Origin of the sequence: Corynebacterium sp. HMSC070H05 (assembly GCF_001837615.1) — a bacterium.
GTDB lineage: Bacteria > Actinomycetota > Actinomycetes > Mycobacteriales > Mycobacteriaceae > Corynebacterium > Corynebacterium coyleae.
On the sequence record NZ_KV833277.1, the window covers coordinates 1 to 56,019 of the forward strand.

Consider the following 56,019-nt stretch of genomic DNA (forward strand, 5'->3'; position numbering starts at 1 on the left):
ATAGCAGACACACATTTTGTCGCTTAACCCCCCAAAATCTTCTTGACCTTGCCAATCTCGACAGACATACCTTCACGCTACGCCTACCTACCTACTAGGTCGTGGCATAAGGAAACCCGCCACTGCGTGTTCTCAGTGGCGGGTTTGCGCTTCGAATTTCTCCGCGCCTAAGCATAAACACGGACCTAATAAAGGAAAAGCCCTAACTGTGTTTTGTGACGACTGTCACCTCAAAATTTCTTAGAATGACGAACTACCGCCACCAGCGGAAAAGCCCGACGAGGACACGCCGCCACTAAAGCCACTCGAGGAGGACGACGACGCCGCCTCCGCCGCCTGCACGTTCGCCGCGTGCCACGAGTGCATCTGTACATATGGGACGTACCCGCCGTACCAGAACCCAGTCTCGTACACCGCCGGTGCCCGCAGCTTTTGCTTCTCCTTCACGTCGCTGAACTGCTTCTTCTTCACCTGGTCCAGGATCACGCGGTAATCGCCGAGCACGCGCACGAAGTCGTCGAGGAAGGTGGGGGAGTTCGGGTTTGCGTCCAGCGCCTCGATCCGCCCCATCAGCAGGTCGAGTTCCCGCTTCAGCTCCTTGCCCTTCACCTCACTGCGCGCCCGCAGCACGTCCTCGCGGATCTTGGTCAGGTCGGCCCGTCGCGCTGCGGCGTCGCCATGCTCGACGGCGAAAAGCCTGTCGATGTTTTCCTCCGCCTTAGACACGTGCTTGACGGATTCGGCCGCGTCCGCCAACTGCCTGCGGTGCTCGTACACGTCCTTGTCGTCGTTCATGTTGATCGCGTTCAGCCCCGCCGCGCCGTGGACCAACTCGTTCATGCTCAGGAAGCGGTCGCGGACTTCCGCCCACTGGCGGCGCAGGGTTTCGTCGGCAAACGCGGACGTCAGCGAGTTCGCCCGCACGTCCACCTCGTCCAGTCGCCCTGCGAGGCGGGTGTATTCGCTGGTCACGGTGTCGTAGTCCTTGCGCGCCTGGGCGACTGCTTTTCGACGACGCCCCCGCACCGCCACCAACCCACCCCCACTAGCGCCTGCCACACCGGCACCGAGGACGCCAAGCCCGATGGTCGCGCCGATCTGGTCATCAGTCGCGTCGTCCACCTGCTTCTGGGCGAGTGCCTCGGCGTTCATGGCCTGGTTCGCGGTACGGAACAGCCCGGCCGGGATGTTGCCGTCCTTCACGCCGGGTTTCATGGCGTCGAGGAGATCGGCGAGGTGGGATTTGTCGTCAAGCATGAGCTCGCGAGTCACATCCTCGCCGCCGTACACAAATGCCCGCCGCGGGTCGAGGCCTACGCCGACGATGAGCGCGCCGTCCGCAAGGTGGCCGTTCTCGCGCTTCGACTGATCGACAAGGTCCGGGTACTGGGTGCGCAGGATTTCCTCAACGTCGTCGAGGACGTTGTCGTGGTTCGTTTTGAACACCATGTAGTGGAAATCCGTGACCACCTCAGGCGCATCAATGCGCGCAGTGTCACGCTCGAGACGGGCGCGGTCGTCGGGGGAGAGGACCTGCTGCGGGTCGTCGATAATCGCATTCGGCGCGCCATGCGTTTGCATCATGACCTGCGAAATCTCCGGCACATCCACCATGTTGTAGCCGACGGCGGCGCCACCGAAACCCACCAACGCCGTGACGCCAAGAACCGCTGCAGTCTCACTCAAATTCGCCATGGAAAAAATTTTAGCGACGAAGTAACACACATCGCTTGGCGAGCGATGTTAGGTTTACACGTGTCAGAGCCCTGGCATGTTTAACCGATTCATTGAGGAGAACCCCATGAAGCGCATCGCTACCGCAGCCGCTGCTGCAACCCTGTCCCTGTCCCTCGTTGCCGGCCCCGCATTCGCTGAGACCCAGGGCACCACCCCGCCGAAGCCGGACAACAACGGTTCCTCCATCTCCAAGCAGGAGGGCGACAAGGCCGGCGAGACCAAGGTTGGCTCCTCCGAGGCTTACAAGAAGTGCAAGAAGGAAGAGAAGAAGGTCGAGGCCAAGGACGGCGACGCTAAGGCTGAGGACACCAAGGGTAAGGAAACCAAGTCCACCGGCGACTGCATCCAGGAGCTCATCAAGGACGACAACTACAAGTCCGGCATCCTCGGCCTCCTGATCGGCGTCCCGGTCGCTCTCGTTGCACTGCTCGGCGCAGCTGCTGCCTTCTCCGGCGCTATCCCGGGCCTGCAGCTCCCGGCTCTCCCGTTCTAAGTCACACTTAGACGCGGTACTTTGACCCGGCTCCCTGGTGGGAGACCGGGTCTTTTGTTGTTTTGGCGATGCACTGAATGTAACGACCAGACCGCGTTGCGCGATCTCCCAACCAAGCGTTAGCTTCCGCAACGCAGAACCAACGATCGAAGGAGAAGGCTATGAAGCGCATCGCAACTGCCGCTGTCGCAGCAACTGTGTCCCTGACCGCAATCGCAACCCCAGCCATCGCCGCTGAAACGGGTTCCTCTCAGTACTACAAGGACTGCAAGGTGGATGCCGACCGGTTCTTCAACAACAAGGGCAAGATCGAGGACAAGACGGACAACGGAATCGTCAAGGGTGGAATGGATGAGATCCAAAAGGCTAAGTTCGGCGAGAACAACAGCTCCACCGCTACCGGTGTCTGCGTAAAGAAGCTCGTTAATAACGACGAGTACAAGTCTGGTACCCTCGCCCTCCTGATCGGCGTCCCGGTTGCCCTCGTCGCACTGCTCGGCGCTGCTGCTGCCTTCTCCGGCGCCATCCCGGGCGTTCAGCTCCCGGCACTGCCGTTCTAACTCGGCGCGCGTAGGCGCTACAGGTTCAACCCGGTCCCTAGATGGGGCCGGGTTTTGTGTTGCCATGTGGAACTTTCTTCGGTGTGCCGTCGTGGTCTCCTGGAGAAAGTGAATTATTTGGGTGAGGTGGGGGACGAAAGTTCCCGAGAACAGCCGTTTTCATCGGCGCGTGACTGAGTGGGGACGCAAACGTCAGTGAAGAACACGAAACCTGTGTGATTTCTCCAACCCGCAACACAGATTCGACCCGTACAAGTGAATGGCGACGGGCACAACGCCCGAGCGAATCAACTCGTGCGAATCAATTAGCGAAGGAGTAATCATGACCAACACTCGTATTGCAGCCGCCGCTACCGCTCTTGTTCTCGGCGCAACCGGGCTGGCCGCCTGCAACGACTCCGAGGACACCACTGACTCCGTGACCACTCCGACCGACGGTGTGGTCTCCGACGTCAGCGACGCCGTCACCACCGGTGACGCCACCGCGGGTGACACGGGCAGCACGGGTGGCACGGACTCCACCGGCGATGCGGTCGTCTCCGATTCGGCTGTTGTCTCCGAGGATCCGTTGGCGTCGACCGACGCGGTCATTTCCGACGAGGTAGTGACCAACTCCATCCCAGCTGACGGTGCAGCAGGTGGCGCTGCCAACGATGCAGCTGGCAGTGCAGCCACCGCACCGACCAACTAAGCCAACACCGACAGCGGGTAACGCCCGCTAGAACGGTTCAGACACCGCCCGGCTAATCACCACTGCGTCAGGCTCGATGCACTCACGCAGTTGAAGCTCGGCGGTGTTGTTGCTGTCTGAGGTGAGCACCCAACCCGCCCAGGCGTCCTTGCCAGGGGAGAAGATGCCGTCGCCCTTGCCGATGATGTTCAAGGTGGCGTCGCGAAGCCAGAGCGGGCCGACAAGATCAGCATGTTCGGTTCCCTCGAGTGGGGCGACGAAGGGTTGGTAGGCGACGGCGTTGAGGGCGGCGAGGGTGTCGTCGAAAAGCTGCTGCGCCACCGCCATGTGTTGCGAGGCACCGAGATAGACGATGGTGGTGAGAGAGAGGGGGCCGGTGGGCTCGTCGCGAAGCGTGAGGTCCGACAGGCCGCCGAGTGCCGCCGCGAACCGCGTGGGGCCGCCCATGTCCTCGAAGAAGAAGTAGTCGAGCGCCTCGTCGCGGTTGGTCGTGGTGAAGTCCACGAGGGCGTTGAGCTCGTAGAGCTGGAGGTCCTCCGGCGCGGCGAGGTTGTCGTACGCGGCTTGGCAGCGGAGATCCCAAAGCACGTACTCGTCCTCGATGGGGTGAGGGTGCGGTGACACCGCCGCAATCTCGACGCCGCTGGCCCGGATGCGGTTCAGGTAGAGCTCGTACGCGCCGTCGAGGTCCGGCTCGTGCGCCACGAAATGAGTGGTGACGATCTCGAAGGACATGCGAATGACACTACGCCATTGGGGGAGTGGGCAAATGTTTCACGTGAAACGGTGTGGCTAGTTGGGGAGGCGATACTTTCGCTTGCGGCTTGTGGGTGGGGCAGTGGGCACAATTTCACCCACATCCACCATGCTGCGGAGTCTTGGGCGCAGGGTGTTGACACTCACGTCAAGGTGCTCCGCGATGTCGCGTGCTGCTGCCTCTCCAACTTGGGACAGGTAGGCGATGAGTTTGTTGTCTGTTTCATCGAGTTCGATGCCGCTGCTTGAAAGTACAAACGAATCCCGCGTGTGGCCCGGACCGAGCAGCCCGCGTGTGACGAGATCACTCAACAGACTCCGTGCATCGTCACTATCAAGCCCAATGTGCTTACGGAGCTCCTTCACGGACACAGCACCCAAACCCTTGGCAATCGCCAGCGCGATCTGTTCCTCTCGAGAGCTATTAGGAGCAACCGACTCCAACCATGCCGACATTTCAGGATCGAGGATCCCGAACCTGTAGAGGATGACGGTGAACTCACCAATCCGGGCATCGAACACCGGCTGGGGCAGGCCATAGCCTTCCATCCCTTGCTTCATTCGTTGAATGCCGCTTCCCTGGTTTTCAGCCACGCGCATCGAGCCTGAAGGCGTTGGAAGGTTGCTCAGCAAGTTCGCGAGCGAAGGGTTCCTGCTTACCGACCTGTTCTCGTCGATATTGTCTTCGGTGCGATCTCCCCACAGTCCGCCGGGACTGTTTACCTCGACCCGGTCCGGGTACACATCAACCTGCACTTGCCGCCCCTGAACCTGCGGACTGTAGTCACGGTGCATCGCGGCATTCACAATCGCTTCACGCAGAGCAATCTCTGGAATCTCAGGTTCGTCGACCATATTCGACCCAACTTCCACAGTACGAACCCGGAGATTGCGCACGACAGCTTTAATCGCATCCTCGACCGCCAGTGGAAGCGGACCGTCGCAGTGAGCCCGATCGAGGAAGCGTGTCTCAGACGTCGACTTCTCCGTCGTCGGGTGCACTGCGACATCGATGAAGAGCTGCGGGAAGAACTGCTGCGGATAGCTGCCCAATGCCAACGCGCCCGCAAGGGTTGGTACGCCCTCTGCATCAAGCACATGCAGTCGCTCCAGAACCTCTGCATCGGTTCTTGTTCCCACCCGGATCCGGGATCCCCTCTTCTCCAAAGATTGGATCAGCCCGTTCCACGTCTGGCCATCCAGGTCATCGAGGTTCGCCCCAGGAACAGGCAGCAACTCCGAGGAATCTGGCGTGTAGAGATTCATGAGCTGGAAGATCTCGTAGCTGGAAAGCCTCTGATCGCCATCCAGTACTCGCTTGTACGCGCCATCCCGGAGTCCTTGCGAGGTCACGTAACACGGCATCTGCTTTCCGAGGCGCTCATCGGTACGCATCGGCCGCACCTCAACCAAGATCACCGGCGAACCCTGGTATTCATCGAGTTCGACGACAGTCTCGGGTATCGGCGTCACCGGAGGCTTCTGTTGGTCGACCCTCAAAGCACTGATGAGTCGATCATTCATCGCACGAGAGTCAAAATCAGTGGCTGGCTGGAACGTACCGGTCGACTGATCTTCCTCAATGCCAAGGACGATCAGGCCACCCTTCGTATTTGCAAAGGCGCTCACTGCTTTCCAAAAGGCTGTATCCAACTTCCCCGTACCGGATTTCGCCTCAATCCAGTGATCATCATTCCGCTGGCGCCGCAGCCTGGCCATGATGTCATCCATCCGCTCACTCATGCTCTCACTGTACTCACTTTTTACAGTGAGGGCATCACTCAATACAGTGAGGACCCATTTTCACCTCTCTTTTTACAGTGAGGGCGTCACTTCATACAGTGAGGAGCCATCTCGATACAGTGAGCACCTGATGTTTCACGTGAAACACCTCGAAGAGCAACAAGGCAAAAGAAAACCGCCCCGAAGGGCGGTCGTCTCAAATCAGTGGGGGACTAGCGGGTGGCTTCCGCCGGGGTGGTGACGGTGTCGTCGTTAAGCGAATCGCTCTTGATCTTGCCCGCAGCGAGTTTGTTCACGATCAGGGCGATCGCGCCGTCGCCGGTGACGTTGGCGGCGGTACCGAAGGAGTCAACGACGATGTAGGACGCGATCATGAGGGAGACCATGGACTCGTCGAAACCGAGGTTGGACTGCAGCAGACCGACAGCGGCCATGATGGCGCCACCCGGCACGCCCGGCGCGGCGATCATCATGATGCCCAGCAGGAGGATGAATCCGATGACCTGGCCGGCGGAGATGTCCAGGTTGGCCATGAACACGATGGAGAGCGCGTAGAGGGTGATCTTCATCATCGAGCCGGACAGGTGAATCGTCGCGCAGAGCGGGACCACGAAGCCGGCGACGTCCTCGTCAACCTTGTTCTTCAGGGTAGACTTGTAGGTGACCGGGATGGTCGCGGCGGAGGACGAGGTGCCCAGTGCGGTGAAGTATGCCGGCAGCATGTTCTTCAGCGCCTTGAACGGGTTCACGCCAGCGACGGTGCCTGCGACCAGGTACTGCAGCAGGACGATCACAACAGTCATCACGACGGAGAGCAGGAGGACCACGCCCATGGCCGCCATGGTGTCGCCGAAGTTCTCGTTCATGCCCAGGTTGAGGAAGGTGCCGAAGATGAACAGCGGCAGCAGCGGGATGACGAAGGTGACCACGACCTTGAGCACGATGTCGTTAAGCTCGCCGAGCACCTTGAACAGGTTGTCGGACTTCACTGCCGTCATGGACAGGCCGACGACGAAGGCGAGGAGCAGCGCGGACATGACTTCCAGTGGTGGCGGCATTTCAACGCTGAAGTAAGGGGAGAGGCCGCCGGCATCGGGGTCGGCGACATCGGTGATGAGGGTCTTGCCGTCCAGAAGCCTCGGGTACAGCGTGGACGCCGTGAACCATGCGATCAGGCCGGAGATGAACGTGGAGCCGTATGCGACACCGGCGGTGACGCCGAGCCACTTGCCTGCGCCCTGACCCAGACCCGCGATGGCGGGGGCGATGAGGGCGAAGATAAGGACCGGGACGAAGAAGCCGAGGAAGTTAGAGAACAGCCCGTTGAACGTGACAAAGACGCGGGCAAGCCAGTCCGGGAAGAAGAAGCTGCAGGCGAAGCCCAAGGCAATCGCTACAACCACCCAGAACAGCAATGAGTGGAGGATTTTCTTTTGCATGGGCCTAGCGTAGCCCGTATTTATGCAATCTACTGCATTTTGATCATATTTTTTTGCAGGTGAGTGTGCGGTCGTATGCTTAGTGGCTATGAGTCCGTTCGCGAACATGAGCTCCCTTAACGTTGTCCTCGGCATTATCTTCTCGTTGCTAACGCTTGCGCTGTTCATCCCCGGCGCGCTCGCCTCTGCGGGCAAGCTGCCCGGCAACAAGTGGATCGGCCTCCACGTGCCGGCTGTGCGCAAGGACGAAGGCATTTGGAACCAGGCGCATAAGGTAGCGGGTCCGTTCTGGGTGCTGGCCGCGTTGGCGCTCGCGTTCGGCGCGGCGTTTTCGTTCATCGCTTCCGGCTGGATGTGGGTCATGCCGGCGATCGCGGCGGTAGCGGCGGTGATTTCGGCGTCCGTGGGCGGCAACTTCGGTGCGCGCGCCGCGACGTTGGTGGAGCACGCGCGTGAGCAGGCGCCTGCGCAAGAAGAGGAGAAGCCCGCGGTGAACCTTGATGCTTTGCGACGAGCCGCCGACCACGCCGACAACAACGAATAAAATGAGCCCGCGAAGCCGGATCCTCGGCTACACTTCCTTTTTGTGACGTACATGACTTCCCAAACATGGTGGTGGCTCGCCTAACTGGCGCGCCACCTAGCGAAGTCACGGCCCGCCAGCTTGTCCCCCAAGCGCCGCGGGCCCTTTTTTATCCCTCGGTGCAAGCAAGAACAGAACCGAGGATCACATGAAATTCACCCGTCAAGAGGTGCGCTACCACGAGGATGTGGCAAGCCTCTTCGCCCACATCGGCGGCCTCGACGCAACCGACACGGTGTTGCTCGAGTCCGCTGACATCACGACACGTTCGGGGTTGCAGTCGTTGGCGGTGCTGAGGTCGTCGATACGCATTACTTGCTCCGGCAACCGCGTGACGCTGACACCGCTGACGCCGTCGGGCGAGATTATTGCGAACGAGATCGGGCTCGAGCACGAGTTTCCGCGCGTTGATGTGGAGGACGAGCGCGAGCGCCTGACCGCGGCGTCCACGATGGATGTGCTGCGCAAACTGACCGCCACCGAGGGCAATGAGGACTTTCCGCTGCTCGCGGGCGGTTTCGCGTTTGATTACCTGGAGACGTTCGAGCGCCTGCCCGAGGTCGCGGACGGCGACAACACCTACCCGGATTACGAGTTTGTCCTCGCGGAGGTCGTGCTGCGCGTGAACCACCAAACCGGCACGGCGTACCTCGCCGGGGTTGATGCTGCAGGTGACGGCATTGATCTCGCCGAGATCGCAGCACTTATCGACGACGCCCCCGCACCCACCGACCCAACCACCCTCACCGGCACCCTCGTCGCCGAGGCAGATATGCCGGACGAGGAGTTCCGTGGGGTAGTGGAGCAGCTGCAGGGCAACATTTACAACGGCGACATCTACCAAGTCGTGCCGGCGCGCAGCTTCACCGCCGACTGCGACGACGCCTTCGGTGCGTACCGCCGCCTGCGTGCCGCGAACCCCTCGCCGTACATGTTCTACATCCGCGGCGAGGGCTACGAACTGTTCGGCGCATCGCCGGAGTCGAACCTGAAGTTCTCGCCGACCACCCGCCAGGTGCAGCTGTATCCCATTGCCGGCACGCGCCCGCGCGGGCTGAACCCGGACGGCACGGTCAATCACGAACTGGACACGCGCATGGAACTGCAGTTGCGCACCGACGCCAAAGAGGTTGCCGAGCACACCATGCTGGTGGACCTGGCCCGCAACGACATGGCGCGCGTGGCCGAGCCGCGTACCCGCAAGGTGCAAGACCTACTGCAGGTGGACCGCTACTCGCGCGTGATGCACCTGGTCAGCCGGGTCACCGCCACGCTGGCTGCGGACCTCGACGCGCTTGACGCCTACCGCGCGTGCATGAACATGGGCACGCTCACCGGCGCACCGAAGCTGCGTGCGACCGAACTGCTGCGCTCCGTGGAGCGCAAGCGCCGCGGCTCCTACGGCGGGGCGGTGGGGTACTTGCGTGGCGACGGCGAATTCGACACCTGCATCGTCATCCGCTCCGCATTCGTGGCCAACGGCAAGGCCATCGTGCAGGCCGGCGCGGGTGTTGTGCGCGACTCCGTGCCCCAGTCCGAGGCTGACGAAACTCTGCACAAGGCCTACGCAGTCCTGCACGCACTCGCCGGTGGCCGCGACCTGGAGGTGAAGAAATGATCGTCCTGCTGGATAACCAAGACTCCTTTGTGTACAACCTGGTGGACGCGTTCGCGGACTACGACACCGTGGTTTACCGCAATACCGTTACCGCCGACACGGTGTTGAACGCCAACCCGGACCTCATCGTGCTTTCGCCCGGCCCCGGCTACCCCGCGGATGCCGGCTGCATGATGGAGGTCATCGAGCGCGCCCAGGGCCGCATCCCGATTCTGGGCATCTGCCTGGGCTTTCAGGCGCTGGTGGAGCACTTTGGTGGGCGGGTTGAGCCGTGCGGGCCGGTGCATGGGTCGTCGCAAAGCATGGTGCTTACAGACGGCCGCCGCGTCCCCGTCGCCCGCTACCACTCCCTCGGCGCCACCACCGCGCCACCCGGTATTACGCCGCTGGCGTGGACCGGCACGGAGATCGGCGACGTGATCATGGCCGCCGAAACCGACGACGGCATGTCCATCGGACTGCAGTTCCACCCCGAATCCATCCTTACTCCCTCTGGCCCGCAAATCCTGGACCACTGTGTGACGAAATTGCTACAGAAAGGCCGCGACAATGACTAGCCAACTCGAGATCTTCCGCCGCTTTATGGACAACCCCGAGCCCACCCTCGAGGAGGCTATCGAGGCGTTTACCCCGCTGACCGTCGGCGACTACGACGACGTACACATCGCCGCACTGTTGGCCATGATCCGCACGCGCGGCGAAACTTTTGCCGACATCGCCGGTGCGGCCCGCGCGTTCCTCGCCGCCGGGCGTCCGTTCCCGGTGACGGGGGAGGGGATCATGGACACCGCCGGTACGGGTGGCGACGGCGCGAACACCATCAACATCACCACCGCCGCTTCGCTGACCGCAGCCGCCGGGGGCGTGAAGATGATCAAGTGCGGCAACCGCTCCGTGTCCTCGAAGTCCGGTTCCGCAGACGTGCTCGAGGCGCTGAACATCCCGCTGGACCTCGACCCGGATCGTGCTGTGCGCCAGTTCGAGTCCTCCAACTTCACGTTCCTGTTCGCCCCGGCGTACAACCCGGCCATCGCGTTCGTGCAGCAGGTCCGCAGGGCGCTCGGCGTGTCCACGCTGTTTAACACGATGGGTCCGCTGCTCAGCCCGGCGCGTCCGGAGTTCCAGATCATGGGCATCGCTAACCCGGCGCTGGGTCAGGTGATTGCGGAAACGATGCGTGAGCTGGGCCGTAACCGTGCGCTCGTCGTCCATGGCGCGGGTACCGACGAGATCGCGGTCCACGGCGAGACCGAGGTCTGGGAACTCAAGGACGGCGAGATCACCCACTACACGGTCACGCCCGAGGAGCTCGGCGTGGAGCGCCACAGCCTGGAGGATCTGCGCGGCGGCAACGGTGCCGAGAACGCAGCCTTCATGCGCGCCACGTTTGCGGGGGAGGGCCCGGCTGCCCACCGCGACGCCGTCGCGGTGACCGCGGGTGCGATGTTCTACCTCTACGGCATTGCGGATTCGCTGGCCGCCGGTACCGAGCACGCGAAGCAGTTGCTTGCAAACGGCACGGTGGCCGATTGGCTCGCCACCCACGAGGAGGCCGATTACAGTGGCTAAGATTTTGACCAATATCGTTGAGAACCGAAAACGTCACCTTGACGTTATTCGCGCACGCGTCGCCCACGTTGCTTTCGACACGTTACGCAATTCGGAGCGCTCTCTGTACGACTCCCTCGCGCGCCCCGGCACCTCCTTCATCATGGAGTGCAAGTCCGCGTCGCCCTCGCTCGGGCCAATTCGCGACGACTACAAGCCGGGGGAGATCGCGTCGGTCTACTCCCGCTACGCCGCTGGCATCTCCGTGCTGTGCGAGCCGGACTTCTTTAACGGCGACTACAACCACCTGGCCACCGTCGCCGCCACGACGCATCTGCCGGTGCTGTGTAAGGACTTCATCATCGACGAGGTCCAGATCTACGCCGCGCGCTACTTCGGCGCCGACGCGATCCTGCTCATGCTCTCCGTGCTGAACGACGAGGAGTACGCGCACCTGGCCTCCATCGCCGCGTCGCTCCACATGGACGTGCTCACCGAGGTGATCAACGAGGACGAAGCTCACCGCGCCATCAAGCTCGGCGCGAAGATCTTCGGCGTGAACCACCGCAATCTTCACGATCTCTCCATCGACCTCGACCGCTCCGCACGCCTGGCCGAACTCGCACCCGATGGGGCAGTGGTGGTCTCCGAGTCCGGCATCCGTGACTCTGCAACGGTGCGTCGCCTCGGCGGCCACTCGGATGCGTTCCTGGTTGGCAGCCAGCTCACCTCCCAGCCGGACATCGACCGCGCATGCCGCGAACTGGTCTATGGCCCGAACAAGGTCTGCGGTCTGCATTCCGCGTCCGCTGCCCAAGCCGCCAAAGCGTGCGGTGCGGTCTACGGCGGACTCATTTTCGACGACGCCTCCCCACGCAATGTTTCACGTGAAACAGCCACCGACATCATTGCCGCCGAGCCCGGGCTGGACTACGTCGCGGTTTCCCGCCGCACCTCGGGTTACGACGAGCTCGTCCAACCCGGCATCACCGCCGTGCAGATCCACGCCCCGTACCAGAGCTCCGTTGAGGCGGAATTGGCGCTCATCGAATCCGTGCGCAAGGAGGTCGACGTCGAGGTCTGGCGTGCCGTCTCCATGACGCAGCCGGATGGCGAAAAGGTGGCCGAGGCGGTTGCTGGGGTCGTCGACAAGCTAGTGCTCGACGCCCACGACGGCGGGTCGGGGGAGCGCTTCGACTGGACGCGCGTGCCGGACGCCGTGAAGCAGAAAGCGTTCCTCGCGGGCGGCCTCAACCCCGACAACCTCACCGACGCGCTGCGCGTCGGCTGCGCCGGCCTCGACCTGAACTCCGGCTTCGAAGACCCCAACGGCCACAAAGACGCGGGCGCGCTGCGCCGCGGCTTCGACACAATCGGCAACTACCACGACTAAAGGACACCCCATGACTCTCCTCCCTGCGTACTACGGCGAATTCGGCGGACAGTTCGTCCCCGAATCCCTCCTGCCAGCGCTCGACCAACTCGAGCAAGCCTTCGTCGACGCGTTTAACGACGACACCTTCATGGCTGAATACCGCGCCCTCCTGCGCGATTACCTCGGCCGCCCGACTCCGCTGACCGAATGCCGCAACCTGCCGATCGACGGCAACGCGCGCATCTTCCTCAAACGCGAGGACCTCGTACACGGCGGCGCCCATAAGACCAACCAGGTGATCGGTCAGGCGCTGCTGGCGAAGAAGATGGGCAAGACCCGCATTATCGCGGAGACCGGCGCCGGCCAACACGGCACTGCAACCGCGCTTGCCTGTGCGCTGCTTGGCCTGGACTGCGTGATCTACATGGGCAAGACCGACATGCAGCGCCAGGCGCCGAACGTCTACCGTATGCGCCTGATGGGCGCGAAAGTCGTCGGCGTGGAATCCGGCGCGGGCACCCTCAAGGACGCGGTGAACGAGGCGCTTCGGGATTGGACCGCCACCTTCCACGAATCCCACTACCTCCTCGGCACGGCTGCCGGCCCGCACCCGTTCCCGAAGATCGTCAAAGAATTCCACCGCGTGATCTCCACCGAGGCGCGCGCCCAGATCCTCGAGCGCACCGGCGCACTGCCCGACGTGGTGGTCGCCTGCGTCGGCGGCGGCTCCAACGCCATCGGCATGTTCGCCGATTTCATTGACGACGACAGCGTCGAACTGGTCGGCGCCGAACCCGGCGGCGAAGGCTTCGGCCAAGGCAAGCACGGCGCCGCCATCGCCCAGGGCACCATCGGCATCCTGCACGGCACCCGCTCGTACCTCATGCGTGACGACGACGGCCAGGTCGAAGAGTCCTACTCCATCTCCGCCGGCCTGGACTACCCGGCCGTCGGCCCGGAGCACGCCTACCTCGCCCAATCCGGCCGTGCGAAGTACGTGCCTGTCACCGACGACGAGGCCCTCGACGCCTTCCAGGCCCTATCCCGCCACGAAGGCATCATCCCGGCGCTCGAGTCCTCGCACGCCCTTGCCTACGCCCTGAAGCGCGCCGCCGAGCACCCGGCGGACGCCGAACCGCTGAACATTCTCGTCGCCCTGTCCGGCCGCGGCGACAAGGACATCGCACACGTCCGCGCAACCCTCGAGCAGAAGGAGAACAAGTAAATGTCGCGCTACGAGCAGCTCTTTGCCAAGGGGGAGGGCGCGTTCGTCCCCTTCATCATGCTGTCCGCTCCGAACCCGGATGACGCGGTGGAGATCATCTCCGCCATCGTCGAAGCCGGCGCCGACGCACTCGAGCTCGGCGTGCCGTTCTCCGACCCGGTCGCCGACGGCCCCGCCATCCAGGGCGCCCACGTCCGCGCGCTCCGTGGGGGAGCGACCGTGCAGCAGGCCCTCGACCAGGTGCGCACCATCCGCGAGCGCTACCCGGACCTGCCGATCGGCATGCTGATCTACGCCAACGTCGCGCACACTCGCGGCCTCGACCGCTTCTACACCGAGTTCAAGGAGGCCGGCGCCGATAGCGTATTGCTTCCCGACGTCCCCGTGCGCGAGTCTGACCCCTTCACCGCCGCCGCCGAGCGCGCCGGCATCGACCCGATCTTCATCGCCCCTGCCAAGGCGTCCCGCGAAGTCCTCGAGGGCGTGGCCGCTAACTCCCGCGGCTACATTTACGCCATTTCTCGCGACGGCGTCACCGGCGCGGAGAATGAGGCGACGGTGGAGGGCCTGCGTGAGGTCGTCGATAATGTGCAGTCCTTCGGCGGCGCACCGGTACTGCTCGGCTTCGGTATTTCCCGACCCGAGCACGTGCGCGACGCGATCGCCGCTGGGGCCGCTGGCGCGATCACCGGGTCGGCGATTACGAACATTATTGATAAGTATGTCGTCGATAATCGTGTGGAAAACATGGACAGGCTGAAACGGGAACTTTCCGACTACGTCAGCGCCATGAAGCAGGCTACGATCGCATCATGACCTGTTCACGTCGCATGTTCCTGCTCGGCACCGCCACCACCTTCGCCGGTGCCTTCCTGGCCGCCTGCGGGGAAGAGGCCCCCGAAGAAATTGCGAAGACCGACGTGCCGGTCGGCTCCGCGGTGATCCTGGACAAGTTCATCATCGCCCAGCCGTCCGCCGGCCAGTTCGTCGCATACTCGGCGGTGTGCCCGCACCAGCAGAAGAAGATCACCAAGGTGGAGGGCGAAACCGTCAAGTGTGTCGCCCACGGTTCCGTTTTCAACATCGCCACCGGCGAGCGCGTCTCCGGCCCGGCCGTGACCGGCCTGCGCGAAGTTGAGGTCATCGAAGCCGGCGACAAGGTCGAAGCTCAAAACCCGGCGAGCTAACCTGCTGGCCGTAGACTCGGCCACATGAAGAAGCTCGATCCTCTCCTCGTCGGCATCGTTGTTGCTGCGATCCTCGCCTTCGTCGTGCCGGCGCGCGGCGCGTTCGCGGACGGCTTTGGGGTGGCCGTCAAACTCGCGATCGCGCTGCTCTTTTCCCTCTACGGCGCACGCCTATCGACGCAAGAAGCCCTCCGGGGCCTCACCAACTGGCGCCTCCATGCCCTCATCCTCGCGTTTACCTTCGTGGCATACCCGCTGATCGGTCTGCTCGCGCGACCTACCACCGGGCTCATCTCCGAGGACCTCTACCAGGGCCTACTCTTCATGACCCTCGTTCCGTCCACCGTCCAGTCCTCCGTGGCGCTGACCGGCATCGCACGCGGCAACGTGTCCGGTGCTGTTGTGGCGGCGTCGGTGTCGTCGTTGGTGGGTGTCGTCGCTACGCCATTGCTCGTGATGTGGCTGATGGGCGCAGGCGACGGCGTGCACATCGACACCACCGTGTTCACCGACATCGCCCTCCAACTCCTCCTGCCGTTCATGCTCGGCCAGCTGGCACACAAACGGCTGGGGGAGTTGGCTAAATCCAAGGCCACCAAGATCGTCGACCGCGGCTCCATCTGGATGGTGGTCTACTCCGCCTTTTCCAAGGGTGTCGTCTCCGGCGTGTGGTCGAACGTCACCGCGCTTGAGATCGTGCTGCTGATCGTATTCTCCGTGGTGTTGGTCTTCGCGATGCTGTGGCTGACCCGCGTCGTGCCTGCCGCGCTGCGGTTCCCGCGCGAGGACGTCGTGGCCGTGCAGATGTGCGGCACGCAGAAATCTCTTGCGACCGGCCTGCCCATGGCCACCGTCATCTTCGGCGGCGCGCAACTCGGCGTGTTGATCATCCCGCTGATGATCTACCACATGGCACAGTTGATTATCTGTTCCGCTTACGTCTCCAGAAAGAGTTTCACGTGAAACATTACGTCCGCATCCACTACAACGTCCCCGAACTCGGCGGAGAGCTGCTGAATATCGCTGAGCTGGAGGAGGTGTCGTCGCAAAGCTGCACCATGCTGCGCATGATTGAACTCGACCCTGCCGAAACCATCACCGGCATCTACGTCGACGGCCGCGTCATCGGGCAGGCCAACCAACCCATGGGCACCGTGCCACACCCGCGCACCTACGACGCGATGGAAGGCATCACCGCCCGCCACCTCACCGCCGACGAATTCGAAGGCCTCTGGAGCGAAGCCCGAGCGAAGTTCCCGCACTAGCTTTATTCTTCGCCTATGGGTAGCTTTTTCGACACCATAGGCCCCTTCCTGCCTGGCCCGCTCGAGATCATCGCGTTCTATGGCCAGATTTTCCTCCCGATCCTGGTGCTGTTTTTCATCGCTCGGATGATCTTCCCGGGCCGCGCACCCATCGGATTCCGCCGCGACCTTATCGACGGCGTCATCCGCACCATCCACATCACCCCGCACATCCCGGGTGTGGACTCGACCGTCAGATACATGTCCGTTGCGACGATCGAGGCCACCACGCCCAATGGGGTAGTGAAGTACAAGGACATCCCCGCCAGTCCCGGTGCCCTCCCCAGCGCGGTTCGTCGGCAGATTTTCAAGCGCCCCCTACGCCAGCGCTCGCATCGGATCGACGTCGGCGACACGCTCAAAGCCCGCGAGATCCGCCGCCAGATCCAGAGTGGTGGCTACGACTTCACCCTGCCGCAGCCGGTCCGCGTGAAACTCGTCCCGCCGAAGAAGGAAGGCAAGCGCCTCTGGTACCGCGTGGTGAATTAGTTGGTGCGTCCCCACTTGTCCGCAATGCGGAGTTGCGGATGCTTGACGACGACCCCACGCGCCCGAATTCGTTGGGCCTCCCCAACGATTGGCGCGGCCGGGATTGTCCGCAATGCGGAGTTGTTCCGTTCGGTTTTAGTGCGTTTTATAGCACTCATATAAAACATTGTTTGTGCAGGTCACAGCCGTGTCGTGGCGGGTTGTATGCTTTGCTTTATCGAACATACATACGGCCTTAAGGGGGACCACAATGACAACGGCAGTGGAGGAGAAGTGCACTGAACCTAGTGCGTTTGCGGAGTTGCTTACGGATGCAATCGAGCAGTCGCACAGAAGCATGACGCGTTGTAAGGCGGAGCTGTTGTCGTCGATACGCGCGTTTGAGGAGGGCGGTTTCGCACCGCAGATGGGGGCACGGACCACGGCGCAGTTTCTGACGCGTCGCCTGGGGATCTCGATCTCCACAGCGCACGAATATGTCCACGTCGGCTGCCGCCTCGGCGAGTTTCTGTACCTTCAGCAGCAGTTCTCTGCGGGCAAGATCAGCTACTCGGTGGTTCGCTTGCTGCTTCGCTACCTAACCCCGGCGGTAGAGCGCCAACTTGTCGACATGGCCCTGGAACTCGGCTACCACGAACTCGAAATCGCACTCAGTGGATACGACAAACCAGGGAATGGTGATAGCGAGAAACCGGACCACTACCTGCGCGTACACACCCGCGATAACGGCGAGATTGCCCTCCACGGGGTGCTCAACGCCTCGGATGGCGCCGCGTTCATCGCCGCGCTGAAACTCGGGGAGATCGCCTACTACGAGATGGAGGAAATGCTCGAGGATGCATTGCGCCACGAAGACGGTCGGGTCGCCGAGCTCTCCATCAGGGACATGCTGCAGAAGGCCGACGCCGTCGAACCCGCAAAGAAGGCACGCAAGACCGCCTCGGGCTATGGCATGCCGATCGGCCGAATGCTGCTGCAGGCCTTCATGGGCATGGTGCACATGACGCGGAGCCAGCCCAAAAGCGCGCTGACAACGCCAGGCGCACACGTCAACGTTCTGGTGACTAAGGACGGCCGCGCCTACATGCCCAACAACGTCGGCGCACGCTCCGAGGCACTGGTTGGGTTGATCGCGAACGCTGACCTGCGCGTTTCTACTGTCGACGACGACGGCCTGATCATCAACACCGGCCGCTCTTCCCGCTTCGCGACGCCGGGACAGGTCAACGCCCTGCTCACGATGTGGGGCGGGCAATGTGCCGCTCCCGGTTGCACGCACTCCCGCTTCATCGAAATCCACCACATCAAGGAATGGTCCGAGGGCGGTATGACCGATCTAGAAAACCTGCTGCCACTCTGTTCCGCCTGCCACTCCTTGGTTACCGATGGCTACCTCGAAACCGTCAAGGACGGCAGCGACGTGCACTTCATCTACCAAGACGGCACCCGCTACGTCTCGGACAACTATTCCCTGCCACGGCGCCGCGACAACGCGCAGACCTGGGCAGAAAGCGGGGGTGGGTTCGACGACTAAGCATGGCTCAGGCAGAGAAAAACTCCCCTCCGCAGGGGAGAGGAGTTACGTGCAAGAACCAAGGGCGGTTTAGAACGGGAGCTGTCCCGCGATCTGTGGTGGCAGGACACCCGCCTGCTTCGCAGCGAATGCGATCAAGCCCAACCCCGCGGCTGATACTGCAATCCAGGTGGCAACCCAGCCGGCCTGGGTGGCTCCGTATGCCTGCTCACCCGAAGACCCAGCCTTCACCGAGCCACCAGCCATGTAGCCAGCCTCATAGGTGTTAGGCATGGCTCCGTAGCCATTTTCGTCCCACTTCTTGATTAGCTTCTCGACTTCTTTTGCATTACGCGCTTCGTCCTGGGCGCGGGCTTCGTCGACGGTAATGCCGTGTGCCGGGACGGTGGCGAGCGACAGTGCGGTAGTCGCTGCCAAAACTGCTGCTGTAGTGCGCTTCATGGGATGCTCCTACTGTGAGGCGGATTACTTCTGTCAATTACTTTGACACACGCCATTAAAACAGAACTTCGCATTCGTTGCAGAAGTCAAATTGGAAAAGGGCGACCACAACAGCCCTCGGATCATCTCAATAGCAGCGTGACCTGGGAAACAGGGCAGAGAAAAACTCCCCTCCACAAGAGAGAGGAGTCAAGCCTTAAAGCCGGGAAGGCTTAGAACGGGAGCTGAACGCCCGGGATGACGCCTGCGTAAGCAGCGCCGCCGAGGGCAGCGAGAACCAGAGCGGCGATGCCGGTGCCGACGAGGATGTCGTAGGTGGTGCCGAGCTTGTAGCCGTTGTTCGCGTCGTTCTGGTACGAGGACGTCATGACGGCGTTCTGGTTAGCGATTTCCTTATCGGTCTTGGTCTCAAACATGCCAGCCTTGGAGGAGCCCATGAACGGGGCAGAGAAACCCTCACCCGGCTTATCAAACTCAGCTGCAATAGCAGCGAGGGCGTACACACCAAGCTCCGCTTCGGTGACCTGGGAAGAAGCTGCGTGGCCGTAGCCTCCGGTTTCTTTACCGGCAATTTCGACAGCGTGAGCCGGAACGGCGGCGAGGGACAGGGCGGTGGTTGCTGCCAGGACGGCTGCGGCGGTGCGCTTCATGGGAAACTCCTGAAGTAGAGCGGATAAAAGTGAGCCAAGTAACTTGACAACCGCAATTAAAGCACAGCCAACAACCTGTGACCAAACGTAATTTAACCGTAACGTTATCGGGTTGCCTGGCGATATAAGCGCTCTACACCACCAGGTTCACCAGCAGCATGTACACGGCGGTGCCGGCGAAGATGGAGAGGTCGGCGCGGCGTCGCCAGGCGTGGAGCACGAACGTAATCACCAAAGCCGCGAGGGCGGACCAGAAGCGGCCGGGGTTTCCGGCTTCGCCGGCGATGGTGTACACGACCAGGACGGTCATCACGCCGACGGGCATGAGGACGGCAAGGAAGTCGATGAACGGGCTGCCCTTGAGGTACCGCGTGAGCGCGAACGGCAGGGCGCGCAGCAGGAACGTCACGATGCCGGCCGGGATGATCACGGCGGCCGCCATGCCGAGGGTGACGCCGTCGGGGAGTCCGAGGGGGCTCATTTATTTCACCTGCCAGGTGAGGAGGTCGTCGATACGCGGTGCCCAGAACCGCAGCAACAGCACGCCGAAGTAGGCGAGCAGGCCGAGGATGATCATCTGGTCGGGGAAGATGAACGCAGCGACCACGGCCAGCGCGCCGGCGATGAGGGGCGCGGAGAGGTCCTTGCTGCTTTGGAATGCCTCGTAGGCGAGGACGGCGAACAGGGCGGTGAGGGCGAATTCGAAGCCTTCGATGTTCTCCGGGATGAGGTTGCCCACGAGCGCGCCGATGATGCCCGGCAGGATCCACGACGCGTTGATCAGCATCGCGCTGGTCATCAAGCGGGCATGAGTCAGGCGCGCGCCATTAGCGACGAGCGTGGACGTCAGCGCGTAGAGCTCATCGGTCACGCCGTAGGTGAGGTACAGGCGCGGCAGGCCCGGGCGCGCGACGTCGCGGGGGAAGGTGAGGCCATAGAAGATATGGCGGAAGTTCACCATGAACGCGGTCAGGGCGGAGGAGAACACTCCGAACCCGCTGGTCACCATGCCGATGGCGAGGAATTCCATCGAGCCGGAATAGATAATGACGGAGAAGATCGGCGCCCACCACCACGCGAAACCCGCTTGCGTGACCAGCAATCCGAACGCCAGCCCGAGCGGCACCAAGCCGAGGCAGACGAGCCATGAGTCCTTCAGGCCGAGGCGGATCTGCCGCTTTGTTTCACGTGAAACACCCAATTAGTTGTCCTCCAGGCTCGCGGGGAACGTCGCGAACAGAGGCAAGGGCATTGCTTGGCGACGCATCACGTCCCCCCACAAATCCGTACCCGCCGGAGCGATCACGTCGGAGGGCAGTGCGGGGGCAACGAACCAGTCGCCGCGGAGGATCTCGTCGTCGAGTTGGCCCGGCTCCCACTCGGCGTAGCCGGCGAAGATGCGAACACCGTCGATGTCGGCGGCGACAAGCTCCGGGTCCACGTTGAGGTTGAGCAGCACGAGGCGGTTGGCCATGCGCTGGAAGTACGGGTTGGCGTCGATGTCCACGCCGGGGGAGGTGACGCCGAGGCAGACTGCGGCCTCGGGGCGGACGGGCCCGCCGATGTGCACGGCCTGGGGCTTGGCAGCGAGGTCGGCCCACGCGGGGATCACGTTGGCAAGCGCTGTTTCGCTGCGTCGGTTCAACACGACGCCGAGGGTGCGATCCGCGCTCTGCTCGATGATGAGCACCACGGTGCGGGCGAACTCGGGGGAGTACATGCCGGGAGCGGCGACGAGCAACATGCCCGGTTCGGGATCAGTGCGCTCCAGGGCGTTGAAGAGGCGATCGGCGTAGAAATACTCAGGCATTCTCGTTCTCCCACCAGGTTTTGAGTTCGGCGACGGCCTCGTCGTGGTCGAGCTCGCCACGCTCGAGGCGCAGTTCCTTCAGATACTTCCACGCCTTGCCAACCTCCGGGCCCGGTTTGAGGCCGAGGATCTGCATGATCTCGTTGCCATCCAGGTCCGGGCGCACGCGAGCGAGGTCCTCCTTGGCGGCGATGTCGGCGATGCGCTCCTCCAGGTGGTCGTAGGTGCGCTGGAGGCGCGCGGCCTTCCTGGGGTTGCGGGTGGTGCAGTCGGCCCGAACGAGTTTGTGAAGCTTAGGCAGCAATTCGCCGGCGTCGGTGACGTAGCGGCGCACGGCAGAATCGGTCCACTGACCCTCGCCGAAGCCGTGGAAGCGCATGTGCAAGAACACGAGCTGGCCCACGTCGGAAATGACGTGCTTCGGGTACTTCAGGGCCTTGAGGCGCTTGCGGGTCATCTTCGCGCCGACCACTTCGTGGTGGTAGAAGGTCACGCCGCCGCCTTCCTTCGGCGCGCGAGTGGCGGGTTTGCCGATGTCGTGCATGAGCGCCGCCCAGCGCAGCTTCAGGTCAGGGCCTTCGTCCGAGTCTTCAAGTTCGGTGGCCTGGCGCAGCACGGTCAGGGAGTGGCGGTAGACGTCCTTGTGCTGCATGTGCTCGTCGGTCTCGAGTTGCAGGGCAGGGATCTCGGGCAGGATGTACTCGGCAACACCGGTGGCCACGAGCAGGTCGATGCCCTCCCAGGGGCGCGAGCCGCACATGAGTTTGTCTAGCTCGGCCTGGACGCGCTCGGCGGTGATGCGCTCGATCTCGCTTGCCATGTCGCGCATCGCATCGAAGACGCGGTCGGCCACCGTAAAGCCCAGTTGGGAGACGAAGCGGGCGGCGCGCAGCATGCGCAGCGGGTCGTCGCGGAACGACACCTCCGGCTCCTGCGGGGTGTCCAGCACGCCCACGACCAGGTCAGACAGGCCGTTGACGGGGTCGTGGAAGGTGGGGGCGAGGTGGTCGTCGACAAGCGAGAGCTCGATAGCCATCGCGTTGCAGGCGAAGTCGCGGCGCACGAGGTCGCCTTCGAGGGTGTCGCCGAAGGTGACTTCGGGGTTGCGGGTGATGCCGTCGTAAAGATCGGAGCGGAACGTCGTAATTTCCACGGTTTCGCCGTGCCGGATCGCGGAGACGGTGCCGAACTCGATGCCGGTGTCCCACACTTTCTCGCCCCACTCCGCGAGAATTTCCTGGATAACCGCAGGTCGGGCGGAGGTAGTGAAGTCCAAATCGTGCACCCCGCGGCCCAGCATGGCGTCGCGGACGGAACCGCCAACAATATATAAGGACTCGCCGCGCTCGGCGAAGAGTCGGGCAAGCGGCTCCAGCAGGGCAGATTGCTTCTCGACGACCCCCTGCGCTCGGGCCATCAACGCGGCGGGGGCAAGTGGGTCGTTCGGATCGGGCATGTCGAAAAGCTTTGTCACCTTGGACACGATACCCGCCACCCCCGCGCGTGGAGTACCACAACCGGCCTGAAGCCGGATAGCATGGCACGAATGAGTGACAACACGCGGCCTGTACCGGGTCCCCCCAGCGGTAAGGGGGGATCCGGCGGGCGGCGTCGTCCGCGGAAGCGCCGCGGCGGCCAGAATAAAAACCAGCAGGGCCAAGACAAGAACCAATCAGAAGGCGGCGACAAGCCGAAGAAGAAGCAACACCGTCGCCGTAACCCGAACAACCGCCGGAGGGGCGGGCGCGGGAATCAGCGGAACCGAAACCGCAACCAGCATCGCCGTCATTCGCAGTACAACCGCCAGCACGACTCTTCGATGGAGGTGCGCGACGAGACCTCGGCCGGTGGTCTGGTGGTCTCCGGTATGGCGGAGGCTGTCGGCCCGGACGGCAAGGTAGACATGAGCCGCATCTACGTCGCGCTGATTGGCCGGCTGGATCGCCGTGGGCGGTTGTTGTGGTCGATGCCGAAGGGCCACGTCGAGGATGGCGAGCACCAGTGGCGCACCGCAGAGCGTGAGGTCTGGGAGGAGACCGGTATTACCGGCGAGGCCTTCGACACCCTGGGCACCATTGATTACTGGTTTGTGTCCGACGGAGTGCGGATCCACAAGACGGTGCACCACAACCTGCTGCGGTTTGTGGACGGCGTGTTTAACGACGAAGACCCGGAGGTCACCGAAGTGGCCTGGGTGCCCATGAGCGAGTTGATGGAGCACCTTGCGTATGCCGACGAGCGCAAACTGGCGCGTATCGCGTTTGACCGGATGCCTGAGCTGGCTCGGAAGGAAGTCGCCGCCGGAAGGTCTACCCCGCGATGATTCGGCCGATTTCCCGTCTAGCTGCGGCCGCGGTTGCGGTGGCGCTGGCGGTCCCGTCAGCGACCCCGGCTCGCGCGGTGCCTGCGGTGCCGGTGAGCCCGAAGAACCCTGAGGTTGCGGAGCAGTGGGTCAACCCGGCGGTGCGCCCGGGTGAGGGCCAGCTCGCGCGCGTGTCGCTTATCGACGCCCCCGCGGTCGTCTCCGCGCACGATCCGTTTCACGTGAAACTTCGCGTGACCAATCAGACCGACACAACCCTCGAGGGCCTCAAAGTGCTCACGCGTCGCGCCGCGCCGGTGGGCTCCGTCTCCGAGCAGCGCGTGGCCGCCGTCGCCGGGGTGGGGGAGTACAGCGTTGTGGGCGACGAGGTGGTCGTGGATACCCGGCTGCGCCCCGGCGAAAGCGCCGAGCTGTCGCTGCAGATGACCGCGCCCGGCGGCATCGGCGTGTACCCGATGATGCTGCAACTTATCGACGACACCAGCGCCACCCTGGACACCGACCGCTTCCACTTGGCCGTGCGCGGGTCGGCCGACGACGTCGAACCGGGCGGGCTGACCGCCCTGTACCCGGTCTCCGCTCCGGTGAATATCGTGCCGGGAGAGACCGGCGAGGCCCCCGAGGACCCGCCGCTGGTGCTGCAGAGCGACGCACTGGCGGAACAACTCGCGCCCGGCGGGCGCTTGGACACCCTGGTGGAGCAGTACCGCAAGGCGGTGGAAACCCCTGAGGTTGGCTACGCCACCTGCATGGCGCTCGACCCGGCGCTGGTGGACACAGTGGACCGCATGACCGGCGGCTACACCGTCAGTGATTCGCGCCCCGCCGTGGTGGAGGAACCGAAGCGTCTGCGCGACAGCTGGGGTTCGAACGACGACACGCACCGCACCCCAGGGTCCGGGGCCGAGGACGCGAAGGCGTGGCTGGACAAAGTGCGCGAGATCGCCGCGACCGGCTGCACCGTGGCGCTGCCGTGGGCGAACGCGGACCTCAACGCGGTGGCGCGTACGGGTGATCCGTGGCTGATGCGCGAGGCCGTCGAGCGCGGCCCGTTTGTGCTGCAGCGGGTGCTGGGCACGGCAGGCACGATCAATACGGTGGTCGCCGGCACCGGCTACATCGAGGCGGGCGCCGGGCCGGCGCTTGGCTGGGCGGACCACACCCGCTCCACGGTGTTCGACGGCGGGATGCACGCCGCGTGGGAGGCGGCCCAAGCTGACAGCGCGCCCGACGCCGAAGCCAACTCCCACCAGAGCGCGCTCGAACGCGCGGAGCTCGCAGACTTCTCGGGCGCGGCGGCGCCGGTGCCGGAGGTGCCGGTGCAGGTGCTCGTCGCAAAGCCTGCGGATGCGCAACGTTTCACGTGGAACACTGCCGGCGTGATGGAGGTCGGGTACCAGGATTCGCTGGCCGCGGTGCTAGCGGCGACGGGGGAGCACCCGGACACGCCGGGGTATTCCAACCCGGGCCTGCGTTTCGACTACACCCGGGATTCCAATACCGCGCGCGATGTCAACGCCGCCGCAGCGATGCGGCTTGCCGCCCAGAGCGCCACCACGGGTGAGGGCGACGCACCGACCCAACCCGTGATGATCAACCCACCGGCAACGTGGGACGCGAAAACCGCCGCGGTGCTCCTGGGCACGGTCGCGGGCCTGATCGCCGACGGAACCTCCCGCCCGATCTCGTTCGGCGACTACCTCGCCGCCCCGCCGGAGGTCCCACCCGCCGACACCACGGCCACATTCTCGGACCCCGCCGCCTTCACCGACGCAGAAATCTTGCAGGTCACGCAGCAAAACAGCTTCATCAACGACATCACCGCGCTCATGGCAAACGACCCCGCCATCGCGCTGACCCGCTACGGCTTCACCCTGCCACTGCGCCGCGACATGCTCGTCGCGCTCAGCACCAACAGACGCAGGGCACTTTCGCTTTACGACGACGCCGTGCGCGCCACCGGCGACCGCCTCGCCGCCAGCCGGGCAACGCTGAACGATCTGCGCGATTCCGTGACGTTAATCCCGCCGGGGAACGTGTACACCAGGGCGTCGTCGTCAAGCCCACTGCTCATCGTCGCCCAAAACGGAATGCCGCTGCCGGTGCACACCCAGATCCGCTACTGGGGGCCCGACGGCGCGAAACTGAACGTACCGGGGACGCTGAAAATCCCCGCACGCGGCTCCGTCACCGTCCAGATGACCGCCGACCTGCCCGACAACAACCGCGGCACCGACCTGCAGCTTTACCTCGCGGGTGCCTCGGCCCAACCGATCTCGCGCCCGGTGGACATCTCCGTGCGCACCGCCGGGCTCCAACTCGGCGGGTGGGCGCTCGCCGGCGCGCTGATCGCCGCGATGCTAGCGCTCCTGCTCATCACCCGCAGGAAAGCACCGCCGAACAGGCGCCCGACCAAACGCCCACCGCCCAGCAACCCACGTGAACGGAGACAGCCGTGACAGCACAGGACAACAGCCAGCCCGAGGCTGGCCTGCGCCGCCGCATCGTCGCCCCGGCACCCCCGGCGCCAGTACCGGCCCCGCGCGAGCCGAAGCCGCCCACGCCGGCGGCAACCGGCCTGCCGGACAAGTCCCTGCTGACCACCAGCCCCAAGGGCGAGACCATCGCCCCGCCGCCGACGGCTGACGACGCCGCCGCAGTCGCCACAGCCGCGACAAGCGTTGCGGTCGCCGAGCCCGCTGAGCCTGCCGAGGACACCAAACCGAGCGAGGGCGAAAAGGTCGTCCGCGCCACCGGCTCGATGGCGATTGCCACGCTGATCTCGCGCATCACCGGCTTCATCCGCACCGTGCTCATCGGTGCGGCGCTCGGCGAGGTTGTCGCCTCCGCGTTCAACACCGCCAACACGCTGCCGAACCTGATCACAGAGATCGTGCTCGGCTCCGTGCTCACCGCACTCGTCGTGCCGGTGCTCGTCCGCGCGGAGAAAGAGGACGCCGACCACGGCGCCGCCTTCATCCGTCGCCTGTTCACGCTCACGCTGACACTGATGACGGTGGTCACGCTGCTCGCCGTCGTCGGTGCGCCGTGGCTGACCGAGATGATGCTGGACGAGGACTCCACAGGCAACCTCGTCCAAACCACATCCTTTGCCTACCTGCTGCTGCCGCAGATCTTCTTCTACGGCATGTTCTCCCTGTTCATGGCCATCCTGAACACGAAGGAACACTTCCGGCCGGGCGCATGGGCACCGGTGGCCAACAACGTCGTGTCTATTGCGGTGCTGGTGGCGTATATGGCGTTGCCGGGGACGTTGAATCCGGCGGCGCCGTCGTCGATAAGCAATCCGCACGTCATGCTGCTTGGCCTGGGCACCACCGCGGGCGTGGTGGTGCAGTGCCTGATCATGCTGCCCGCACTGCGCAAACTGGGCATCGACCTGCGACCGCTGTGGGGGATCGACGAGCGCCTCAAGCAGTTCGGCGGCATGGCCCTGGCCATCATCACCTACGTGGCGATCAGCCAGCTGGGCTACGTGATCACCACCCGCATCGCGTTCGCGGCGGACCCGGCGGCACAGTTCATCTACCAACAGCACTGGATGCTGCTGCAGATGCCATACGGCATCATCGGCGTGACCCTGCTGACCGCGATCATGCCGCGCCTGTCGCGCAACGCCGCCGACGGCGACGACAAGGCTGTCGTGCACGACCTGACCATGGGCACCAAACTGACGTTTATCGCCCTGCTGCCGATCATCGTGTTCATGACCGCGCTCGGCCCCGACATCGCCAGCGCCCTGTTCGCCTACGGCTCATTTAGCGACGAAGCCGCCTACACCCTCGGCCTGACCATCAGCGCCGCCGCGTTCACGCTCATCCCGTACGCGCTGGTCATGCTGCACCTGCGTGTGTTCTACGCGCGCGAGGAAGCCTGGACGCCGACGTTCATCATCGCCGGCATCACCGGCACCAAAATTGCGCTGTCCATGCTGGCGCCGACCATCGCGAGCGAGCCGGGCCACGTGGTCATCCTGCTCGGTGCGGCTAACGGCTTCGGCTTTGTCGCCGGCGCGATCATCGGTGCGCTGCTGCTGCGCCGCAAACTGGGCACCCTGCAGTCCCGCGAGGTGCTACGCACGTCCCTGTGGGCCATCGGTGCGTCCGCCGTCGGTGTTGCCGCGGTGTTCGGCGTGCGCTGGTTGCTTCGCGACGTCGCCGGCCTCCACCTCCCGGAAGCCCTTGGGCGCATGATCGGTGCGCCGTCGCTGGGATCGCTGATCGAGATCGCATTGCTCGGCGTGCTGTTCCTCATCGTCACCGGCGTCGTGCTGTCGCGCTCCGGCCTGCCTGAGGTGCAGAACCTGGGCTCCGCCGTGGGCCGCATTCCGGGCCTGGGCCGGTTCATCACCGCGGATGCCGACCGCGGCCTCGAAGTGGGCCAGGTGGACCCGCGCGAGATGTCCAACCAGTTCCTCGCCGCCGACACCTTCAACGCCTCCCCGGTACCACCGCCGATGTCCGCCGGTGTCGTCCGCGGCCCACGCCTCGTGCCGGGTGCGTCCGTGTCCGACGGCCGCTTCCGACTCATCCGCGACCACGGCGCCACCTCCAGCGCCCGCTTCTGGCAGGCCCGCGAGATTGCAACCGGCCGCGACGTCGCCCTGACGTTCGTGGACACCACCGGTGCCGCCCCCATGGCGCCCGCCACCCCGCGCGAGGCCGCCCTGCAGGCCGCGGGCATCGCGCGCCGTACCCGCCAGCTGGTCAACATGCACCTGCCGGCGCTGCCGGACCACGTGGAGATCCTGTCGTTCCGCTCCGGCGCCGTTGTGGTGTCCGACTGGATCGAGGGCTCCTCGGTGAAGGCTGTTGCGGAGTCGGGCCAGACGCTGCACACGGAGGCCGTCGCCAATGCACTCGTGCCGCTGGCTGCTGCGCTGGCCACCGCGCACGAGGCCGGCGTGCCGCTGGGTCTGGACAACCGCCAGCAGTTGCGCATTGATACAGACGGCATCGTGCGCCTCGCATTCCCGGCCGTCCTGCCGGATGCGACAAAGCCGACCGACGCCGAGGCGTTCGCCGCCGCCCTGGAGTTGCTGACCTCCAACGTCACCTCCGACGACCTTGCCGAGATCACCGCACGCACGCGAGCGCTTGTCGACGCCGACGCCGTCGACCAAGCCGCCTTCCGCGAAATCGCCACCGCCCTGAAGGAAGCAGCCAACCTGCCGGGCTCGCGCCGCCACAGCGAGGAAGACGACACCCCGACCGACACCATCCCCGTCGTCGAGGTGCCCGAGTCCGTCGAGCCCGTGCCCGAGCACGTGGAGGACCCGGACGTCATCCACGGTGGCTTCGGCAGCGGCCGCACCAAGCCGTTGACAATCGCGCTGGTCACCCTGGTGGCCGTGGCTGCCGCAGTGGCGATCGGTGTGCTGACGACCTACCTGGTGGACATCGTCTCCGGGGAGGAAGAAGAGGAAGCCGTCGCGACATCCTCCGTGGCGCCCGCCCCTCGCGTACCGGTGCTCATTGCACCGCTGGAGGCCACTGCTGCTGACTCTGCTGGCTCTTCCGGCTCTGATGCCCACGCCGCCGTTGACGGTGATCGGACCACGAAGTGGGAGGTCGGAGGGGATCTCGTCGTCAAGCAAAGCAACGGTCAGCCGTTCGACCTCGAGCAAGTGCTTATCGACGCCTCCGGCGCAACCGGCGCAACCTTCACCATCTCCGGCGTGCCCGCGGGTGGTCAAGCGCCTGTGGTGCTGTCGGAGGGCACGGTGCGCACCGGCCAGATCAGTGCCGATGTGGACTACACCGGCGCGCTGACCGAGGTGATCATCTCCTTCACCCCGGCGGAACAGAAACCGCTCGAAATTTCGGAAGTTTCGTTGGCAGGGCATGTGGATGTCCAATAGATTGTGCAATTGACCCCTTCCCTTCCGGGGAGGGGTCGTGCACACTGGGGGTCAACACTTTTCTGGGGGGAATCATGGATTACCGCAATGACCGGGCTATAGTCGCCCAATACCTCGACGGAGACCGACGAGCGTTCAGGCAGATCGTCAAACGCCACCACAAAGCCATGTACTACGTGGCCCGCAACTACACGCGCAACGACCAAGACGCGCAGGACATCGTCCAGGACGCGTTCTTCAAGGCGGCACGCAGCCTGCACACCTACCGCGGGGAAGCGAAGCTATCCACGTGGCTGCACCGTATGACCATCAACGCCGCCATCGACCACCAACGCAAGTTCACGCGCGCGGGCGCACAGGCGAGTCTTGACGACGACGCCGTGGCCGTCAGCAGCGACATGAACAAATACCTCGCCTACAACCCCATGGAGGCCATGGAACGCACCATCGCGATGCGCCAGGCGCTCAACGTGTTGCCGTCGGGGCAGCGTAAGGCACTGTGGCTGATCGATGTCGCAGGCATGTCCGTCGAGCACGCCGCCCACGAATTAGGCGTGAAACCGGGCACCGTGAAGTCCCGGAGATACCGTGCCCGAGAGGCTGTAGCTGCAGCAATCGGGGAGAGGTTAACAAGCAGCTAGACTCACCGATATGAACTTCTCCGGATTCAATTTCGTTACCCCGCAGACCGACGAAAGCGGCGATTCCGCAACGGAACCCGCCACCGCCCGCACCGATGTAGACACCATCCACGATGTGATCATCATCGGCTCCGGACCGGCCGGCTACACCGCCGCGCTCTACGCCGCTCGCGCCGAGCTCAAGCCCCTCGTATTCGAGGGTTACGAGTTCGGCGGCGAACTCATGAACACCACCGACGTGGAGAACTTCCCCGGCTTCCCCGAGGGCGTGCTCGGCCCAGACCTGATGGGCAACATGCGCGAGCAGGCCGAAAAGTTTGGTGCAGACCTGCGCCCTGAACTGGTAGACCGCGTGGACTTCTCCGGCGAGATTAAGAAGGTGTTCGTGGACGACGAGGAGTTCCACGCCCGCGCCGTCATCCTTGCCACCGGTGCAGCCCCACGCCACCTGGGCATCCCGGGCGAGGCCGAACTGACCGGCCGTGGCGTGTCCACCTGCGCCACCTGCGACGGTTTCTTCTTCAAAGACCAGCACATCGCCGTCGTCGGTGGTGGCGACTCCGCAATGGAGGAAGCAACCTTCCTGACCAAGTTTGGCTACAAGGTCACCCTGATCCACCGTTCGGAGAACTTCCGTGCCTCCGCCATCATGCTGGAGCGCGCAAAGCAGAACGAGAAGATCGAGTTTGTCACCAACACCGTCGTCGAGTCCGTCGTTGAGGCAGACGGCAAGGTTGGCGGACTGAACGTACGCAACGTGGAAACCGGCGAAGAGTCCGTCCTGGATGCCACCGCGTTGTTCGTTGCTATCGGCCACGACCCGCGCTCCGGGTTCCTCGAGGGCCAGGTTGCTGTAGACGAGGGCGGTTACGTTTCGGTGGAGGATCCGTCGACACGCACCAGCGTCGCCGGCGTGTTCGCCTGCGGTGACCTGGTGGACAAGACATACCGTCAGGCCATCACGGCGGCTGGTTCGGGCTGCCGTGCCGCGTTGGACGCACAGCACTATCTCGCGGAGCTGTAAACTAACGGCCATGAGCGCACCAGTAGATGTCACCCAGGCCACCTTCAAGAGCGAGGTCATCGAGTCCGACACCCCGGTTCTCGTGGACTTCTGGGCAGAGTGGTGCGGCCCGTGCCGCAAACTCTCCCCGTTGCTCGATGAGATCGCGTCGGAGATGGCAGGCCAGGTTAAGGTAGCCAAGGTCAACGTGGACAACGAGCGCACCCTGGGCGCAATGTTCCAGGTCATGTCCATTCCGACCGTGCTGCTGTTCAAGGACGGCAAGCGCGTCGACGAGTTTGTGGGTCTGCGTCCGAAGTCGGAGATCGTCGCTAAGATCCAGGCGCAGCTCGACGCGTAAGCTGTTGTAGTTGGTTTTGTTTTTTCGACCGGGAAAGTTAGGTGCTTAGTGCAAGACTTGCTGCACGTTGGCGACTCCAGCTCGCGGGTTGCCGAGGTTCGGTTGTCGCTGGCCCGCCTCGGTCTCCTCGACGGATACGAAGGCGAAATCGATAGCACGCGTCGCTTCACCGAAAGCGAGATGCTTTTCGACGACACCCTCGCCGAAGCCCTCAAAGCCTTCCAACAATCTCGCGGCATTTTGCCGTCTGGCTCCATCGACGACCTGACGCTCCGCGAGCTGCGCGAAGCCTCCTACACGTTGGGCGCGCGCGTGCTGAGCTACCAGCCGGGCCAAGAAATGGTCGGCGACGACGTGGGCCAGCTGCAGACACAGCTTCACGAGCTCGGCTTTTACTCCAACCGCATCGACGGCCGCTTCGGCCCCGCGACCTACGAAGCGTTGATGAACTACCAGTTGAACTCCGGTTTGGAGGACGACGGTGTCTGCGGCCCCGACACGTTGCATGCATTGTCCCTGCTTGGCCGCCGCATCACCGGAGGTTCCGCCCAGGCGATCCGTGAGCGCGAAACCGTCCGCCAGGCCGGCCCGAACCTCGCCGGTAAGCGCGTAGTCATCGACCCTGACCTCGGTGGTTCCGACAAGGGCCTGGTTGTGGAGGGCCCGTATGGTCCCATCACGGAGGAGGAGATCCTCTGGGACCTCGCCCAGCGCATCGAGGGCCGCATGGTCGCCACCGGCATGGAAACCATCCTGTCCCGCCCGCGCGGCGACAACCCGTCCAACAAGCACCGCGCCGACCTGGCCAACGGCTTCAACGCCGACCTGCTGATCTCACTGCGTCTGGATTCCTACCCAAACGAGAAGGCCAACGGCGTTGCCACCTTCTACTTCGGCTCCGAGCACGGCAGCTCCTCGATGACCGGCGAAACCCTGTCCGGTTACATCCAGCGCGAGATCGCTGCCCGCACTGACCTGCAGAATTGCCGCAACCACGCCCGCACCTGGGAGATGCTGCGGATGACCCGCATGCCGTCGGTGGAGCTCGTGGCCGGCTACCTCACCAACCCAGGCGACCTGGCCGTACTTACCGACCCCGCCCAGCGCGACGCCATCGCCGAAGCCGTCGTCGTCGCCGTGAAGCGCCTCTACCTGCTGGACCACGACACCCGCCCGACAGGCACCTACTCCTTCAAGGAGCTACTGCGCGAAGAGCAGGCCTAACCGCCGGTTGTTGGGCGCCGCTGCGGCCCTCTCTGCCCGGCCCTTTCTGCCCAGCCCGCACGCCCAGGCTCTCGCGCCCGTTCTGGCCCCCTCGCCAAGCCGCCCAGCCTTCTCCTCCCAAGAAAGTTCCCCGTCTGGGAATCTTCTTGGCATTCCGGGCCCAAATAGTTCACTTCGCCCAGGTCGCGCCGTCGCGGGCCGAAAATAGTTCCCGGACCTAACGCGATCTGCCGATTTCCGTGGAACTTTTTTGGTGAGGGGAGCGGCAACGGCCTCGATCGCGACCTCTATCGCGGCAGCAGTCGCCCGTCGCCCGTCGGCCGGCACCCAGTCACTGACACATTGCGGCAGAATCTGTCAGCCGCAGGTAAACGTGCAGGTCAGACACGACCCTGACAAAGTCCGGCAGAATCTGTCAGAATCGGCTGCCGGTGGCGGGCACGGCAGACAGCGTGGCAGGCCGACAGCGGGCATGCGGACACCGCGGGCGCACAGGCGACCCAAACCAACCGCCCAAACCAGCCGCCTAAAACCCCTAGTCGGTGCCTTGGATGAGCCCCATGATGCGCTCGAAGTCGTCCTTGTCGCCGAACTCGACGACGATCTTGCCCTTGCGCTTGCCCATGGTGACGGAGACTTTGGTGTCCCAGATGTCGGCAAGCGAGTCGGCGGCCTGGCTGAGGTACTCCGGCTGGGGGAGAGGTTGGCGCTTCGGCTTGTCGGGCACCTTGCCGCCTGCGTTGATCATGGATACGGCCTCTTCGGTGGCGCGTACGGACAGGCCTTCGGCGACGATGCGGTCGGCGAGTTGGGTCTGGGCGTCGGTGGTGTCGTCGCCAAGTTTGATGCCCAGGATGGCGCGGGCGTGGCCGGCGGAGAGCACACCGGCGGCGACGCGGCGCTGCACCGGAACCGGCAGGTTGAGCAGGCGGATCGCGTTGGTGATCACGGGGCGGGAGCGGCCGAGGCGGTCGGCGAGTTGTTCTTGGGTGACGCCGAACTCGTCGAGAAGTTGCTGGTAGGCGGCAGCTTCTTCGAGTGGATTCAACTGCACGCGGTGGATGTTTTCAAGCAGTGCGTCGCGGAGCATGTCCTCGTCGGAGGTTTCGCGCACGATCGCCGGGATGTGCTTGAGGCCTGCCTTGGAGGAGGCGCGCCAACGGCGCTCGCCCATGATGAGTTCAAAGCCTTCGGGGGTGTCGCGGACGACGATGGGTTGGAGGAGGCCGAACTCGCGGATGGAGTGGACCAGTTCGGCGAGATCATCCTCGTCGAAGACCTGGCGTGGCTGCTTCGGGTTGGGGATGATCTGGCCGATCGGGATTTCCTGGTATCGGGCGCCCACCGGCACCGGCTGCATGACGTTGTCCTGCTTCGCAGTAACGGTCGGCGCGCCCTTCACAGCCCGCGGCGCACCCTTCGGCGCCTTGCCAGACCCTGCACCAGAACCAGCACCAGAGCCCTTGTCCTGCTTGCCGAAGATCACGTCGGAGGCGTTGCCACCGATGCCGGGGGTTTTGCCGTTCTTGTCAATGTCTGCGGGTGCCGACGGGATCAGTGCTGCCAGTCCGCGGCCGAGGCCGCCTTTGCGTTCTGCCATGGTTTAGTCCTCCTCGGAAGAGCTGTCGAGTTGGGCGGAGACTTCCGGGCTCACGCCAATTGGGCCGGTGGTGGGGTGGGGTTGGTAGTCGCCGCGCAGTGCGAGTTCTTTGGCTGCGTCGAAGTAGGCGAGTGCTCCGCGGGAGCCGGGGTCGTAGTCGATGACGGTCTGGCCGTAACCCGGCGCTTCGGAGACCTTCACGGAGCGGGGGATGACGTTGTTCAGTACGACTTGGCCGAATTGGCCGCGCACTTCGTCGGCGACGTCGGCGGCAAGCCGGGTGCGGGCGTCGTACATGGTCAAAAGGATCGCGGAGATGTGCAGGTTGTGGTTGAGGTGTTCGCGGATCATGCCGATGTTGCCCAGCAGTTGCCCCACGCCTTCGAGTGCGTAGTACTCGCATTGGATGGGGATGAGTACTTCGTCGACGGCGGTCATCGCGTTGATGGTCAGCAGCCCGAGCGAGGGTGGGCAGTCGATAAAGACGTAGTCGAAGCCGTGTTCTTGCATGAAACCGCGGCGGATAGCGTCGTGGAGCCGGTATTCGCGGCGCACCATGGACACCAGCTCGATTTCCGCGCCGGCGAGGTCGATGGTGGCTGGGATGCAGTACAGGTTTTCGTTGTCGGCGTGGGCCTGCACGGCGTCGGCGGCGTCGGCCTCACCGATGAGCACCTCGTAGCTGGAGGTGGTGCCGGAGGTGTGTTCGGCGCCGAGGGCGGTTGAGGCGTTGCCCTGCGGGTCGAGGTCGATCACCAGCACTTTCATGCCCTGGCGGCTCAGTGACGCTGCGAGGTTGACGCTGGTTGTGGTTTTGCCGACGCCGCCTTTTTGGTTGGCAACGGTGATCACGCGGGGTTGGTCGGGTCGCGGGAGCGTTTCGCTTCTCGACGACACCCTCGCCGCCCGCATCGCCTCCTCCATCAAAGGCGTGTCATCGTAGTGATCCACTTATTCCCCCTTCTTCTTGCGGGTGATGCGGATTAGGGTGGTTGGCTGTTCAAGCGTAGTCGCACCCACGGTGAGAATCTCGGGATCCTTACCGCCAGCCTTGGCGATGAGCTTGGCGTCGCGCTCCAGCTCCTCGGCGACGGATTCGCCCTTCATGGCGATCATGGCCCCACCGCCCTGCAGCAGCGGAAGCGACCAGCCGGCAAGTTTGCCCAAGGGTGCCACGGCGCGGGAGGTCACGGCGTCGAAGGATGCCTTCGGCTGCTCCTCGGCGCGGCCACGGATGACGGTGACGTTGTCCAGGCCGAGCTCCTCGGTGATCTCGCGCAGGTAGGTGGAGCGCTTCAGCAGCGGCTCGATGAGCGTGATCTTCAGGTCCGGCCGAGCGATCGCCAGCGGGATGCCGGGCAGCCCGGCGCCGGAGCCGATGTCCGCCACCTTCAGCCCCTCTTGGAAGGCCTCCGAGATCACCGCGCAGTTCAGGATGTGGCGCTCCCACAGGCGTCCGACCTCCTTGGGGCCGATAAAGCCACGCTCGGCGGCGGTGGTGGCCAACGACTGGTGGTAGGCCTCGGCTAATGCGAGGCGATCTCCGAAAACTTGGGCTGCGGCTGCAGGGGACGTATCCGACATGCACAACACTGTAGTCGGCTCCACGACACGGCCCCACACCATATATATGGGCATGAAAAATGCCCCGGGTGAAGCCGGGGCGTCGTCGATAAGCAAATGCTTACTTGCCTTGCTTGCGCTGCTTCTTCGTGCGGCGATCCACCTTGCGGGCACCCGGGGCAGGCGCGGTGGTGCGCTTCATCTCCACCTTGCGGGCCTCCTCGGCAGCCTCCTCGGCGTCCATCTTGTTGTTCAGGAAACGGGTCTGGAAGAAGGTCCACACGTTGTTGGTCAGCATGTAGAACAGCAGGCCGATGTGCCAGATAACACCGGTGGCCAGAATCATGATGGGGAAGAACCAGAGCATCATCTTGTTCATCATGCCCATCTGGGATTCCATCATCGCGGCCATCTCGCCCTGCGGCTTCGCGGTCTTGCCGGCAGCCTTGCGGGCGGCCTGGCGGTTGATCATGATGCGGGCGTTGAAGTGCGTAAACGCAGCACACAGCACGACCAGCGGGGCACAGACGGCGATGATGTTCGCACGCGTCAGGTCAGCGTTACCGAAGGCTGCGAACATCTCCTCCGGCATCGACATGTACGCCGACAGCGGCACACCGAGGAAGTCCGCGTCCAGGAAGGACTGCACGTCCGACGGCGGGAAGGCGTAGTTGGCGGTGTTGCGGTTCTGCTCAACCGTGAAACCAAGACCAACGCCGCCGCCGTCACCGGTGCGGTTGAAGGAACGCAGCACGTGCAGCAGGCCAATAAAAATTGGCATCTGCACCAGCGGCACGATGCAGGATGCCAGCGGGTTGGTACCCATCTCGCGGTAGAGCTTCTGCGTCTCCTCCGCAATTTTTTGCTGGTCGCCCTTGTACTTCTCGCGGATTTCCTGCATCCGCGGCTGCATCTCCTGCATCTTGCGGGTGGACCGCATCTGGTTCACCATCGGCTTCAGCAGCAGCAGACGCACCGTGCATGTCAGCAGCACGATGGCGAGGATCCAGGAGATACCTGAATCCTTCGGAAGGATGAAGCCGAGAACCTCGTGCCAGAACTTCAGCACCCAGGAAATCGGCCAATAAATGAAATTCAGCACGTTTCGGTGTTACTCCTCACTCAATTCGATGCTGCCCGGTACAGGGTCGTAGCCCCCCGGGTGCCAGGGTCCGCACTTGCAGATCCGGGCCGCCGCCAGCATCCCACCACGTAGAGCGCCGTGCCGAGACACAGCTTCGAGCCCATACGCGCTGCATACCGGCAGAAAACGACAGGTCCCGCCCATTTTAAGCGGTGAGAGGTATTTTTGGTAGCCGCGAATCAGCCCGACCAGCGCTTTGGCGGCCGGTCCGCGGGCGGCGGGGATTTCGCCGCCGGCGAAGTTGTAGTACGCCATTAGCGGTTCATCGCTTTGGTAATGGCGCGCTCCATGTCGCGCGCGAGGTCATCGCTGGTTGCGGTGGCAGACTTCGGCAGGGCGCGAATGACGACGTCGTAATTGCGCGGCAGCTTATCGACGACCCCACGTTGCACCACCACATGCCTCAACCTCCGCGACACCGCATGGCGGGTCACGGCGTTGCCGACCTGCTTAGACACCACAAGCCCGAAACGTGGGCCACCTGTGATGACCTCGTCCGGGCGTGGGTAGACATGGACCATTAATGTGCGAGACCCCGCGCGCACTCCCTGCTTCATCGCCGTTTTGAAGTCGGCAGATGAAGTGAGTTTGTGCGGGCGGGGTAGCACGATGGTTGCGTAAGACTACGCGGAAAGGTTCGCGCGGCCCTTCTTGCGGCGCGCGGAAACGATTGCGCGGCCGGCGCGGGTCTGCATACGAGCGCGGAAGCCGTGCTTGCGTGCGCGGCGACGGTTATTCGGCTGGAAAGTCCGCTTAGACACGGTGGACTCCTTGTGCGGTCATGAACGGCCGACGGCTCGTGAAAGCCTCCCGGGGTAGTAGCCGTTCCAAAGTTGAAACGAGTGCGTCGAGATTGCGGTTCGGCACCAGTGGATCGGTGCGCAGTCGCGTGCAGCGCCTTCGCCGGCTCGCCTTGGTAAGCGGCCCGGTGCCCGGCGGGGGCGGTGCTCTCGTGAAGCACGCCAGGGGTAACTGGCGTGAAGACGGGGATAAGACTACGCGAGATTTGCGGCCGCGGCCAAATCAACACTCCGGGTTTCTCATCTGGCCCGAACGGGTGCCCCCGTAATTACAAGCTTGTGTTTTTTCGCAGGTCGGGAAACAAATCGCCGAAGTTTCCTGCGGAGCAGCTGTGAGTATGGGGACACATGTTCGACGACAGGAGTTGTCCACAGTTTGGTGAATGACAAAACGTTAGACACTGCGAGGTCGGGCGGGGTAACAATGTTTCAACACCACAATCACACAGGCTGTTCATGCACAGCCCTGTGGATAACTGTGAAGTAATGGTTGAGACTTTCCCGGTTCGGCGGTCGTTTCCGCAGGGCAGGTCAGGTTTCTGTAATTCACACAGTTATCCACAGAGGAAAATGCACCTGTGGACAACTCCCGAATGCGAAGCTGTCCACACCTGTGGATAACATTGTGGATCGGCAGGTGAGAGCCAAGCCGATCATCCTCAGCGCTTGTGGATCAAGCGGTGAATTTGGAATTACAGGAAATTGACAGACTGGAGCGGACCTTGGCGGATCAACACCTCGAGGATCTTTGGCGTGGCATCGTCGACGAACTCCTCAGACTCTCCGAGCAACCCTCGTCCACGGTCCCCACACTCACCCCGCAGCAGCGCGCCTACCTGCGGCTCATGAAGCCAGTCGTACTTGTCGACGGCTACGCCCTCCTCTCCGCACCACACCAAGCCGCCAAAAACGTGGTCGAAGACTCCCTTTCCCCGCACATCACAGCGCTGCTGACCTCCCACACCGGACTGCCCTACAACCTGGCCGTTTCCGTCGCCGCACCCGAGCCCGAGCCTGAACCACAGCCCGAACCCGAACCGGTGCAGCCGCCCACGCCGCCGGTCCAGCAGCACTCCTGGGGCCAATCCCAAACCGTGGCGGGGGAGTACGAAGCAGAACAACCCGCCGCCGGCGAACAAATCCCAATGGGCCTCGACGAGCTGGCGCGGATGCATGCCGCTCAGGTTGAGGGGCGTCGTCGAGAAGCAGCTGCTCATCCCACCGTGGACCGCCGCATCCCGCGCGAAAAACCAGCTCACGACCCCGACCGCGAAGCCAGCCTCAACCCGAAATACACCTTTGAAAACTTCGTCATCGGCTCCTCAAACCGCTTCGCCAACGGCGCCGCCGTCGCCGTCGCCGAAAACCCCGCCAAGGCCTACAACCCCCTCTTCATCTGGGGCGGCTCCGGCCTCGGCAAAACCCACCTGCTGCACGCCGCCGGCAACTACGCGCGCGTCCTACAGCCAGGGCTGCGTATTAAATATGTGTCGTCCGAGGAATTCACCAACGACTACATCAACTCCGTGCGCGACGACCGCCAAGAATCCTTCAAGCGGCGCTACCGCAACCTGGACATTTTGATGGTCGACGACATCCAATTCCTCGAAGGCAAAGAAGGCACCCAGGAAGAGTTCTTCCACACCTTCAACGCGCTGCACCAGGCAAACAAGCAGATCATCCTGTCGTCCGACCGCCCGCCGAAGCAACTGACCACGCTGGAAGACCGTCTGCGTACGCGCTTCGAAGGCGGCCTGATCACCGACGTTCAGCCACCAGACCTAGAAACCCGCATCGCCATTCTGATGAAGAAGGCTGCCGCCGACGGCACCCAAGTCGACCACGCCGTGCTCGAACTCATCGCGTCGCAGTTTGAGTCGTCGATCCGCGAACTCGAAGGCGCGTTAATCCGCGTCTCCGCCTACTCTTCGCTGATCAACGAGCCAATCACCATGGAAGTTGCGCAGGTAGCACTGCGCGACATTCTTCCCGACGAAGGCGACGTGAACATCAACGCCGCCACCATCAAAGAAGCCGCCGCGGAATACTTCGAAGTCACCATGGAGCAGCTCGTCGGCGCAGGTAAAACCCGTCAGGTGGCGCACGCCCGCCAGATCGCCATGTACCTCTGCCGCGAACTCACCGACCTGTCACTTCCCAAGATCGGCGACGAGTTCGGCGGCAAAGACCACACCACCGTCATGTACGCCGACCGCAAGATCCGCAAGGAAATGACAGAAAACCGTGGCACCTACGACGAGATCCAGGAGCTCACGCAACTGGTGAAGAACCGGGCCCGCGCGCGGTAGGCGGTCGAGTTAATAGGGGAGTCCACTTCGGTGGGCTCCCTTTTTTGTGGTTTCGGGGCGGTTTTCCGCGCTCCCGCCCTATTCCCCAAAAAAGTTCCCCGCCTGGGAACTATTTGCGTCCAGAACCCCAAGAAAATTCACTTTCCCCAGGGCTGAACTGATAGCACCAAGAGAAAGTTCCACGACACAGCCAGAACCCGGGAACTTTTTTGGATTCAACCCCCAAAACCACGCCAAACCCCACCCAACCTAGATCTATCCACAGACCTATCCACACCTGTGTAATTACACCGTTGTAATTAGGCGATCTTAGTCACAAAAGGCTTCTGACCGGCTGGGGAGCGAAATGTGGACAAACCGTGGATAGCTCGGGACAAAATGTGTAATTCCAAAAAGCACAGAAATCTATCCACAAGCAAGGGCAGTTATCCACAAGTTATCCACACCCTGAATCACAAGACGGATCGCCGAGATGACCGGCGCAGATAACGTGTAATCCACAGATTCCCCAGGACTTACTGTTGTTCCCATCTATTTACTTGTAATTCTTCTAAGAGAAAGAGAGGGTGTGCAGAACTCGCCGGGGCTTCGTCGATAGGCGTCGAGAAGCAAATGAGCGAATGACAAAACTGGCACCCGCAAATGGCGTGTGTCGGGGTGCCCGCCTAGAGTGGTTGCGTAATTACATCCGGCCCCTACCCACGTGCAAGGAGTCTGCGCCGCCATGGTTGACATCAACGGTGACAACAACGTGTCGTTCCGCGTCGAACGGGACGACCTTTCTGACGCCGCGGCGTGGGTTGCGCGCAGTTTGCCGACGAAGAACACGCAGCCGGTGCTTCGCGCGGTGGTCATCACTGCGGATGACAATGGTTTGGAATTCGCGGGCTTTGACTACGAGGTGTCCACGCGTGTGCGTATCGGCGCGGAGGTGTCTAACCCGGGTCGTGTCGCTGTAGCGGGCAAGCTCCTGGCGGACATCGTGGCGAACATGCCGAATAAGCCGGTTGAGGTGACCACGGATGGTCAGAAGCTGGTGCTGCAGGGTGCTGCGGCACGCTTTGAGCTGCCGATTATGTCCTTGGATGATTACCCGCAGTTGCCTCACTTGCCGCAGGTCACGGGTAGCATTTCGCCGGCGTCGCTCACGGGTGCTGTCACTCAGGTCGCGGCGGCGGCAGGTCGTGATGACACGCTGCCGATGCTCACGGGTATCCATGTGGAGATCGACGGCGAAAATGTCACGCTCACTGCAACGGACCGTTTCCGCCTGGCGCAGCGTCATCTGACGTGGGAGCCGGCGAGCGCGAACGTCAAGGCGGATCTGCTGGTTCCGGCGAAGACGCTGCTGGATAACGCTCGTACGCTGGACACGAGTATCGACGAGCCGGTGGAGATCGCTGTCGGTTCCGAGGACAACATTGGCGGCGAGGGCCTGTTTGGCCTGCACACCGGCAACCGCGAAACCACAACTCGCATGTTGGATGCGGAGTTCCCGAATGTGGAGCCGCTGTTGCCGAAGGAGCACACGTCGATCGCGTCGGTTGAGGTTGCGCCGCTGATGGAGTCGATCCGTCGTGTCAGCCTGGTCGCGGACCGCAACGCGCAGCTGCGTCTGCACTTCAAGGAAGGCCAGGTCACGCTGTTTTCCTCCGGCGCGGATTCGGGTGCGGCTGAGGAGACCATCGACGCTGCTTTCACCGGTGCCGACGAACTGCTCATCGCCTTCAACGCCGGCTACCTGCGCGAGGGCCTGTCGGTGATTGGCACGAACCGCGTGGTGTTCGGCTTCACGGAGCCGTCGCGTCCGGCGATCATGATCCCGGAGCCGGAGGAGCTGCCGGAGGCGGACGAGAACGGCACGTTCCCCACCCCGGATACGTACTTCACGTACCTGCTGATGCCGGTTCGCCTGCCGGGTTAGTCGTGGGCGGCCTGTATGCACGTCCGCGAGCTTGATCTGCGTGATTTCCGCTCGTGGCCCGAGTTGAATCTCAAGCTCGAGCCGGGGGTGACGGTGATCGCCGGCCGCAACGGCCATGGCAAGACCAACATTGTGGAGGCCGTGCACTACACATCCACGTTGTCGAGCCATCGCGTATCTACGGACGCACCGCTCGTAGCCAGCAACAGACCGAACGCGCGCGTCTCGGTCACCACGGTCAACGACGGCCGCGAACTCACAACCCATCTGCTGATCAAGCCGCATGGGGCGAACCAGGCGCAGATCAACCGCACGAAACTGAAGTCCGCCCGGGAGATCCTGGGCGTGTTGAGCACGGTGATGTTTTCGCCGGAGGACCTGCGGCTGATCAATGGTGAGCCGGCGGAGCGGCGTCGCTTCCTGGACGACCTGGCGGCGCTGCGCACGCCGCGTCTTGGCGGGGCCCGCGCGGATTATGAGCGGGTGCTGCGCCAACGAAACGCACTGCTCAAGCACTCAAACATGGCGCTTCGCAGGGGCTATGGTGACGACGACGGCGCCAGCGCCTTGAGCACCCTCGACGTGTGGGACGGCCAGCTTGCACATTTTGGGGCGCAGGTGGTGGCGGGGCGGCATGGGCTCGTCGATACGCTTGGGCCCCTGATCGCGGAGGCGTACCACTCGGTGGCGCCGGAGTCGCGCCCGGCGTCGGTGGAATACCGCTCTACGCTGGACAAAGCTGTCACGGAGCTCGCCGGCGGGCCCTCGCGGGACCCTGCCGTGTTTGAGGCGGCGATGCTCACGGAGTTGGGGCGGCGCCGCAAGGAGGAGATCGACCGGGGCATCACGCTGGTCGGCCCGCACCGCGACGACCTGGCGCTCATGCTCGGCGACAACCCTGCGAAAGGTTACGCCTCGCACGGGGAGACCTGGTCGTATGCGTTGTCACTGCACCTGGCCGAATACCAATTGTTGTCCAGCGACGGCAAGGATCCGGTGCTGATTCTCGACGACGTCTTCGCCGAACTCGACGCCAAACGCCGCGAGCGCCTCGTTCACGTGGCCGAAGAGGCCGAGCAGGTCCTGATTACCGCTGCGGTTGGCGACGATCTGCCCGGCAACCTCGACGACGCCGTCACCGCCCGCTACGCCGTGACCATGGAGGATGGGGTGAGTTCGATTGAGCGATCTCATTAAAACCACCTTCGACAACCTGCGCGCCACCGCCCGCAAACGCGGCGGCCGCCTGCCGGACCTCTCCCGGCAGGGCACAAGTGTGATTCCAAGGCGCAACAAGCCAACGCTTATCGACGACCACCGCACCATCACGGTGCCGGGGTTGGACTTGCCGGAAGGGGGTCGTCGACAAGCAGATGTTCGGGGGATTCCCACCGGCCTGGACGGACGCGCGCTGCCGAGGAGTTACAAAGTCTCCTCCTTTGCCAACCTGCTGGGCAAAGAAGTGCGCAAACGCGACTGGACCGAAAAGATGGCGCATGGCTGGGTGATGGGGCACTGGGAGGACCTGGTCGGGGAGAAGATCGCACAGCACACGCACGTGGAGATGATCAAGGGCGACGAAGTGCACGTGAGTTGTGATTCCACCGCGTGGGCGACCCAGATGAAGTACATGCAGCGCGAAGTGCTGCGCGCCATCGCCGAGAAAGTCGGGCCGGACGTGGTGACCAAACTGCACATCTACGGACCGAAGACGAAAAGTTGGCGCTACGGGCCGCTGCACGTCAAAGGCCGCGGCCCGCGGGATACGTATGGGTAGGGATTACGGTGGTATTGTTTCCCCCGAAAGCCCCGGAGCGATCCCTGCATCAGCACATCACCGGGGTTACTGATTTGAATGTCAATACCCTCACGCAGTTAGAGCTTGCGTTGGGGAAAAGTGTCGCTTATTGTTTTCCATGTAAGCCCCGCAGATTGAGCCAGTAACGGCGAAGGTTCTGAGTTTTCAGGACGCTCGGGGCATTTGAAATTTCTGGGGGTGGAAATGAATTTCAGCGATCTGAATATGAATCTCATCGCTTCTTCGCCGAGAATGTCAACGTTTCGGGATTATGTTTTAACGCCAGGAAAGAATGGACAGGAAGCGCCAGTTGATCGCTTACCAAGGGCGGAACAACACCTCGAACTTTCTGAAAGAATTAACCGGGCTGCAAGTCGACTGTATTTCTGGGACTCACAAATCGCGGGGTCTTTTTGGCCCGCAGTGGCGCTGGTGGAGGTTCTCGTCCGCAACGCTATGAACGACGAACTGTGCGACTACTTCGATATAGACCACGAAGACGGTTGGCATACGTTAGTGATGAATGGAGAAGACTCCATATCGTCTTCCGAAGAAGGGAATCAGCTCAAGAGCAAGTACGTCCTTCTGACGCGAAAAGACTACCGTGCATTTGAACAGAAACTGAGTGAGATTAAACGGAAGCGTCCCAGTTCTGCTATTTCGGGGGACTATTTTGTAGGAAAAGTTTCTCTAGGAATGTGGCTTAGCTTGTTGAATAACGGAGACTCGGGTCCAGGGCGCGGCTATCTCAACTACGAACAGACGCTATGGGAGCCGTGTTTGGTTGAGGCTTTTCCGAACTATCAAGGCAAGCGTTCCCAGCTGAGGAACGAATTAAACCAGTTTGCCAAGTTACGGAACCGGATCGCTCATCATGAACATCTTCTCGGACGGCACAACTTTAATAGTGATGCGGATAACCTCGTTAGTATCGCGAGCTATATCGACGAGGACGTTGCGGAGGTTATCCGACAAAACAACCGCTTTCGTTCTGTGATCGCCCAGCAACAAGATTTCCTTGACGGATTGATTGTCCTTTAAAACCCGAAAACGTGAAATTGGGGCGTGAAACGCCCGCTCGCGGGTTGGACGAGTGCCCGTTATGTCCCCCTCGGCGTGTAAGATGAAACGAGTTCAACGGGCTTAGGGCCCATATTTCACGCATGGAGGAGCGTCCCGCAGTGGCTGAACAGCAACCCCATTACGACGCGTCGTCGATTACTATTCTCGAGGGCCTTGAGGCGGTGCGTAAGCGCCCAGGCATGTACATCGGTTCCACCGGTGTGCGCGGTCTGCACCACTTGGTGTGGGAGGTCGTGGACAACTCTGTCGACGAGGCGATGGCGGGCTACGCCGACCAGGTCGATGTGACGTTGTTGGCAGATGGCGGCGTTGAGGTCGTCGATAATGGTCGTGGTATTCCGGTGGAGATGCACCCGTCCGGCGCCCCGACTGTCCAGGTGGTTATGACCCAGCTGCACGCCGGCGGCAAGTTCGACTCGGAGTCCTACGCGGTTTCCGGTGGCCTGCACGGTGTGGGTATTTCCGTGGTGAACGCGCTGTCCACTCGCGTTGAGGCGGATATTAAGCGTGACGGTAGGCACTGGTACCAGCGCTTCAACATGGCCGTGCCGGATGAGTTGGAAGAGGGCGGTAATGCCCGCGGTACTGGTACGGCGATTCGTTTTTGGCCGGACCCGGAGATTTTTGAGACGGTCGAGTTCAATTACGACACCATTGCGCGCCGTCTGCAGGAGATGGCGTTCCTGAACAAGGGTCTGACGATTACGCTGACGGACCAGCGCGTCACCGATGAGGAGCTCGAGCTCGAGGCGATCGCCGAAGAGGGCGACACCGCTGCGCTGATCGGCGGCGACTCGTTCGACGATTCCACCGAGACCGTCGATGCGTCCGAGGTTGATAAGGACGGCGACGGAAACCCGGTTGAGGCTGGCGATGAGGTTGCGCCGGACGTCAAGAAGAAGCGCGAGAAGAAGGTTGTCTACCACTACCCAGACGGCCTGATTGACTACGTCAACTACCTGAACAAGTCGAAGACCGCCATCCACCCGACCATCGTCGGTTTCGACCAGAAGGGTGACGGCCTCGAGGCTGAGGTGGCGATGCAGTGGAACAGCTCGTTTAAGGAGTCTGTCCACACCTTTGCCAACACCATCAACACGCATGAGGGCGGTACGCACGAGGAAGGTTTCCGTGCCGCGCTGACCACGTTGATGAACCGCTACGCCCGCGAGCACAAGCTGCTCAAGGACAAGGAGCCGAATCTTACTGGCGACGACTGCCGTGAGGGCCTCGCCGCTGTCGTCTCCGTACGCGTGGCTGACCCGCAGTTCGAGGGCCAGACGAAGACGAAGCTGGGCAACACTGAGGTCAAGGGCTTTGTCCAGCGCGCCATCAACGAGAACCTGTCCGATTGGTTCGACGCGAACCCGGCTGAGGCGAAGGTCATCGTGAACAAGGCGGTGGCGTCCTCGCAGGCTCGTCAGGCGGCGCGTAAGGCGCGTGACCTGGTTCGTCGTAAGTCTGCGACGGACCTGGGTGGCCTGCCGGGCAAGCTGGCGGACTGCCGTTCCAAGGACCCTGCAAAGTCCGAACTGTTCATCGTGGAGGGTGACTCCGCAGGCGGTTCCGCAAAGGGCGGCCGCGACTCCAAGTACCAGGCGATCTTGCCGCTGCGAGGCAAGATCCTGAACGTGGAGAAGGCCCGCATGGACCGCGTGCTCAAGAACGCCGAGGTCCAGGCGATCATCACCGCCCTGGGCACGGGTATCCACGAAGAGTTCGACATTGCGAAACTGCGCTACCACAAGATCGTGCTCATGGCCGATGCTGACGTGGACGGCCAGCACATCGCCACCCTGCTGCTGACCTTGCTATTCCGCTTCATGCCGGAACTGGTGGAGAACGGCCACGTGTACCTGGCTAACCCGCCGTTGTACAAGCTCAAGTGGGGCAAGGGCGAGCCGGGCTACGCCTTCTCCGACCGCGAGCGCGACGAGCTGCTGGCGGAGGGCCTGGAGGCCGGCCGCAAGATCAACACCGACGACGGCATCCAGCGTTACAAGGGTCTGGGCGAGATGAACGCCAAGGAGCTGTGGGAGACCACCCTGGACCCGGAGACCCGCATCCTGCGCCGCGTGGAGCTCGAGGACGCGCAGCGCGCCGACGAGTTGTTCTCCATCCTGATGGGTGACGACGTCGCCGCACGCCGTTCCTTCATCACCCGCCGTGCAAAGGACGTCCGCTTCCTCGACGTCTAGGCTGTAGGCGCGCACGACAACGCCCCGGCACCTCCACCAAGGGAAGTGCCGGGGCGTTGGCGGTTGTGGGGTGCTGCGACTGCTTTGTGCTACGCGTACTTTTCGACGACACGCCCCAGGTCCGGCAACGCCGGACTCACAATCTTCTTCGCCTTGCCGCGCAGCGTGGAGTAGACCTTCTTCAGCGCGCTGGGCATGGATTCGATGGCGGTATCGCCAGCCTTGAGGACGGAATCGATCACGGAGTCCTCGTTCGCGGCGAGGAATCCACCGAAGTCCTGCTGGCCGCTTGCCTTGAAGGCGTTCCAGTGCGGGTTCAGCGACTCGACGAGGTCCGGCAGGAACTTGTTCAGTCCCTTGCTCACAGCGTCTGCATCAGCCTTCTTACCTGCGGCGATGGCGGACTTGAGGGCCATGCCGGTCAGGCCGGACTGGTTGGCCACGGTGGTTTCCGTCAGTTGGGTCAGGTCCTCGACGAGCTTGGAACGGGTGGAGGCGTCGAGAAGCTTGGATAGATCACTCATAGTGGGCAGTGTACTTGGCGTACGACATGATTTTTGTTTGCGGGAAAACGAGCAGCTGTCAGGGAGCAGGGATATAGTCTTCAGTATCTTCGGCACTAATTGACAGGAAACGTTATGCCTGATTTTAAAGACATCGCTTCTCGGCTTCCTGAGATCGCAGGTATTGTCATCGCGATTCTGACGGTTCTCGGACTCATCGGCGGATTGTCATCGGGGGAGTTAAGTTCAGAAGCCCCAGGGCAGCAGAACATTACGCAACCGGACAGGGAGAGGCCCAACCCTGCGCCGCAGCCTCAGAAGCCTGCACCACGTGTAACCGCTGGTATGCGTAACACTGAGGTGTATCGCCAGTCCCAGGGCTTCGAACGGCTTGTCAACCTGGGCAAGGTGGCGCCGGGCGCCAAATATACGGTGTTTGACCAGGCGGGTCGTCCTAAAGGCGAATGCAGTTTTGGGTGGATGCTGCGCCAGCAGAACACTAACCGTGTGTTCAACCTGACCGCCGGTCACTGCGGTGTGACAGGTGACCGTGCGTTTGTGATGCTTCCCAATAACCAGCTCATGTATGCGGGTCGGTTTATCTCTTCGACCGGCATGCCGAATCGGATTGGGGTCGATGCTGATTTCGCAGTCATTTTCCTTGATAACCCCAATGTGCAGATTGACCCGACCGTTCCAGGTGTTGGCCGTGTGCAGGGTGTTGCTGGTTTGCCGGCAATCGATAGGACTGAGCCGAAGCTTTGCCGTCTAGGTTGGCGCAGCGGCTTGTCGTGTGGCTACTACATCGATACTCCAAGTCCACTGGTGTTCCGGTTCCGGAACATTTCGGACCACGGCGATTCCGGCGGCCCAGTGTGGGTTGAGGGGCCGAATGGCCGCTACGCCGCAGGTGTCCTGTCCTTCGGACCGAAGGTGAATGCTACCCAAATCGGTGCTGCCGCAATCGGCCCTGTGCTTGAGTACCTGAGTCAGTACAACTTCTATTACTGGGGCTAGAACCGGAGGTAAACGACAAGACCGCGTCCAGGACTGGACGCGGTCTTTTTGGTTGCAGTTCTTCCTCCGCAGCCCCATAAGTCACTGCAACCACAACAGTTCACAACCGTAACATACGCGGTTGCGGGGCGTTACTTAAACGACGGGGGATTTTTCTGGAATTGGTCAATCGCCTGCGTGACCTGGGACGTGATGAACTGTGCCGGGAAGATTCGGTTGCTCTCGGAGGAGCCCACGACGTGGGTGAGGTTGAACTGCTTGGCTACGTCGTCGACAGCTTGGCGCACTGGCGGCACGAAATCGACGATGGCCTGGATGGCAACCAGCGTGGTCACCAACGCGATGGTCAACGAGATCGGGGCCGAGCCGGTGTAGGAGCCCTCAAGTGGGCGCTTTTCTGGCACGTCGAGGTCCTTGTCGTAGTCCGGACGGTAGTTCGGCTTGGAGGAACCACCGGAGCTCGTGGTGGAGAGCTGTGTGACGGCGGGTTCGGCGTGAGCTGGTGCGACCGTGGTGGCGGCGGCAGCGGCCACGGCAATCGCAGTGGCGGCGGTGGCGATTTTCTTCATGGCAGACATGTTAAGTGCTCGGGGCTGTTAGAAGGGCAATGAACCCATCTGTGTCACTGCGAACCCTGCGGCGCCGAGCAGGGCCAGGACGCCGAGCACGATGGCGATGATGCCGCCGGTGCTGGACCCCTCCTTGTCCGTACCGCCAGGAGTCGGTGCAGGCGCAGGAGCGGGTGCCGGATTGGCGGTGGACGGCGTCCCCGGCTTCGGCGCAGGCGCAGGTGCGGGCGAACCAGGACCAGGCGCATCAGAAGGCTGCGTTGCGGTCGTGGTGTTGCTGCGGATGGCGATTGGCAGGCGGGCCGTGTTTTGCGAGCCGTCCTTGTAGGTCACCACCACATTCGCCGCAATTTGCGCAACGTCCGCGTTTTTACCTGCGGTGATGGTGATGGCGCCCGTGGAGGTGTCGGCCGTAAACGTGAGGTCGCGGACGACCAAGTTGGTGATGCTGACTACGGCACCGTCCGGCCAGTTGTTTGGCTTCACGGTCACGCTTTCCCCGGGAAGGAGTCTTGCGGTGGGGTAGCGCACGGTGGTCACGGATGCCTGTTCCACCTCGGGTTTGGTGAAGGTGAAGTTGGTCTCAAGGTACGTGCGCGACCCGTCGGGGAAGCGAGCGGTTACCGGCATGGTCACGGTGGTGCCGGCCCTGGTGCGCTGCGGCGGGGTCAGGTTGATTTCGCCGGTGTGGCGGTCGATCTTCACCTGCCAGCCGGCCGGGGGCGTTTGGTTGATCTCAAACGTGGTGCCTTTGGGGAAGTCGCCGACCGGTTTGGCTGTGGCGATTTCCGTGGTGGTGGCGCTCGCGGCGGGGTATTTCACGGTGAAGGTTTCGGAGTTCCACTTGCCGTCTTCGGTGACGGTGAAGGTTGCCCATCCGATGCCGACGAGGTTGTCCGGGGTGGTGACCTCGACTGGGATTTGGAAGGTCCAAGGTGCTGTCAGTGGGCGCTTTGGCTTGACGACGACAACCCCGCTGGCCTCGTCAACATCGACATCAATAAAGCGGAAGATGCTCGGGTTGAGATCGGGTCGTGCCTTGAAGGTGGTGCCTTCGGGCAGGGCGTCCGCCAACGCGGTGGAGGCTTGCTCGCTGCCGCTCATTGTCTTGTCGTGCCACTTCGGGGTGAAGGCGTTGTCGTAGATGTTGTTGAAGAAGTCCTCGATAGACGCACCGCTGCCAAGCGACTCGCTTGACTTCTTGGAGTAGGCGTAGATATCTGCACGCACGTTGCGGAACGAGCCGTCGGGGTACACCACCTTCACGCTGGCTGCGCTCTTGGAGCCTGGCTTGACCGGATCGAGCTGCGTGACAGACAGATCGCCGTTGGCGGCAGCGGTGACCTTGAAATGGTCGGGAGCGGTGACTTCGAATCGGGTGCCTTCGGGGAAGTCACCCTGCAGTTGCGCTACGGAGAGCACCGAATCGGAGCTGTCTTCGACGGTGAACGCTGGGTAGTACGACAGGGGATACTTCTTTGCCATCTCGCCGATGGTGTCGACGACGTGGATCATGATGGGGAAACTGCGTGCGCGCACGCCGTCGCTGCCGGTGATCATGAACTGGGTGCGCTGGTTCGGGATCACGTCTTCGGCGACGTGCATGGTGACCACGCCGGTGCGTGGGTTGGTGCTGAACCGGTAGCCCAGGTAGTCGTCGGAACCCTCGAAGCGCACGTTGCTGGGGATGGAGCCCTGCGGGGCGATCTCCACGGTACCGCCGGGCGTAACCTGCTTGACCGGCCACGTGAGTCCGGACAGGAAGGCTTGAGAGGTGGCGGCGGTTGCGGGGGAGTGGGGCAGGGCAACACCGCCGCCCAACAACGCGGCGGTGGTGGCGACCGCAATTGCGGTGCGACTGAACTTCATGGCTGCCTCCAATAAGTTATAAGAACTTTTCGACTATACCCCTAGACACCTGTAATGCGAGTTTTCGGATTTATCCCGTTTATCCCGCCCAGCGCCGATACACCTCTGCGGCGACCACGGCGAATCCCTCGTTGCCAGACGACAGCGGTGCGAGCGCAGTAATAGAAGAGGACAAGGCCTCGGCTGCGGCGTCCACCGAGTCGAAGACCGGCACGCCGTGGAACCGGGAGCCTGGCACGGCAGCACATGCTGCCAGGAACCCGAAGGACGTGATGTGGCAGCCGTGGAAGTCGCAGTACTCGTCGGCGATGGCCAGCAACTGCTCTGCACTGAAACCCATCACGAGCGTGCCTGCCGGATGCGTGATTCCATGGCGGTGTAGCCGGGGATGAGGGAGCGTGCGAGGTCGGTGACGGTGGCGTCGTCAAGCAAACGCGTTGCGGAGGAGACCACCGCACGACGCGCGGCTTCCTGCTTGGAGCACCCCCATGCGGATGCGAGTAAAACGAGCGCTTTGTCTTCGTCTGCGGTCAACCGGAGCGTCATAGCCATACCACTTTGATACCACGGCGCTCCATGGTCGTGGCGGAAAAAGCCACAGAAGCCCGGTAAACTCCATAAACATGGCTGACGAGACCTCAAGCGGCATCGACCGCATTCAACCAATCGATATCAATGAGGAGATGCAGACCAGCTACATCGATTACGCCATGAGCGTGATCGTCGGTCGTGCACTCCCAGATGTGCGCGACGGCATGAAGCCGGTCCACCGCCGCATCATCTACGCAATGTATGACAACGGCTACCGCCCCGAGCGCTCCTACGTGAAGAGTGCAAAGCCGGTGGCAGACACCATGGGTAACTTCCACCCGCACGGTGACATCGCTATCTACGACACCCTCGTGCGTATGGCGCAGCCGTGGGCGATGCGCTACCCGCTGGTGGATGGCCAGGGTAACTTCGGCTCGCCGGGCAACGACGGCCCAGCTGCTATGCGTTACACGGAGTGCAAGATGACTCCGCTGGCCATGGAGATGGTGCGCGACATCCGCGAAAACGCCGTCGACTTCAACCCGAACTACGACGGCAAAACCCAAGAGCCAGCCGTGCTGCCGTCCCGTGTGCCGAACCTCTTGATGAACGGCTCCAACGGCATCGCCGTGGGTATGGCCACCAACATCCCGCCGCACAACCTCAACGAGCTGGCGGCCGCGATCCAGTGGATCCTGGACAACCACGACGCGGACGAGCAGACCACGCTCGACGCCGTCATGGAGCGCGTGAAGGGCCCGGACTTCCCAACCGCCGGCCTCATCGTGGGCGATCAGGGTATTAAGGACGCCTACACCACCGGCCGCGGCTCCATCCGCATGCGCGGCGTGACGGAGATCGAGGAGATTGGCAACCGCCAGGTCATCACGATCACCGAGCTGCCGTACCAGGTCAACCCGGATAACTTCATCCACAACATCGCCGAGCAGGTCACCAACGGCAAGATGGTGGGCATCTCCAAGATCGAGGACGAGTCCTCCGACCGTGTGGGCATGCGCATCGTGGTCACCCTCAAGCGCGACGCTGTGCCGCGCGTGGTGCTAAACAACCTGTACAAGCACTCCCAGCTGGAGACGAACTTCTCCGCCAACATGCTGTCCATCGTCGACGGTGTGCCGCGCACCCTGCGCCTGGATCAGATGCTGCGTTACTACGTCAAGCACCAGATCGAAGTCATCGTCCGCCGCACCCAGTACCGCCTGGACGAGGCCGAGAAGCGCGCCCACATCCTGCGTGGTTTGGTCAAGGCGCTGGATGCGTTGGATGAGGTCATTGCCCTGATCCGCAACTCGCCGACTGTCGACGACGCCCGCCAGGGCCTGATGAAGCTTCTCGATGTCGACGAGATCCAGGCCAACGAAATCCTAGCCATGCAGCTGCGCCGCCTGGCAGCGCTGGAGCGCCAGAAGATTGTCGACGACCTCGCAGCCATCGAGGAACAAATCGCCGACTACAAGGACATCTTGGCCAAGCCGGAGCGTCAGCGTCAGATTGTTGGCGAGGAGCTGGGTGAGATCGTCGACAAGTATGGCGACGAGCGCCGCACCCAGATCGTTGCCGCAACCGGCGACGTGACCGAAGAGGACCTCATCGCCCGCGAGAACGTCGTGGTCACGATCACCTCCACGGGCTACGCCAAGCGCACCAAGGTGGACGCCTACAAGTCCCAGAAGCGCGGCGGCAAGGGCGTGCGCGGCGCTGAGCTCAAGCAGGACGACGTGGTGAAGAACTTCTTCATCTGCTCCACCCACGACTGGATCCTGTTCTTCACCAACTTCGGCCGCGTCTACCGGCTCAAGGCCTACGAGCTGCCGGAAGCAGGCCGCACGGCCCGCGGCCAGCACGTGGCTAACCTGCTGGAGTTCCAGCCGGAAGAGAAGATCGCCCAGGTCATCCAGATCCAGTCCTACGAGGACGCCCCCTACCTGGTCCTGGCCACCCGCGACGGTCGCGTGAAGAAGTCGCGCCTGACCGACTACGAATCCGCACGTTCCTCCGGCCTGATCGCCCTGAACCTCAACGAAGGCGACGCCCTCATCGGCGCGTCCCTCGTTGGTGAGGACGACGACATCCTGCTCGTCTCCGAACAGGGCCAGGCGATCCGCTTCTCCGCCGACGACGAGCAGCTGCGCCCGATGGGCCGCGCAACCGCCGGCGTGAAGGGCATGCGCTTCCGTGGCGACGACCAACTGCTCGCCATGACCGTCGTCCAAGACGGCCAGTTCCTGCTCGTGGCCACCTCCGGCGGCTACGGCAAGCGCACCGCCATCGAGGAGTACAACACCCAGGGCCGCGGCGGCATGGGTGTGATGACCTTCAAATACACCCCGAAGCGAGGCAAGCTCATCGGCGCCCTGGCCGTGACCGAGGAGGACCAGATCTTCGCCATCACCTCCGCGGGTGGCGTGATCCGTACTGAGGTCAACCAGATCCGCCCGTCGTCACGCGCAACCATGGGCGTGCGCCTCGTGGACCTCAACGACGGTGTCGAGCTGCTCGCCATCGACCGCAACGTCGAAGACGAGGGCGAAGAGGAAGCCACTGCCGTGGCAACCGGCCAGAAGACCCTCGACGATGCGAAGGAGTAGCCCATGGCCGCTCGCAAAGTGACAATCCGGAACGTCAGCGCCGGATCCGTCTTTAAGGTTGCGACGCTGCTTGCCTTGTTCGGGTTCATCGCCTGGATGCTCGCCGCAGTGCTGGTGTACCTCGCGCTGGACCGCGCCGGGGTGGTCGAGTCCATCAACTCGCTCATCGGCGGCGTGGGCGGCGACCAGGTCGTGGACATGAAACTTGCCATGATGGCCGCGGCACTGTTCGGCCTGGCCGGTGTGGTGTTCATGTCCATCATGGCGCCGCTGACCGCGATCATGTACAACGCCGTCGCGGACCTCGTCGGTGGTGTGCGCTACACCATGTCTAACAGGGCAAAATAGCGCTTATCGACGACACCAAACGCGCCCCGGGTCGTACCTCCCGGGGCGCGTTAAGTCTTTTCTGTGCTGGCTTGTGAACTGTCCCCGGTTTTGTACAGATTGCTACATAACGGATTGGATACGAATAATTTCACAACCGTGCGTCAGATAACCGTCCGCCTTACTATTGCGGTGAGTTTTTGTAATTGCTGTATCTGATAGGAGGCCGACAATTAATTTCTCGATGCAGGAGTTTCTCGTCTATGCGATCCTTGTTTTCATCGTAGTTACCGTGATTTGGTGGGTAGTCAAAATTCTGCGGGGTTTCGCCAACGGGTACCGATCGGTGGATAAAACGGATTTGCGCACTGATGTCGATAAGCAAAAGGGCAGGATGTAGAAAAGATTGCAAAAAGGGCGAGGACGTCATTAGCTCCTCGCCCTTTTTGCGGTTTCCTAAGGTTTGATTTCTACGCAGGCGTAGTTACTCCACTTTCCTTCAACCTTGACGCGTCCACACATAGGGCCAGCGTCAATGCTGCGGTTAAAATCCCACTTACGAGTAGCACGCACCCATCCACTATCAGGGCCGGTAGTTTCTGTGCGTCGCTGGCCGCCTTCGTACCAGGCAAGCTCCATGTCTTCTACTGTGGAGTTTTCAAGCTCAGCCCCAGAAAAGTAATTCACGTAGACAGTATCTACATGAAGTCCACTACCGTTTACGTTGATACCTACGTATGCTCCACTTGCTCCAGGAGCTGCGGTGAGTCCATCTGCAGAGTAATTGGAAATAGATGGCTCGAAGGTGACTTCCTCAGTCGAGGAAAGATTAGCATTTTGCTCAATCTTCGTTTTTTCGATGGCGCTTTGTACAGACTCATCGGCTGCGGGCGTATCCGCGTTAGCAGTTCCGATCGCGGTGGTGGCTGTCAATGCAATCACCGCCGCAGTAAAGCCGGAAAGTAGTTTCTTCTGTGTTTGCGGCATAATTCCCTTTCTCGGACGGAGGTGAACAAACCGTGGGATGAAAAGTCATCCGGTATAAAATCTTCTAAATGCTGTCCAGCCCCGCAACTGATGCTGCGCTATTCTTATTGATTTAACATATAACGTTAATGTATGAGTTTAGACTGTGTATTCGATAAAAACAGACTGGAGCTGATTGAGCGGCAATCGAGATGGGCGGGTAACTCTGGGGCAGTCACTGGCCCCGCAAGGGTCCGACTCAAGACTTCAAAGGTACTCGTGGGAGGCCTTGGGGTCAGGGGTTTCTAATGGACGAGAGTTCTCTATAAGAGATCATCTGGCCGCGAAGCACAATCAATTCGCGGAACCACGAGCGCAACGTGTGAGGGGCTACGCCAAGCAGTACCCCAACTTCTTCATGAGAGTGTTGCAACGAGCAAGATTCAACACGGACTATCTCAACGATTTGATCGACCGCCTTTTCCTTGAATTCGACGGAATACGTTCTGGATGTAGTGACCAATCCTTCCTTAGCAAAGGTAGGAACTAAATCCAGGACGCTTTGCTGAGTGCGCGTAGTTGGTAGGGGTATT

General features: G+C 62.6%; 54 protein-coding genes and 1 pseudogene. 31 read left to right on the top strand and 24 right to left on the bottom strand.

The genetic code is table 11. The features are described from left to right. Positions 1–240: 240 nt before the first annotated feature. Positions 241–1,695: a DUF5129 domain-containing protein gene (locus HMPREF2617_RS01045; RefSeq protein ID WP_070839117.1), complete on the bottom strand. Its 1,455-nt coding sequence runs from the start codon at positions 1,693–1,695 to the stop codon at positions 241–243. Between the two features lie 106 nt (positions 1,696–1,801). Between HMPREF2617_RS01045 and HMPREF2617_RS01050 the strand changes: the two genes are divergently transcribed. From HMPREF2617_RS01050 to HMPREF2617_RS01060, 3 genes are all read left to right on the top strand, one after another. Next, positions 1,802–2,230, top strand: a complete 429-nt coding sequence (locus HMPREF2617_RS01050; RefSeq protein WP_070839120.1) for a hypothetical protein — start codon at positions 1,802–1,804, stop codon at positions 2,228–2,230. 161 nt (positions 2,231–2,391) lie between these two features. After that, complete coding sequence (locus tag HMPREF2617_RS01055; protein WP_070839124.1) at positions 2,392–2,790, top strand: hypothetical protein; 399 nt, start codon at positions 2,392–2,394, stop codon at positions 2,788–2,790. Positions 2,791–3,112: 322 nt separating this feature from the next. Next, positions 3,113–3,481: a hypothetical protein gene (locus HMPREF2617_RS01060; protein WP_070449768.1), complete on the top strand. Its 369-nt coding sequence runs from the start codon at positions 3,113–3,115 to the stop codon at positions 3,479–3,481. A gap of 27 nt (positions 3,482–3,508) precedes the next feature. Here HMPREF2617_RS01060 and HMPREF2617_RS01065 read toward each other — a convergent pair whose 3' ends face one another. From HMPREF2617_RS01065 to HMPREF2617_RS01075, 3 genes are all read right to left on the bottom strand, one after another. Then, a complete protein-coding gene (locus HMPREF2617_RS01065) occupies positions 3,509–4,216 on the bottom strand; it encodes a hypothetical protein (protein WP_070839127.1) in 708 nt (235 codons plus the stop codon). Positions 4,217–4,273: 57 nt separating this feature from the next. Then, positions 4,274–5,980, bottom strand: a complete 1,707-nt coding sequence (locus HMPREF2617_RS01070; RefSeq protein ID WP_070839199.1) for an ATP-binding protein — start codon at positions 5,978–5,980, stop codon at positions 4,274–4,276. Between the two features lie 212 nt (positions 5,981–6,192). After that, a complete protein-coding gene (locus HMPREF2617_RS01075) occupies positions 6,193–7,419 on the bottom strand; it encodes a dicarboxylate/amino acid:cation symporter (RefSeq protein WP_070839130.1) in 1,227 nt (408 codons plus the stop codon). Positions 7,420–7,507: 88 nt separating this feature from the next. Here HMPREF2617_RS01075 and HMPREF2617_RS01080 point away from each other — a divergent pair, with 88 nt between their 5' ends. From HMPREF2617_RS01080 to HMPREF2617_RS01135, 12 genes are all read left to right on the top strand, one after another. Beyond that, positions 7,508–7,963, top strand: coding sequence for an SdpI family protein (locus HMPREF2617_RS01080; RefSeq protein WP_224213302.1), 456 nt, complete (start codon positions 7,508–7,510; stop codon positions 7,961–7,963). 187 nt (positions 7,964–8,150) lie between these two features. Then, a complete protein-coding gene (locus tag HMPREF2617_RS01085; protein ID WP_070839133.1) occupies positions 8,151–9,620 on the top strand; it encodes an anthranilate synthase component 1 in 1,470 nt (489 codons plus the stop codon). Beyond that, a complete protein-coding gene (locus HMPREF2617_RS01090) occupies positions 9,617–10,177 on the top strand; it encodes a glutamine amidotransferase-related protein (RefSeq protein WP_070839136.1) in 561 nt (186 codons plus the stop codon). The genes HMPREF2617_RS01085 and HMPREF2617_RS01090 overlap by 4 nt, the downstream gene beginning before the upstream one ends. Next, on the top strand, positions 10,170–11,189 hold the full coding sequence (gene trpD, locus HMPREF2617_RS01095) for an anthranilate phosphoribosyltransferase (RefSeq protein WP_070839139.1): 1,020 nt from the start codon (positions 10,170–10,172) through the stop codon (positions 11,187–11,189). The genes HMPREF2617_RS01090 and trpD overlap by 8 nt, the downstream gene beginning before the upstream one ends. Continuing rightward, on the top strand, positions 11,176–12,561 hold the full coding sequence (gene trpCF / locus HMPREF2617_RS01100; RefSeq protein ID WP_371441280.1) for a bifunctional indole-3-glycerol-phosphate synthase TrpC/phosphoribosylanthranilate isomerase TrpF: 1,386 nt from the start codon (positions 11,176–11,178) through the stop codon (positions 12,559–12,561). Before trpD ends, trpCF begins: the two co-directional genes overlap by 14 nt. A gap of 10 nt (positions 12,562–12,571) precedes the next feature. Continuing rightward, the gene (gene trpB / locus HMPREF2617_RS01105; RefSeq protein WP_070839145.1) at positions 12,572–13,768 is read left to right on the top strand and encodes a tryptophan synthase subunit beta; all 1,197 of its coding nucleotides are present in this window, start codon (positions 12,572–12,574) and stop codon (positions 13,766–13,768) included. Further along, positions 13,769–14,584 carry a tryptophan synthase subunit alpha gene (gene trpA, locus HMPREF2617_RS01110; RefSeq protein ID WP_070839148.1) on the top strand — a complete coding sequence of 272 codons (816 nt, stop codon included), beginning with the start codon at positions 13,769–13,771 and terminating at the stop codon, positions 14,582–14,584. It begins immediately after the preceding gene. Next, positions 14,581–14,955, top strand: a complete 375-nt coding sequence (locus tag HMPREF2617_RS01115) for a Rieske (2Fe-2S) protein (RefSeq protein WP_070839151.1) — start codon at positions 14,581–14,583, stop codon at positions 14,953–14,955. The genes trpA and HMPREF2617_RS01115 overlap by 4 nt, the downstream gene beginning before the upstream one ends. A 24-nt stretch (positions 14,956–14,979) precedes the next feature. Further along, positions 14,980–15,918, top strand: a complete 939-nt coding sequence (locus HMPREF2617_RS01120) for a bile acid:sodium symporter family protein (protein WP_070839154.1) — start codon at positions 14,980–14,982, stop codon at positions 15,916–15,918. Beyond that, positions 15,915–16,220: a hypothetical protein gene (locus HMPREF2617_RS01125; RefSeq protein ID WP_070421893.1), complete on the top strand. Its 306-nt coding sequence runs from the start codon at positions 15,915–15,917 to the stop codon at positions 16,218–16,220. Before HMPREF2617_RS01120 ends, HMPREF2617_RS01125 begins: the two co-directional genes overlap by 4 nt. A 15-nt stretch (positions 16,221–16,235) precedes the next feature. Further along, positions 16,236–16,748, top strand: a complete 513-nt coding sequence (locus tag HMPREF2617_RS01130; RefSeq protein ID WP_070449798.1) for a hypothetical protein — start codon at positions 16,236–16,238, stop codon at positions 16,746–16,748. A 250-nt stretch (positions 16,749–16,998) separates the two neighbouring features. Continuing rightward, positions 16,999–18,282: an HNH endonuclease signature motif containing protein gene (locus HMPREF2617_RS01135; protein ID WP_070820051.1), complete on the top strand. Its 1,284-nt coding sequence runs from the start codon at positions 16,999–17,001 to the stop codon at positions 18,280–18,282. 69 nt (positions 18,283–18,351) lie between these two features. On the opposite strand, the gene HMPREF2617_RS01140 is transcribed toward HMPREF2617_RS01135, so the two are convergent. The 6 genes from HMPREF2617_RS01140 to HMPREF2617_RS01165 all read right to left on the bottom strand — a co-directional run bounded on the left by HMPREF2617_RS01140 (position 18,352) and on the right by HMPREF2617_RS01165 (position 22,600). Next, entirely contained in the window at positions 18,352–18,723 is a 372-nt protein-coding gene (locus tag HMPREF2617_RS01140; RefSeq protein WP_070770922.1) for a hypothetical protein, read from the bottom strand. A gap of 212 nt (positions 18,724–18,935) precedes the next feature. After that, a complete protein-coding gene (locus HMPREF2617_RS01145; protein ID WP_070770923.1) occupies positions 18,936–19,373 on the bottom strand; it encodes a hypothetical protein in 438 nt (145 codons plus the stop codon). Between the two features lie 133 nt (positions 19,374–19,506). Beyond that, positions 19,507–19,854 (bottom strand): branched-chain amino acid transporter permease, encoded by a 348-nt coding sequence (locus HMPREF2617_RS01150; protein WP_070839157.1) that lies wholly within the window; start codon positions 19,852–19,854, stop codon positions 19,507–19,509. Continuing rightward, positions 19,855–20,574 (bottom strand): AzlC family ABC transporter permease, encoded by a 720-nt coding sequence (locus HMPREF2617_RS01155; protein WP_070839160.1) that lies wholly within the window; start codon positions 20,572–20,574, stop codon positions 19,855–19,857. After that, a complete protein-coding gene (locus tag HMPREF2617_RS01160; RefSeq protein ID WP_070839163.1) occupies positions 20,575–21,183 on the bottom strand; it encodes a YqgE/AlgH family protein in 609 nt (202 codons plus the stop codon). Continuing rightward, positions 21,176–22,600 (bottom strand): CCA tRNA nucleotidyltransferase, encoded by a 1,425-nt coding sequence (locus HMPREF2617_RS01165; RefSeq protein ID WP_246821669.1) that lies wholly within the window; start codon positions 22,598–22,600, stop codon positions 21,176–21,178. Before HMPREF2617_RS01165 ends, HMPREF2617_RS01160 begins: the two co-directional genes overlap by 8 nt. 129 nt (positions 22,601–22,729) lie before the next feature. Here HMPREF2617_RS01165 and HMPREF2617_RS12210 point away from each other — a divergent pair, with 129 nt between their 5' ends. The 7 genes from HMPREF2617_RS12210 to HMPREF2617_RS01200 all read left to right on the top strand — a co-directional run bounded on the left by HMPREF2617_RS12210 (position 22,730) and on the right by HMPREF2617_RS01200 (position 32,616). Continuing rightward, complete coding sequence (locus HMPREF2617_RS12210) at positions 22,730–23,506, top strand: NUDIX hydrolase (protein WP_083284711.1); 777 nt, start codon at positions 22,730–22,732, stop codon at positions 23,504–23,506. Continuing rightward, entirely contained in the window at positions 23,503–25,965 is a 2,463-nt protein-coding gene (locus HMPREF2617_RS01175) for a DUF6049 family protein (RefSeq protein WP_070568251.1), read from the top strand. Before HMPREF2617_RS12210 ends, HMPREF2617_RS01175 begins: the two co-directional genes overlap by 4 nt. Beyond that, positions 25,962–29,387 carry a murein biosynthesis integral membrane protein MurJ gene (gene murJ, locus HMPREF2617_RS01180; RefSeq protein ID WP_070839166.1) on the top strand — a complete coding sequence of 1,142 codons (3,426 nt, stop codon included), beginning with the start codon at positions 25,962–25,964 and terminating at the stop codon, positions 29,385–29,387. The genes HMPREF2617_RS01175 and murJ overlap by 4 nt, the downstream gene beginning before the upstream one ends. 74 nt (positions 29,388–29,461) lie before the next feature. Continuing rightward, positions 29,462–30,028 (top strand): RNA polymerase sigma factor, encoded by a 567-nt coding sequence (locus HMPREF2617_RS01185; RefSeq protein WP_070839169.1) that lies wholly within the window; start codon positions 29,462–29,464, stop codon positions 30,026–30,028. 10 nt (positions 30,029–30,038) lie between these two features. After that, entirely contained in the window at positions 30,039–31,052 is a 1,014-nt protein-coding gene (gene trxB / locus HMPREF2617_RS01190; protein ID WP_083323151.1) for a thioredoxin-disulfide reductase, read from the top strand. A gap of 10 nt (positions 31,053–31,062) precedes the next feature. After that, entirely contained in the window at positions 31,063–31,392 is a 330-nt protein-coding gene (trxA, locus tag HMPREF2617_RS01195) for a thioredoxin (protein ID WP_070421904.1), read from the top strand. Between the two features lie 48 nt (positions 31,393–31,440). Continuing rightward, complete coding sequence (locus HMPREF2617_RS01200; protein WP_070568245.1) at positions 31,441–32,616, top strand: N-acetylmuramoyl-L-alanine amidase; 1,176 nt, start codon at positions 31,441–31,443, stop codon at positions 32,614–32,616. Positions 32,617–33,151: 535 nt separating this feature from the next. Here HMPREF2617_RS01200 and HMPREF2617_RS01205 read toward each other — a convergent pair. The 7 genes from HMPREF2617_RS01205 to rpmH form a co-directional block, all read right to left on the bottom strand. After that, positions 33,152–34,216, bottom strand: a complete 1,065-nt coding sequence (locus tag HMPREF2617_RS01205) for a ParB/RepB/Spo0J family partition protein (RefSeq protein WP_070839172.1) — start codon at positions 34,214–34,216, stop codon at positions 33,152–33,154. 3 nt (positions 34,217–34,219) lie between these two features. Further along, positions 34,220–35,140, bottom strand: a complete 921-nt coding sequence (locus HMPREF2617_RS01210) for a ParA family protein (protein ID WP_141762973.1) — start codon at positions 35,138–35,140, stop codon at positions 34,220–34,222. Positions 35,141–35,167: 27 nt separating this feature from the next. Then, complete coding sequence (gene rsmG / locus HMPREF2617_RS01215; protein WP_141762970.1) at positions 35,168–35,800, bottom strand: 16S rRNA (guanine(527)-N(7))-methyltransferase RsmG; 633 nt, start codon at positions 35,798–35,800, stop codon at positions 35,168–35,170. A 100-nt stretch (positions 35,801–35,900) separates the two neighbouring features. Continuing rightward, on the bottom strand, positions 35,901–36,881 hold the full coding sequence (yidC, locus tag HMPREF2617_RS01220; RefSeq protein ID WP_070421909.1) for a membrane protein insertase YidC: 981 nt from the start codon (positions 36,879–36,881) through the stop codon (positions 35,901–35,903). Positions 36,882–36,890: 9 nt separating this feature from the next. Beyond that, the gene (gene yidD / locus HMPREF2617_RS01225) at positions 36,891–37,178 is read right to left on the bottom strand and encodes a membrane protein insertion efficiency factor YidD (protein WP_070421910.1); all 288 of its coding nucleotides are present in this window, start codon (positions 37,176–37,178) and stop codon (positions 36,891–36,893) included. After that, positions 37,178–37,531, bottom strand: coding sequence for a ribonuclease P protein component (gene rnpA, locus HMPREF2617_RS01230; RefSeq protein ID WP_070770929.1), 354 nt, complete (start codon positions 37,529–37,531; stop codon positions 37,178–37,180). The genes yidD and rnpA overlap by 1 nt, the downstream gene beginning before the upstream one ends. A gap of 15 nt (positions 37,532–37,546) precedes the next feature. Next, positions 37,547–37,684: a 50S ribosomal protein L34 gene (gene rpmH / locus HMPREF2617_RS01235; RefSeq protein WP_070421912.1), complete on the bottom strand. Its 138-nt coding sequence runs from the start codon at positions 37,682–37,684 to the stop codon at positions 37,547–37,549. A gap of 761 nt (positions 37,685–38,445) precedes the next feature. Here rpmH and dnaA point away from each other — a divergent pair. The 6 genes from dnaA to gyrB all read left to right on the top strand — a co-directional run bounded on the left by dnaA (position 38,446) and on the right by gyrB (position 47,035). Continuing rightward, positions 38,446–40,032: a chromosomal replication initiator protein DnaA gene (dnaA, locus tag HMPREF2617_RS01240; RefSeq protein ID WP_070421913.1), complete on the top strand. Its 1,587-nt coding sequence runs from the start codon at positions 38,446–38,448 to the stop codon at positions 40,030–40,032. Between the two features lie 724 nt (positions 40,033–40,756). After that, complete coding sequence (dnaN, locus tag HMPREF2617_RS01245) at positions 40,757–41,956, top strand: DNA polymerase III subunit beta (RefSeq protein WP_070839181.1); 1,200 nt, start codon at positions 40,757–40,759, stop codon at positions 41,954–41,956. Positions 41,957–41,971: 15 nt separating this feature from the next. Beyond that, entirely contained in the window at positions 41,972–43,153 is a 1,182-nt protein-coding gene (recF, locus tag HMPREF2617_RS01250) for a DNA replication/repair protein RecF (RefSeq protein ID WP_070839185.1), read from the top strand. Then, complete coding sequence (locus tag HMPREF2617_RS01255; RefSeq protein WP_070613778.1) at positions 43,137–43,733, top strand: DciA family protein; 597 nt, start codon at positions 43,137–43,139, stop codon at positions 43,731–43,733. Before recF ends, HMPREF2617_RS01255 begins: the two co-directional genes overlap by 17 nt. Positions 43,734–43,952: 219 nt before the next feature. After that, a complete protein-coding gene (locus tag HMPREF2617_RS01260) occupies positions 43,953–44,795 on the top strand; it encodes an Abi family protein (RefSeq protein WP_168168321.1) in 843 nt (280 codons plus the stop codon). Positions 44,796–44,917: 122 nt separating this feature from the next. After that, positions 44,918–47,035: a DNA topoisomerase (ATP-hydrolyzing) subunit B gene (gene gyrB, locus HMPREF2617_RS01265; protein WP_180952351.1), complete on the top strand. Its 2,118-nt coding sequence runs from the start codon at positions 44,918–44,920 to the stop codon at positions 47,033–47,035. A gap of 89 nt (positions 47,036–47,124) precedes the next feature. Here gyrB and HMPREF2617_RS01270 read toward each other — a convergent pair whose 3' ends face one another. Continuing rightward, the gene (locus HMPREF2617_RS01270; RefSeq protein WP_070421918.1) at positions 47,125–47,559 is read right to left on the bottom strand and encodes a DUF6918 family protein; all 435 of its coding nucleotides are present in this window, start codon (positions 47,557–47,559) and stop codon (positions 47,125–47,127) included. A gap of 114 nt (positions 47,560–47,673) precedes the next feature. Between HMPREF2617_RS01270 and HMPREF2617_RS01275 the strand changes: the two genes are divergently transcribed. After that, the gene (locus HMPREF2617_RS01275; RefSeq protein WP_141739321.1) at positions 47,674–48,555 is read left to right on the top strand and encodes a chymotrypsin family serine protease; all 882 of its coding nucleotides are present in this window, start codon (positions 47,674–47,676) and stop codon (positions 48,553–48,555) included. A 131-nt stretch (positions 48,556–48,686) separates the two neighbouring features. Here the strand turns inward: HMPREF2617_RS01275 and HMPREF2617_RS01280 are convergent, their stop codons facing one another. The 4 genes from HMPREF2617_RS01280 to HMPREF2617_RS01295 all read right to left on the bottom strand — a co-directional run bounded on the left by HMPREF2617_RS01280 (position 48,687) and on the right by HMPREF2617_RS01295 (position 51,545). Beyond that, a complete protein-coding gene (locus HMPREF2617_RS01280; RefSeq protein ID WP_070770931.1) occupies positions 48,687–49,124 on the bottom strand; it encodes a hypothetical protein in 438 nt (145 codons plus the stop codon). 27 nt (positions 49,125–49,151) lie between these two features. Next, positions 49,152–50,993, bottom strand: coding sequence for a Rib/alpha-like domain-containing protein (locus HMPREF2617_RS01285; protein ID WP_070839193.1), 1,842 nt, complete (start codon positions 50,991–50,993; stop codon positions 49,152–49,154). 79 nt (positions 50,994–51,072) lie between these two features. Beyond that, positions 51,073–51,333: a TetR family transcriptional regulator gene (locus HMPREF2617_RS01290; RefSeq protein ID WP_371440469.1), complete on the bottom strand. Its 261-nt coding sequence runs from the start codon at positions 51,331–51,333 to the stop codon at positions 51,073–51,075. Next, positions 51,333–51,545 carry a CopG family transcriptional regulator gene (locus HMPREF2617_RS01295; protein ID WP_070421923.1) on the bottom strand — a complete coding sequence of 71 codons (213 nt, stop codon included), beginning with the start codon at positions 51,543–51,545 and terminating at the stop codon, positions 51,333–51,335. Before HMPREF2617_RS01295 ends, HMPREF2617_RS01290 begins: the two co-directional genes overlap by 1 nt. A 71-nt stretch (positions 51,546–51,616) precedes the next feature. Between HMPREF2617_RS01295 and gyrA the strand changes: the two genes are divergently transcribed. Together gyrA and HMPREF2617_RS01305 are read left to right on the top strand one after the other, a co-directional pair. After that, a complete protein-coding gene (gene gyrA, locus HMPREF2617_RS01300) occupies positions 51,617–54,133 on the top strand; it encodes a DNA gyrase subunit A (protein WP_070839196.1) in 2,517 nt (838 codons plus the stop codon). 3 nt (positions 54,134–54,136) lie between these two features. Continuing rightward, entirely contained in the window at positions 54,137–54,481 is a 345-nt protein-coding gene (locus HMPREF2617_RS01305) for a DUF3566 domain-containing protein (RefSeq protein ID WP_070421925.1), read from the top strand. A gap of 435 nt (positions 54,482–54,916) precedes the next feature. On the opposite strand, the gene HMPREF2617_RS11800 is transcribed toward HMPREF2617_RS01305, so the two are convergent. Further along, positions 54,917–55,447, bottom strand: coding sequence for a hypothetical protein (locus HMPREF2617_RS11800; protein WP_141762972.1), 531 nt, complete (start codon positions 55,445–55,447; stop codon positions 54,917–54,919). A 274-nt stretch (positions 55,448–55,721) separates the two neighbouring features. After that, a pseudogene (locus tag HMPREF2617_RS12420) lies at positions 55,722–56,019 on the bottom strand (hypothetical protein); the annotation flags it as partial.

Excerpts from the sequence above, each read along its gene's own strand:
- HMPREF2617_RS01045 (WP_070839117.1), bottom strand. The coding sequence starts at position 1,695 with ATGGCGAATTTGAGTGAGACTGCAGCGGTTCTTGGCGTCACGGCGTTG.
- HMPREF2617_RS01050 (WP_070839120.1), top strand. The coding sequence starts at position 1,802 with ATGAAGCGCATCGCTACCGCAGCCGCTGCTGCAACCCTGTCCCTGTCC.
- HMPREF2617_RS01055 (WP_070839124.1), top strand. The coding sequence starts at position 2,392 with ATGAAGCGCATCGCAACTGCCGCTGTCGCAGCAACTGTGTCCCTGACC.
- HMPREF2617_RS01060 (WP_070449768.1), top strand. The coding sequence starts at position 3,113 with ATGACCAACACTCGTATTGCAGCCGCCGCTACCGCTCTTGTTCTCGGC.
- HMPREF2617_RS01065 (WP_070839127.1), bottom strand. The coding sequence starts at position 4,216 with ATGTCCTTCGAGATCGTCACCACTCATTTCGTGGCGCACGAGCCGGAC.
- HMPREF2617_RS01070 (WP_070839199.1), bottom strand. The coding sequence starts at position 5,980 with ATGAGTGAGCGGATGGATGACATCATGGCCAGGCTGCGGCGCCAGCGG.
- HMPREF2617_RS01075 (WP_070839130.1), bottom strand. The coding sequence starts at position 7,419 with ATGCAAAAGAAAATCCTCCACTCATTGCTGTTCTGGGTGGTTGTAGCG.
- HMPREF2617_RS01080 (WP_224213302.1), top strand. The coding sequence starts at position 7,508 with ATGAGTCCGTTCGCGAACATGAGCTCCCTTAACGTTGTCCTCGGCATT.
- HMPREF2617_RS01085 (WP_070839133.1), top strand. The coding sequence starts at position 8,151 with ATGAAATTCACCCGTCAAGAGGTGCGCTACCACGAGGATGTGGCAAGC.
- HMPREF2617_RS01090 (WP_070839136.1), top strand. The coding sequence starts at position 9,617 with ATGATCGTCCTGCTGGATAACCAAGACTCCTTTGTGTACAACCTGGTG.
- trpD (WP_070839139.1), top strand. The coding sequence starts at position 10,170 with ATGACTAGCCAACTCGAGATCTTCCGCCGCTTTATGGACAACCCCGAG.
- trpB (WP_070839145.1), top strand. The coding sequence starts at position 12,572 with ATGACTCTCCTCCCTGCGTACTACGGCGAATTCGGCGGACAGTTCGTC.
- trpA (WP_070839148.1), top strand. The coding sequence starts at position 13,769 with ATGTCGCGCTACGAGCAGCTCTTTGCCAAGGGGGAGGGCGCGTTCGTC.
- HMPREF2617_RS01115 (WP_070839151.1), top strand. The coding sequence starts at position 14,581 with ATGACCTGTTCACGTCGCATGTTCCTGCTCGGCACCGCCACCACCTTC.
- HMPREF2617_RS01120 (WP_070839154.1), top strand. The coding sequence starts at position 14,980 with ATGAAGAAGCTCGATCCTCTCCTCGTCGGCATCGTTGTTGCTGCGATC.
- HMPREF2617_RS01130 (WP_070449798.1), top strand. The coding sequence starts at position 16,236 with ATGGGTAGCTTTTTCGACACCATAGGCCCCTTCCTGCCTGGCCCGCTC.
- HMPREF2617_RS01135 (WP_070820051.1), top strand. The coding sequence starts at position 16,999 with ATGACAACGGCAGTGGAGGAGAAGTGCACTGAACCTAGTGCGTTTGCG.
- HMPREF2617_RS01140 (WP_070770922.1), bottom strand. The coding sequence starts at position 18,723 with ATGAAGCGCACTACAGCAGCAGTTTTGGCAGCGACTACCGCACTGTCG.
- HMPREF2617_RS01145 (WP_070770923.1), bottom strand. The coding sequence starts at position 19,373 with ATGAAGCGCACCGCCGCAGCCGTCCTGGCAGCAACCACCGCCCTGTCC.
- HMPREF2617_RS01150 (WP_070839157.1), bottom strand. The coding sequence starts at position 19,854 with ATGAGCCCCCTCGGACTCCCCGACGGCGTCACCCTCGGCATGGCGGCC.
- HMPREF2617_RS01160 (WP_070839163.1), bottom strand. The coding sequence starts at position 21,183 with ATGCCTGAGTATTTCTACGCCGATCGCCTCTTCAACGCCCTGGAGCGC.
- HMPREF2617_RS01165 (WP_246821669.1), bottom strand. The coding sequence starts at position 22,600 with ATGGCCCGAGCGCAGGGGGTCGTCGAGAAGCAATCTGCCCTGCTGGAG.
- HMPREF2617_RS12210 (WP_083284711.1), top strand. The coding sequence starts at position 22,730 with ATGAGTGACAACACGCGGCCTGTACCGGGTCCCCCCAGCGGTAAGGGG.
- HMPREF2617_RS01175 (WP_070568251.1), top strand. The coding sequence starts at position 23,503 with ATGATTCGGCCGATTTCCCGTCTAGCTGCGGCCGCGGTTGCGGTGGCG.
- HMPREF2617_RS01185 (WP_070839169.1), top strand. The coding sequence starts at position 29,462 with ATGGATTACCGCAATGACCGGGCTATAGTCGCCCAATACCTCGACGGA.
- trxB (WP_083323151.1), top strand. The coding sequence starts at position 30,039 with ATGAACTTCTCCGGATTCAATTTCGTTACCCCGCAGACCGACGAAAGC.
- trxA (WP_070421904.1), top strand. The coding sequence starts at position 31,063 with ATGAGCGCACCAGTAGATGTCACCCAGGCCACCTTCAAGAGCGAGGTC.
- HMPREF2617_RS01205 (WP_070839172.1), bottom strand. The coding sequence starts at position 34,216 with ATGGCAGAACGCAAAGGCGGCCTCGGCCGCGGACTGGCAGCACTGATC.
- HMPREF2617_RS01210 (WP_141762973.1), bottom strand. The coding sequence starts at position 35,140 with ATGGAGGAGGCGATGCGGGCGGCGAGGGTGTCGTCGAGAAGCGAAACG.
- rsmG (WP_141762970.1), bottom strand. The coding sequence starts at position 35,800 with ATGTCGGATACGTCCCCTGCAGCCGCAGCCCAAGTTTTCGGAGATCGC.
- yidD (WP_070421910.1), bottom strand. The coding sequence starts at position 37,178 with ATGGCGTACTACAACTTCGCCGGCGGCGAAATCCCCGCCGCCCGCGGA.
- dnaN (WP_070839181.1), top strand. The coding sequence starts at position 40,757 with ATGGTTGACATCAACGGTGACAACAACGTGTCGTTCCGCGTCGAACGG.
- recF (WP_070839185.1), top strand. The coding sequence starts at position 41,972 with ATGCACGTCCGCGAGCTTGATCTGCGTGATTTCCGCTCGTGGCCCGAG.
- gyrB (WP_180952351.1), top strand. The coding sequence starts at position 44,918 with ATGGAGGAGCGTCCCGCAGTGGCTGAACAGCAACCCCATTACGACGCG.
- HMPREF2617_RS01270 (WP_070421918.1), bottom strand. The coding sequence starts at position 47,559 with ATGAGTGATCTATCCAAGCTTCTCGACGCCTCCACCCGTTCCAAGCTC.
- HMPREF2617_RS01275 (WP_141739321.1), top strand. The coding sequence starts at position 47,674 with ATGCCTGATTTTAAAGACATCGCTTCTCGGCTTCCTGAGATCGCAGGT.
- HMPREF2617_RS01280 (WP_070770931.1), bottom strand. The coding sequence starts at position 49,124 with ATGAAGAAAATCGCCACCGCCGCCACTGCGATTGCCGTGGCCGCTGCC.
- HMPREF2617_RS01285 (WP_070839193.1), bottom strand. The coding sequence starts at position 50,993 with ATGAAGTTCAGTCGCACCGCAATTGCGGTCGCCACCACCGCCGCGTTG.
- HMPREF2617_RS01290 (WP_371440469.1), bottom strand. The coding sequence starts at position 51,333 with ATGGGTTTCAGTGCAGAGCAGTTGCTGGCCATCGCCGACGAGTACTGC.
- HMPREF2617_RS01295 (WP_070421923.1), bottom strand. The coding sequence starts at position 51,545 with ATGGCTATGACGCTCCGGTTGACCGCAGACGAAGACAAAGCGCTCGTT.
- gyrA (WP_070839196.1), top strand. The coding sequence starts at position 51,617 with ATGGCTGACGAGACCTCAAGCGGCATCGACCGCATTCAACCAATCGAT.
- HMPREF2617_RS01305 (WP_070421925.1), top strand. The coding sequence starts at position 54,137 with ATGGCCGCTCGCAAAGTGACAATCCGGAACGTCAGCGCCGGATCCGTC.
- HMPREF2617_RS11800 (WP_141762972.1), bottom strand. The coding sequence starts at position 55,447 with ATGCCGCAAACACAGAAGAAACTACTTTCCGGCTTTACTGCGGCGGTG.